Genomic DNA, 48,683 nt, shown 5'->3' on the forward strand with positions numbered 1-48,683 from the left:
CCGCAGGCGATGCCCCCCGCCCCACCGCCCGCGTGGCACCGCTCCCTGCGAGGCTGGGCGGTGCGCGGCGCGCCGGTGGTGGTGGCCGCGCTGGTGGCCACGTGGCTGGGCCTGGTCATGGGCGGCTCCAACACGTTCGCGGTGGAGCTCAGCTCCTCGCCCGCGGGCGCCACCATCCGCGTGGACGGCCGGACGCTGGCGGAGACGACGCCCACGCTCATCACCCAGCTGCCGTCGGACCGGGAGCACGTGCTGGAGGTGCTGCTGCCGGGCATGGTGCCCTTCAGCCAGCGCGTGCACGCGGAGCGCGGCACCACGCTGGCGGTCCACGCCCGGCTCGCGCCGAAGCACCCGCCCTCGGCGCGCGCCCCGCCCCGCGCGGGCCCGGACAACACGCCCGCCTTCTTCGCTCGCTACTCCTCGGGAGGCCCGTTCGCGCTCAGCGCGGTCGCGCATGCCCTGCGCGTGCCCCCGTCCCAGGCGGCGCGCATGCGGTTGGATCCGTCCCGCACCTACGGCCTGCGCGTGGAGGGCCGCGTGTCGGTGGGCGGTCCGCTGCCGGTGGCCCAGGCGGTCTACTTCCTGGAGGGCGGCACGGCCCTGGCCGCGCGCGACAGCTTCGGCCTGGTGGGCACGGACGAGGTGCTGGTGCGCGACGCCTCCGTCCTCTACGTGTTCCTCTGGGACGACCGGCCGGACGACAACCGCGGGGCGCTCCAGGTGCACGTGCGCGAACAGGCGAGCGGCGCCATCACCACCCTGCTCCTGGATGCGCGCCGGCACGCCATCTCGCTGTCCCCCCATGACGGCTTCACGCTCCGCGAGCTGGATCCGTCCACCACCTACCGCGTCGTCGTGCGCGCGGCGCAGGAACCGGCGCGCACGCGGGGCTTCGGCGGCGGTGAGGTGGGCGGCGTGCTCGCGCTGCACGGCGCGGGACTGTCCCCGGCCACGGCCCCGGGCACGCTGGAGGTGCTGGAGGTCAACCAGCCCACGGTGATGCGCGGCGCGAGCTGGCTGCGGCTCGCGTTCCCGGACGACGACGCGAACGACAACTCCGGCGGCCTCACGCTGGAGGTGACGCCGGTGGCGCCGCTGCACCAGTAGCGCGCGCGACGGGCCGCTACAGGGCGCCGCCAGCCTGTAGCCGAAAAATTGATCATCCGGGCGCCGCCCCTACCCTGGGCCGCCACGGAGGACGCTCATGAAGAAGCTGCTGGCGGTACTGGTTCTGGGGATCGCGGTGATGGCCACGGTGGGACTTTCCACTCGCGTGGACGCGCGGCCCGGAAGCACGGCGGACGAGGGACCGACCGATGCCCAGATCGACGCTGTCCTGGACGCGCAGGCTCACGAGATCATGGCCCGGCTGCTGGAAGCGCAGCGCAATGCCAACCGGATGACAATGCTTCCCCGGTAATCTCGTGGCATCCGGCGGGGCACGGTGCTACGACCGGGCGCTCGCTTCGGTGCTCATCCACCCGCCCACGAGGGGGCCATGCCAGAAGGGTCCGCTGCACTCCAGCTCCAGGTTGGAGACCGGGTCGTCTACCCCAACCAGGGGGTCTGTCGCGTCGCCGCCATCGATGTGAAGGAAGTGGCGGGGCAGAGCCTCACCTTCGTCACCATGCGCCGCGAGGAAGACGGCGCGGTCGTGATGGTGCCGCAGGGAAAAATCATCTCCATCGGAGTGCGCAAGGTCGCCAGTCCCGCGGACGTGGAGGAGATCTACGCGTTCCTCCGCTCGGACAGCGACAAGGCGGACCTCGACTGGAAGCAGCGCGCGCGCACCAACCTGGACCGCATGACCCAGGGTGGAATCCTGGGCCTGGCGGAGGTCGTCAAGGGCCTCCAGGTCCTGAGTGAGCTGCGTCCGCTGCCCACCAAGGAGCGCGAGCTCTACGACAACGCACGGCACCTGCTGGTGTCGGAGGTCGCCGCCGCGCTGGGCACCGCCGAGGCCAACGCCGAGGACTCCATCGACATCGTCCTCTTCCCGCCCGGGAAGGAGCGTCCCAAGCGCACCGCCGCGGAGTTCGCGCGGCCCGGTGGCGACGAGGACGACATGGACCTGGACGGCGACCTCATGGGTCTGGAGGGCGGAGAGCTGGACCTGCCCTCGGACGAGGAGCCGCCGGCCGAACCCGAGGAGGAGTCCTCCGAGGAAGGTGCCGAGGAGGAAGGCGGCGAGGAGGCGGCCGAGGACGCCCCCAAGAAGCGCGGCCGTCCGCCCAAGGCCAAGCCGGACGAAGGCGCCGAACCCGCCGCTCCCAAGAAGCGCGGCCGTCCGCCCAAGCCGAAGCCGGAGGTGGTGGCGGCGGAGGGTGCTGAACCCGCCGCTCCCAAGAAGCGCGGTCGTCCGCCCAAGGCCAAGCCGCCTGAAGGCGACACGCCCGCGGAGCCCGCCGCTCCGAAGAAGCGCGGCCGTCCGCCCAAGGCGAAGCCCGCCGAGGACGAGTGAACCGCAGGACTCCACGGCCCTCCCGGTTGCCCGCGTCGCGCGTGAGCGCGCGCCCGGCACCGCGAGGGCCTTCCCGCCGAGGTGACGCCCCGTGATTCGCGTCGTGACGCTGGACCCCTTCGACGACAAGCAGCTCGCCAAGTTCAACCGCACGCTCTACACGGCCTTCGGCGTGGGCAGCGAGCACAGCGGCTCCGCGGAAGTCCCCGCGGGCATGTCCGAGCCCCTGGACGCGGAGAAGCTGCTCGACGAGGTGAAGGGCATCCGGGCCTACAAGGACGACAAGGTGCTGCTGCTCACCTCGCGCAAGCTGAAGGACCGCGACCTGCCCAGCGGCAAGGCGCCCACGTCGGGCTTCGCGAGGTACGGCAAGGACCGGGCGGTGCTCACCATCGCGCCGTTCAAGGACCTGGAGACGGGCTACAAGGCCATCGCGCGCCACGCGCTGCACCAGCTGGGCACGCTCTGGGAGCTGCACCACTGCCTGGATCCGCGCTGCTCGATGTACCCGCCCTGGACGCCGTCCTTCAACCAGGGCGACCACATCTTCTGCACCTTCTGCCGCGAAAAGAGCGAGCAGAAGATCCGTCTTGCCAAGTCCTAAGGCCCTGCGCGCCCTGCCCCTGGTGGAACTGGGGGCCCTGCTGCTCGTCGCGCTCTCGTGCCTCGTCTTCCAGTTGAGGCTTCCGGGCCGGCTGCCCACGGACGCGGACGAGCGCGCCGTGGCGGACGTGCTGGCCCGCGACGCGCGCCCCGGGGACGCGGTGCTGCTCTTCCCCTGGTGGACCGAGCGCGCCCGCCTCTTCGTGCCTCCGTCGGTGCCCGTGTACGGGTGGCTGGACTCGGACGGCGCGGATTTGAGCGCGCACCCGCGCGTCTGGGTGCTGGGCCAGCCGGACCTGCCCCGCTCCGACGTGGGCGCGTTCGACGCGGCCTTCCTCCCCGGCCGCAAGGCGCTGGGCCCCGAAGCCCGCATGGGCCCGCTGTCGCTGCGCCTCTATGAGAACGGCCGCTACCGTCCCCGTCACTGGGTGGCGAGCGAGTCCGCGAGCACGGCGCGCGTGTACCTGGAGCAGCCGGACGGCTCGCGCCGGGACTGCCCCTTCGACGGCAAGGTGCACCGCTGCCCTGGCCCGCCACACCTGTACGTGGCGCCGGAGTGGCACGAGATCTTCTACGAACCCCGGCACTGCCTGTGGATGCACGCACCGGGAGGACCGCAGCGGCTGGTGGCGGAGTTCGCCAACGTGCCTTCCGGCATGGGCCTGCGGCTGGAAGGCGGCATCATCTTCGAGTTCGCGCACTCCAAGGACCCGCGCCTCTCCACCTCGTACCTGGGCGTGGATGACGCGGCGACGGGCGAGCGGCTGTTGAACGTGCCCATTCCTCCGGGCCGCGAGGGCGTGCAGAAGGCGGAGGTGGTGCTGCCGCCCGGACCGCCGCGCACGGTGAAGGTCTGGGTGCAGGCGGACAACGCGGAGTCGCGGCAGGTGTGCCTGGACGTGATGGCGCTGGAGCCCGCGGTGGGGGTGAAGCCATGACAGCGCCGGTGACACCCCAGCTGACGGGACGCCCCGCCACGCGCGAGGAGAAGCTCACGGCCCTGGCGCTGTGGGTGCTGGCGTTCGTGGCGCTGTGGAGCACGGAAGCGGCAGTGGGCTTCACGCGCGACGAGAGCGTCTACTTCGCCGCGGCGGAGGGCTATTCGCAGTGGTTCCGGCTGCTGTTGCACTCGCCGGCGCAGGCGTTCACGGACAGCGCCATCGTGCGTGCGTGGGACTACAACCACGAGCACCCGGTGCTGATGAAGACGCTGTTCGGATTGAGCCACCTGCTCTTCCACGACACGTTGGGCGTCATGCGCGACGCGACGGCGTTCCGGCTGCCCGCGTTCGCGATGGCGGCGCTGGTGCCCGCGCTGTGCTTCCTGCTGGGCAGCGCGCTGTACGGCCGCACCGCGGGGTGGTTCGCCGCCCTCTCCTTCCTGCTGGTCCCCCGCCAGTACTTCAACGCGGAGCTGGCGTGCTTCGACATGCCGGTGGCCGCGATGTGGCTGCTGGTCGTGTACTGCTTCTGGCGCGCGCTGGAGAGCACCCGCTGGGGCATCGCGTGCGGCGTGGCGTTCGGCCTGGCCATCGCCACGAAGCACAACGCCCTCTTCATGCCGTTCGTGCTGTCGCCGTTCGCGCTGTGGCGCGCGTGGCAGGCGAGCGAGGGCGCCCCGGAAGCCCGCGTGCGGCTGGCCCGCTTCGTGGGGCTGTTCGCGGCGGTGGCGGTGCTCTACGGCCTGCTGGTGGTGTTCCTGGGCGGGCCCGACGCGTTCCAGAAGAAGTTCCTGCTGCTCAGCCCGCACACGCTGTTCTTCGTGGGGCTCGCGGTGGGCAGCGTGGTGCTGCTGAGGGACTTGAAGCAGGTGAGCCTGCCGGTGACGCGCGCGCTGGTGCCGCTGGCGGCGATGGCGGTGCTGGGCCCCGTCCTCTTCTACCTGCACTGGCCCTACCTCTGGCACGCGCCGGTGGACCGCACCGCGTGGTACCTGGCCTTCCACGCGACGCACAACCACTACGCCTGGTTCTACCTGGGCACGCTGATGCGCGGGCCACCCTTCCCGCTCACCTACGTGGTGGTGAAGACGGCGCTGACGGTGCCCACCAGCCTCTTCGCGCCCATGGTAACGGGCTTCGTCGCGCTCGTGGGCCGGGCGCTGCTCAGCCTGGGCACGCGCACGCGTGAATGGGTGCGGATGCCCACGGCCTCAGAGGCGCTGGTGGGCGTCAACGCGGTGACGTCCATCCTGATCATCAGCCACCCGCAGGTGCCGCACTTCGGCGGCGTGAAGCACTGGTTCCCGTCCATGCCCTTCCTGGGCATCCTCGCGGGCGCGGCGGTGGCGCGCGGGTGCTTCGCGCTGTGGGAGGTGCTGAAGGCGCGGCGGCCCTCGGTGTCACCGCTGGCGGTGACGGTGCCGGTGTTCGCCCTGCTGCTCCTGCCCGCGCTGATGTATCTGGTGCGGGTGTTCCCGTACGGCACGGCCGCGTACTCGGAGCTGGCGGGTGGATTGCCGGGCGCGGCGACGCTGGGGATGCAGCGGCAGTTCTGGTCCAGCCACGTCACCGGCGTGCTGCCGTGGATCAACGCACACGCGAAGCCGGGCGCGCGCATCTACCTGCATGAGGTGAACGGCTTCTCGTTCCGCGACTACCAGCGCAACGGGATGCTGCGCGAGGACGTGCGGCCGGTGAACAGCCCGTTCGACGCGGACATCGTCGCGTACCAGTACCACCAGGAGTTCCGCGAGCACGAGTTCCTCACGTGGCAGGCCTTCGGCACGCGCACGCCCGTCACGGGGCTGTACCTGGACGAAACACCCCAGGTCATCGTCTACCAGCGCCCGGAGTAGTCCCGGGCGGTGATGACGCGACAAGCCATGTGCACGACCGTGCACTCGGCGGCCTCGCGGGCCTCCACGGAAAGCGGAGAGGACGGGAAGGCATGGGGCCGGAGTAGGATCCCGGTGTCGGCCATTCCACCTTCCCGGGGAGGAACACATGACGCGCTGGACGGGCTTGCTGACGGTGATGGTGTTGGGTGCGGGCATCGTGGGCTGCGACGACGCGAAGCCACCCGCCAAGGTGGCGCGGGCACAGGTGAAGCGGACCGGCCCCGCGACGATGGAGATCATCCCCGTCGAGGGACAGCTCCCCTACTGCATGCTCTTCACGATGTCGGAGAAGGGCGTCATCCGGCAGCTCACGCTCACGCGGGAGAACCGCTCCATCCGCTGCGACGCGAACCGCCCCGTCGCCAACACCAGCTTCCGCGTGCCCGTGCAGGAGGGGAAGGTGCGCGTCTACATCTTCTTCTCCGACGAGCGCGTGCCGGCGGGCTCCGTGGCGCAGCAGCTCTACGATTTGCGCGACCGCGAGCGCGTCACCGCCATGGACCTGCGGCTGCCGGGGCGCATCTTCGTGGAGACGCTGGAGTTCACCCCGGAGACGGGCGAGCCGGAAGCGACGGGCGGCATCGTCGGCGCGGGTGGAGTGGTGACGTCCGATGGCGGCACGGCTTCGGACGCGGGCCCCAGCCCCAGCACGCTGTCCGTGGAGCCCGCGGCCAACTGACCTCCAGACGCGAAGAAGCCCGAGGGTGGATCTCCGCCCCCGGGCCTCCGTGCTGCTTCAGGCTGTGACGCGGGCGCTGCCTAGTTCAGCCAGCGACCGTTGTAGCGATGGTCGCGCCGGGCCCACCGCTCGCGCTCCTGACGCTCGCGCTCCATGCGCGCCTGACGCTCGCGCTCCTGCCGCATGCGCTCCAGCCGGGCCTGACGCTCACGCTCCTGCCGTTCCCGCTCCATGCGCGCGTGACGCTCCCGATCCTGCCGCTCGCGCTCCAGCCGGGCCTGACGCTCACGCTCCTGACGCGCCCGCTCCTGCCGTTCCCGCTCCAGTCGCGCCTGACGCTCGCGCTCCTGACGCTCGCGCTCCATGCGAGCCTGGTCCTGGCGGCTCACGAAGGGGGTGGCGACGTGGTAGTCCGCCGCCATCACCGGGGAGCTCGCGATGAGCGCCACAGCCACCACCATCTTCTTGAGCATCGCCTTCATGACCTGCCTCCGTGAACCGCGTTGTGCTGCGTTCTGAACCTACTGACGGGGGAGGCCCGGCTTGATTCATCGCTCCAAAGGCACGGGGCCCCTCCCGTTTCCCTCGGAGGAGGCCCCGCTGAAACACTCTGAAATCGATCCGGAGTGAAGCCGCCTTTCAGTACGCCTCGCGAGCCATGGAGCGCGGGTGCTCCGCGAAGGAATGCCCGGAGCGCTTCTTCCCCCGGGACACGTCCACCGTGTTGCGCCGGGCTGGCTCGTGGTATCCGGCCATTCCCCATTCCGGGGAGGACCATGACGCGCTGGACGGGATTGCTGCTGGTGATGACGCTGGGTGCGGGCATCGCGAGCTGCGACGACGCGAAGCCGCCGCCCGCCAAGGTGACGCGGGCGATGGTGAAGCGGACGGGCCCCGCGACGATGGAGATCATCCCCGGCGAGGGGCAGCTGCCCTACTGCATGCTCTTCACGACGTCCGAGAAGGGCGTCATCCGGCAGCTCACGCTCACGCGGGAGAAACGCTCCATCCGGTGCAACGCGAACCGGCCCGTCGCCAACACCAGCTTCCGCGTGCCCGTGCAGGAGGGGAAGGTGCGCGTCTACGTCTTCTTCTCCGACGAACCCGTGCCGACGAACTGGGTGGCGCAACAACTCTACGAACTGCGCGACCGCGAGCGCATCACCTCCATGGACCTGCGGCTGCCAGGGCGCATCTTCGTGGAGACACTGGAGTTCACGCCGGAGACGGGCGAGCCGGAAGCGAAGGGCGGAGGGGTGACATCCGATGGCGGCACGGCTTCGGACGCGGGCCCCAGCACGCCGTCCGTGGAGCCCGCGGCCCACTGAGCTCCAGACGCGAAGAAGCCCGAGGGTGGATCTCCGCCCCCGGGCCTCCGTGCTGCTTCAAGCTGTAACGCTGGCACTGCCTAGTTCAGCCAGCCACCGTTGTTCACCGGGGCCCGGTCACGCCGCGCCAGCCGCTCGCGCTCCAGCCGGGCCTGACGCTCGCGCTCCATGCGCGCCTGCCGCTCACGCTCCTGCCGCTCGCGCTCCAGCTTCGCCAGCCGCTCGCGCTCCTGACGCTCCCGATCCTGCCGCTCGCGCTCCAGCCGGGCCTGACGCTCACGCTCCTGACGCGCCCGCTCCTGCCGTTCCCGCTCCAGCCGCGCCTGCCGCTCGCGCTCCTGACGCTCGCGCTCCATGCGAGCCTGGTCCTGGCGGCTCACGAAGGGGGTGGCGACGTGGTAGTCCGCCGCCATCACCGGGGAGCTCGCGATGAGCGCCACAGCCACCACCATCTTCTTGAGCATCGCCTTCATGACCTGCCTCCGTGAACCGCGTTGTGCTGCGTTCTGAACCTTCTGACGGAGGAGGCCCGGCTTGATTCATCGCTCCAAAGGCACGGGGCCCCTCCCGTTTCCCTCGGAAGAGGCCCCGCTGAAACACTCTGAAATCAAGCCGGAGTGAAGCCGCTTCTCAGTACGCCTCGCGGGCCATGGCGAGCAGCTCCGCCTCGGAGACGGCGCGCGGGTTGCCCTGGTGGGACGCGTCCAGGAAGGCCTTCTGCGCGATGTGCTCCAGGTCCTTCTCCTGCACGCCCGCCTCGCGCAGCCGCGCCGGGATGCCGACGGCCGCCGCCAGCTTGCGCACGCGGTCGATGGCGTTCGCCGCGAGCACCTCTTCACGCGCGTTGGACGTGTCCCCCAGCGCCGTGGCGATGCGCGCCAGCCGCGCCGTGCTCGCCGCGCGGTTGAACTCCATCACCACGGGCAACACGATGGCGTTCGCCAGGCCGTGCGGCACGTTGGAGATGGGCGTGAGCGCGTGGGCCAGCGCGTGGCTCGCGCCCAGGCCCTTCTGGAAGGCCATGGCACCCTCCATCGCGGCCACCATCATGTCCGTGCGCGCCGCCAGGTCGCGGCCCTCCTTCACCGCCGTCACCAGCGAGCGACCCACGCGCATCACACCGTCGATGGCCACCGCGTCCGCGAGCGGATGGAAGCCGTTGGCGACGTACGCCTCGATGCAGTGGGTGAGCGCGTCCATGCCCGTGGCCGCCGTGACGGACGGGGGCAGGCCCAGCGTCAGCTCCGGGTCGATGACCGCGGCCTTGGGCAGCAGGTACGGGCTGAAGATGACCGTCTTGCGGCCCGTGTCCGCCAGCGTCACCACGCCGGAGCGCCCCACCTCCGACCCCGTGCCCGCCGTCGTCGGAATGGCGATGAGCGGAGGCAGGTCGTCACGCACGTACTGGTCGCCGCCCTTCGCGTCGTCGTAGCGGCTGAGCGGCGGCTCGTGCGTGGTGAGCAGCTGCACCAGCTTGCCCGCGTCCAGCGCGCTGCCACCGCCCAGGGCGACGATGCCGTCCGCCTTGTGCGCGCGGTACGCCTCCAGGCCCGCGAACACGTCGCGCTCCGTGGGGTTGGGCTCCACGCGGTCGAACACCGCGCAGGCCATGCCCGCGGCCTTGAGCACGTCCGTGACGCGCGTGGCGAGGCCCGCCTTCACCACGCCCGCGTCCGTCACCAGCAGCGGACGCTTCATGTTCAACCGCGCCGCGTGCGCGGGCAGCTTCTGCAGCGCGCCCGCGCCAAACACGATGCGCGTGGGCCAGGACATCTCCGTGACGCGCGGCTCCGAGGGAATGTCGAAAGGTTTCATGGACGGTGCTCCTTCAGATGAGTTCCAGGTAGCGCTCCAGCTCCCAGGAGGTGACCGCCCGCTCGTACTGGCGCACCTCCCATTCGCGGGTGCGCACGAAATGGTCGACGAAGCCCTCGCCCAGGATTTCGCGGGCGCGCTCGCTGTTCTTCAGCAGTGCCACCGCGTCCTTCAGGTTGCGGGGCAGCGGCTTCGTGTTCTTCGCCTCGTAGGCGTTGGACAGCACGGGCGCGGGCGGCTCGATTTCGTTCTCGATGCCCCACAGGCCCGCGGCCAGGCTCACCGCCATGCCGATGTACGCGTTCATGTCCGCGCCCAGCTGGCGGTACTCGATGCGCATGGACTTGCCGCTGTCGCCGATGACGCGGATGGCGCAGGTGCGGTTCTCCAGGCCCCACGTCGCGGTGGTGGGCGCCCAGGTGTTCTCCACGCTGCGCTTGTAGCTGTTGATGGTGGGCCAGTAGAGCGCCGTCAGCTCCGGCATCAGCGCCACCTGCCCGCCGATGTAGTGCCGCATCAACTGGCTCATCCCGTGCTTCTCCGACGGGTCGTGGAAGAGGTTGTCCTCGCCCTTCAGGTTCCACAGCGACTGGTGCACGTGGCCGGAGCAGCCCGGCAGCTTCGGGTCCACCTTCGCCATGAAGCACGCGGACACGCCGTGCTTCGCGCAGATCTCCTTCACCACCGTCTTGAACAGCGCCGCGCGGTCCGCCGCCAGCTCCAGCGTGTCGTAGCGGATGGCGGCCTCGAAGACGCCCGGGCCCGTCTCCGTGTGGAAGCCCTCGATGTTGAGCCCGTACGCGTTGCAGCCGTCGATGAGCGCGTGCACCAGCGGCGCGTTCATGGACGTGCGCAGCCACGAGTAGCCGAACATGCCCGGCGTCAGCGGCGTGAGGTTCTTGAAGCCCTTCTCATGCAGGCTCTGCGGGCCCTCCTTGAAGAGGAAGAACTCGTACTCGGCGCCGAACTTGGGCAGGAAGCCCAGCTTGCGCGCGCGCTGGCCCATCTTCTGGAGCAGCTGGCGGGGGCTCGCCTCGAAGGGCGTGCCGTCCGGGTTCACGAAGTCCAACAGGAACGCCGCGGTGTCCGGCTCCCACGGGATGATGCGCGCGGTGGACAGGTCCACCTTCGCGGGCGTGTCCGGGTAGCCCGTGTGCCAGCCCGTCACCTGGGTGTTGTCCAGCAGCTCGTCGCCCAGGTCCCAGCCGAAGACGACGTCGCAGAAGCCCATGTTGCTCTTCGCGGCGCTCCAGAACTTCTCCAGCGAGATGTACTTGCCGCGCCAGACGCCATCCACGTCGATGGCGCCCACCTTCACCTTGCGCACGCCCTTCTCGTCCATCCACCGGCGCAGGGAGTCCATCTCCCCCTGCTGGCCGGGCACCGCGCGCGGCGTGCCCTCGCTGCGCTCCTTCGCGCGAGCCCGGCGGGCCATCGCTGGATGGGTGAGCACCTTGGCCTTGGGACGCGACGCCATCGGGACCTTCCTTTTCTTCGTCATGCGGCAGTGAAGCAGTGGAATGGAAAGCAGAGCGTGCGCGGCGGCTCAGGGGGACGGCAGCTTCGTCCACACGGCCTTCGTCTGGAGGTAGCCGTCCAGCGCGTGGTGGCCCAGGTCCTTGCCCCAGCCGGATTCCTTGTAGCCACCGAAGGGCGCCGCGTCGTCGAACTCGTTGAAGCAGTTGATCCACACCACGCCGCTCTTCACCTGCTTCGCCAGCGCGTGCGCCTTCGCGACGTCGCCCGTCCAGATGGACGCGGCCAGGCCGTACTGCGTGCTGTTCGCCATCGCGATGGCCTCCGCGTCGTCGCGGAAGCGCAGGCAGCTGAGCACCGGCCCGAAGATCTCCTCCTGGGCGATCTTCATGTCCGGCTTCACGTCGCCGAAGATGGTGGGCTTCACGAAGCAGCCCTTCGCCTTGAAGCCCTCCGTGTCGCGGCCACCGCCCGCGAGCAGCTTCGCGCCCTGCTGCTTGCCGCTCTCGATGTAGCCCAGCACCACGTCCATCTGCTTCTGGCTCACCAGCGCGCCCATCTCCGTGGACGCGTCCAGCGGGTCGCCCACCTTCAGCGTGCGCGCCTTCTCCGCCAGCTTCGCGACGAACGCCTCGTAGGCGGCCTCGTGCACCAGCACGCGGCTGCCCGCGTTGCACGTCTCACCCTTGTTGCCGAAGATGCCCCAGAAGCACGCCTCCACCGCGCGGTCGAAGTCCGCGTCCGGGAAGATGATCTGCGGGCTCTTGCCGCCCAGCTCCAGCGTCAGCTTCTTCAGGTTGCTCGCGGCGGACGCCTGCAACAGGCGGCGCGCGGTGCGGCCGGAGCCGGTGAAGGAAATCTTGTCCACGTCCGGGTGCCGCGCGATGGCCTCGCCCGCGGGGTCGCCCAGGCCGGTGACGACATTGATGACGCCGGGCGGGAAGCCCGCCTCCATCGCCAGCGCGCCCAGCTTCAGCGCGGTGAGCGGCGTGTACTCGGACGGCTTCACCACCACCGTGCAGCCGGAGGCCAGCGCGGGCCCCAGCTTCCAGCCCAGCATGCACGTGGGGTAGTTCCACGGCACGATGGCGCCCACCACGCCCACCGGCTCCTTGAGCGCGTAGGTGTGGAAGGGGCCGTCCACGGGCAGCACCTCGCCCACGATGGTGCTGGCCATGTCCGCGAAGTTCGCGAGCGTCGCGGCGCCCGGTGCCACGTCGCCCCGGATGGCGTCCTTGAAGGTCTTGCCGTTGTTCAGCGACTCGACGAGCGCGAACTCCTCGCGGCGCTCGTAGAGCAGGTCCGCCAGCTTGCGGATGAGCTTGCCGCGCTCACGGCCGGTCATCTTCCCCCACGGCCCGGATTCGAAGGCACGGCGCGCGGCCTTCACCGCGCGGTCCACGTCCGCGGCGGTGCCCGCGGGCACGTCCGCGATCTTCTGGCCGGTGGCGGGATTCACCACCGCGAAGGTGCCGCCTTCAATGGGGTCCACGTGCTGCCCGTCGATGAACAGCTTGAGCACAGGGAGCTTGGGAGTGAGCGAACGAGCGTCGGTCATGGCGAAGCCTCGGGTGAGCACGGCGCGCGAGCGGCCTGGAAGTGGCGGGCACCGGACACGGACGGCAGGACACGGTAGGAATGGGGGCATGACGCGGCAAGCTGCCCCCATGAAGAACGTCCTCCTGCTGAAAGCCGGTGACGCGGCGACGTCCGTCCAGCTCTCCGTGGGCGACTACGAGCGGTGGTTTCTGCAAACCATCGGACTGTCGGGTCAGCGCTTCGACATCCTTGCCGTGCACAAAGGCGCACCCCTGCCGAAGGACGCGAAGGGCTACGACGCGGTGATGATGACGGGCTCGCCCCTGTCGGTGACGCAGCGCGAGCCGTGGATGGAGAAGGCCGGCGCCTTCATGGTGGAGGCGGGCGAGCAGGGCATCCCCGTGCTCGGCGTGTGCTTTGGCCAACAGCTGCTCGCTGAAGCCTACGGCGGCAAGGTGGCGCGCAACCCCAACGGCCGCGAGACGGGCACCGTGGAGGTGACGCTCTCACCCGAGGGCCGCGCGGATCCGCTGTTCACCGGCCTGCCGGAGCGCTTCGCCGCGCAGGCGACGCACGAGGACATCGTCTCCCACCTGCCGCGAGGCGCCACGGTGCTCGCGGGCAACGCCAATACCGCGAACCAGGCGCTCGCGTTCCGCCCCAATGTGCGCGGCGTTCAGTTCCACCCGGAGATGCCCACGGACGCCATGCGCGCGGTCATCCTCGCCCGCGAGGACACGCTGGAGTCGCTCGCGCGTGAGAAGGGCGTCCCCGAGGGCGAGTACGTCCCCCGGCTCCTGTCCGGCATCACCCCGACGCCTTTCGCGCACCGGGTGCTGATGAACTTCCTCGAACATTTCACCTGACCGGACCTTCCGGATTCGCGCCGGCGTCCGCGTGAAAGCGGACAGACAGCGCGCGCTGATCCGGGCCGGACGGTGGCGTGCTCCCTAGCTTTGCCCCGTGTTCCAGTGGCGGCGGTCCATGCACCGCCCAGGAGGGGCGAGGGCTGGGGATGAATCCGTTCGTGATGCAGTACCGGAAGCTGAAGTGCCACCTGAAGTACCTGGCCAGCTACGTGGATCTGGATCCACGCGGCAACCAGGTCGTGCGCCGCACGGACTTCAAGCACTGCCAGAAGCCGGTGCTCCTGCTGCACGGCTTCTTCAGCACGCGCCGCGTCCTGGAGGTGCTGGAGCACCGCCTGCGCCGCGAGGGCTACTGCGTCTGGTCCATCCACCTGGGCGGCACGATGGACCGCTTCAACACGCACCGCATCGACGAGCTGGCGCAGAAGGTGCGCGGCAAGGTGGACCGGCTCTACGAGCGTCACCCGGGCATGGGGCCGCTCACCATCATCGGCCACTCCAAGGGCGGCCTCATCGGCACGTACTACGTGAAGCGCCTGGGCGGTGACACGCGCGTCAGGAGCCTCATCACGCTGGGCACGCCGCACCGGGGCACGCGCATGGCCTACCTGGGCTGCGCGACGCTGGGCTGGTTCAGCCGCAGCATGTGGCAGCTCACGCCGACGTCGCGCTTCATCAAGGACCTGAGCGTGGGCGCCTTCCCGCGCCACGTGCGGCTCACGTCCATCTACTCGCGCGACGACGTCATCGCGCGCTATCCCTCGTCCGTGCTGGACGTGGACGGCCAGCCCAACCTCTTCAACGTGGAGCTGTCCGGAGAGGTGCCCCACGGCGAGCTGCTCACGCGCCGGGCCGTGTGGGAGGTCATCCAGCGCGAGCTCGCCCTGGGCTATGCTGACAGCGCGGTGCCCGCGTCCGTCGCGGAGCTTCCGCCCCCTCCCCTTCCGGTGGCCCTGCCCGCCGCCGCCAGCCCCTGACACATGCCCTCGCGCTGGGACCACCTCTTCGACCTCAAGCCCGTCGCCCTCGTGGACCACCTGCTGGATGAGGTGGCGCGGCTGCTCGCCAAGGACCTGGAGTCCTGGCCCCCGCCCGTCCAGGACCTGGACCCGGCCACCCTGGGCGAGTTCGCCCCGCTGTTCCAGGAGGCCACCCGGCGCCCCGACCCGGCCGTCTACACGGAGGCCCTGCGGCTGGCGAAGTGGGACCTGGCGCGCGAGTTCGACGCCTTCGACGAATACGTCCGCAACAAGCGCTACCTGGAGCGGGGGCTCGTCGCCGAGGACCGCGTCCCCCTGCTCTTCCTCACCCGCTGGCTCACCGAACAGATGCTGGGCCTGGGAGAGGCCACCCAGGGCCGCATCAAGCGCCCCCTGATGCGCCAGTGCCTGGACCGGCTGGAGGCCCAACTGGCCGACCGGACCCGGCTGCCACAGGCCTGAAGCCCGGACGTGCCCCGGGCCGGCTGGCTGCCCCTGCCCCGGGAGGTGTTCTGGACCCTTGGGGGGCATAGGAGCCGGGCCCGCCGGAAGCTTTCTGCCGGGAGCTTGTCAGGAGGGAGCCTGCTGCCCTAAGCCCGAGTCCATGTCGCAGCCCGTGGAAGCCACCGCCCCCGACGAACGCCGCAAGCGCCTGCTCCTCCTCGCGGGGTTGTGGGTGGCCATCGCGGTGACGCTCTTCGCCCTGCGCTCGGTGGTGATGCCCTTCGCGGGCGCCGCGCTCATCGCGTACCTGGTGCAGCCGCTGGTGAAGCGCATCACGCGGCTGAAGGTGGCCGGCCGCTACGTCCCGCGCTGGGTGGCCATCCTGCTCATCTACGCGGGGTTCTTCCTCGCGGTGTACCTCTTCTTCGTCGCGCTGGTGCCGCAGCTCTACCGCGAGGTGGTGCGCATCAGCCGTGAGATGGCCGGCTTCGCCAGCGCGCTCACGCCGGAGCACGTGCAGACGCTCGCGCAGCGCGCGGAGACGTGGCTCAATGTGTACGGCATCCCCGTGGCCCTGTCGGACCGGGCCATGGAGGGCGCGGCGGGCTCCACGGGCGGCTTCAGCCTGGCGCTGGACCTGGAGCAGATGCTCACCGACGCGGTGGCGCGCGCGACGTCGCTCGCGAGGGAGAACCTGGCGGACATCGTCAACGTGTCGCGCCGCATCGTCACGGAGGTGCTGGCTGGCGTCTTCATGCTGTTCTTCATCCTGATGGTCGCCGCGTTCTTCTCCATCGACGCGCAGGCCATCCGCCGCTACTTCGGCACGCTCGTCCCCGCGGAGTTCCTGCCCGACGCGAAGACGCTGGTGGCGCGCATCGACAAGTCGCTGTCCGGCGTGGTGCGCGGCCAGTTCACCATCTGCCTGGTGAACGGCGGCCTCACGCTGGTGGGCCTGCTCCTGTTCGGCGTGAAGTTCGCCTTCCTGCTGGCCACCATCGCCACGCTCTTCAGCCTCATCCCCATCTTCGGCACCATCATCAGCTCGGTGCCCATCGTGCTCATCGCGATGGCGGACGGGTTCCAGAAGGGCGTGGCGCTCCTGCTGTGGATCATCGGCATCCACGCGCTGGAGGCGTACTTCCTCAACCCGAAGATCATGGGCGAGGCCGCGCGCATCCACCCCGTGGTGGTGGCCTTCTCGCTCATCGCGGGCGAGAAGCTCTTCGGCCTCTGGGGCGCCCTGTTCGCGGTGCCGGTGGCCTCCATCGCGGTGGCCTGCTTCGACTACGCGCGCCTCAAGGCGCAGCCTCCCCCGCTGGTCACCGCCGCCCCCCAGCAGGCGGTCGCCTCCACGGACGCGGCCCCCGCGGCCTGAGCCCCCTGCCGGGCCGTCCAGGAGCCGAAGCGTCCACCGGTTGAAACCGGAGGCTGCCTCCCACTTTCCCCCCTGGCCATCCCGGGGGTGAGTGGCTAATTCCACGCACTCCTCCGCATCTGAGGACGTGTGATGCCCCCCAGCCCCTCACCGGCCCCGGACTACCGGAGCCTGTTCGAAGCCTCACCCAACCCGTACCTGGTGCTGACGCCAGGGTTCGTCATCGTCGCGGTGACGGACTCGTACCTGCGCGCCACGGGGACGCGGCGCGAGGACATCCTGGGCCGCCATATCTTCGACGTCTTCCCGGACAACCCCCAGGAAGCGGGGGCCAGCGGGGTGACCAACCTGCGCGCGTCACTGGAGCGCGTGGTGAAGACGCGCGCTCCGGACGCGATGGCGGTCCAGAAGTACGACATCCCCAGCCCCAAGTCCGAAGGAGGGTTCGAGCTGCGCTACTGGAGCCCGCTGAACTCGCCCGTGTTCGGCGAGGACGGCGCGCTGCGCAACATCATCCACCGCGTGGAGGACGTCACCGACTTCATCCACCAGCGGCACCCGGACGACGAGCAGCACCGGCAGCACGCCGCGCTCCGGGTCCGCGCGGACGAGATGGAGGGCGAAATCTTCCGGCGCGCCCAGCAGATTCAAGAGGCCAACCAGCAGCTGCGCGTCGCGAACGAGCAACTGGGGGAGCTGGACCGGCTCAAGTCGGAGTTCTTCGCCAACGTCAGCCACGAGTTCCGCACGCCGCTGACGCTGATGCTGGGCCCCACGGAGGACCTGCTCGCCGGGCGCGCGGGCCCGCTGTCGGACGAGGTCCGCAAGGAGATGGAGCGGGTGCACCGCAACGCCGGGCGCCTGCTCAAGCTGGTGAACGCGCTGCTGGATTTGTCAAAGCTGGAGGCGGGCCCCAAGGAGGAGCGCTTCGTGCCCGCGGACCTGCCCGCGCTGACGAAGGACGCGGCCGCCAGCTTCCGCTCCGCCATGGAGCGCGCGGGCTTGAAGCTCACGGTGGACTGTCCGCCTCTGTCCCAGCCCGTCTACGTGGCGCCGGACCTGTGGGAGCAGATCGTCCTCAACCTGGTGTCCAACGCGTTCAAGTTCACGCTCCAGGGCGGCGTCACGCTGCGCCTGCGCGAGCACGGGCAGCGGGTGACGCTGGAGGTGGAGGACACCGGTTCGGGCATCCCCGCGCACGAGCTGCCCCGCCTCTTCGAGCGCTTCCACCGCGTGCCAGGCTCACCGTCGCGCACCGTGGAAGGCAGCGGCATCGGGCTCGCGCTGGTGCAGGAGTTCGCGCGGCTGCACGGCGGCGCCGTGTCCGCGCGCAGCACGGAGGGCGAAGGCAGCGTCTTCAGCGTGGAGCTGCCCATGGGCCATGCGCACCTGCCGCCGGAGCGCATCCGCACCACGGCCCGGCCGCGCTCCGCGGCGCGCGAGGCCACGTCGGCCTACGTCGAGGAAGCCCTGCTGTGGAGCGCCAAGCCGAAGGACCGCACCCAGTCCTCGCACCAGCACCCGCCGGCCGCGGACGGCCAGGCCGTGAATCCCGCGCCCCGCGCGCGCATCCTGCTCGTGGACGACAACCGGGACATGCGCGACTACATCCAGCGCGTGCTCTCCACCGAGTACGAGGTGGAGGCGGTGACGGATGGCCTGAAGGGCCTGGAGTCCGCGCTGGCCCGGCCGCCGGACCTGGTGCTGTCCGACGTGATGATGCCGAAGCTGGACGGCATGGGCCTCTTGCGCGCCCTGCGTGCCGCGCCCAACACGTGCGAGCTGCCCATCCTGCTCCTGTCCGCGAAGGCCGGTGAGGAGGCCACGGTGCAGGGCCTGGCGTCCGGCGCGGACGACTACCTGGTGAAGCCCTTCTCCGCGGGCGAGCTGCTCGCGCGCATCGCGTCCAACCTGAAGCTCGCGAGGATGCGCGGGGAGATGGCCAACGAGCGCGCCCGCGCGGAAGGGCTGTCCGAAGCGCTGCGCGCCCGGGACGACTTCCTCTCCGTGGCGGCGCACGAGCTGCGCACGCCGCTGGCGGCCTTCCAGCTGCACCTGGAGCTGGTGGAGCGAGGCCTGGGCCGGGATGCACCGCCCAAGGCGCTGGAACGGTTGAAGCAGGCCCGGTCCTTCATCCGGCGGCTGGCGATGCTCGTGGACGTGCTGATGGACGTGTCGCAGATCACCAGCGGCCGGCTGAAGCTCACCCGCACGGACGTGGACCTGGGCGACCTGCTGGTGGAGGTGACTCGCTTCGCGGAGGAAGAGGCGCGCCGCGACGGCACGCCGCTCACCGTGGACGTGAAGGGCCCGGTGATGGGCGCGTTCGACCCGTCGCGCATCTCGCAGGTGGTGCACAACCTGGTCGCCAACGCGCTGAAGTTCGGCCGGGGCCGGCCGGTGGACGTGACCCTGCAACCGGACGGGGAAGTAGTGCGCCTGTCCGTGGTGGACCACGGCATCGGCATCAAGCCGGAGGACCGCGAGCGCATCTTCGAGCGCTTCGAGCGCGCCGTGTCCACGCACCACTACGGGGGCCTGGGCCTGGGGCTCTGGGTGTCGCGTCAGGTGGTGGAAGCGCACCAGGGCCGCATCGACGTGGAGGACACGCCGGGCGGCGGCACCACCTTCCGCGTGACGCTGCCGCTGAGGGAGCCGCCGGTGGACGTGGCCGCCTGACCCGCCAGCTGAACCTGGCCAGGTGACCGCGCCCGCGCGCGGTCAGCCGAGGCACCGCGCGCTACTGACAGGCGGCGGCGCAGCGCGCGTTGCGGCACGTCGGGATGCAGCGGCCGCAGTCCACGCTGTCGGGAGGACAGGTCCCGTCGCACCGCACGCCCGCGCAATTCGGCCCCTCGTCGCGGTGGGTGATGGCGGTGCCCTCACCGCAGCACGCGTTCGCCACGCAGTCCGAGTCCTCGTAGCAGACCTGGCTGGAGAGCACCGGAGGGGTGTCATCCAGCGGCAGGTCCTCCACCCCGATGTCGCACCCCGCCAGGAACCCCAGGGTGAGGCCCGCGACAGCGCGGGCAACGAAACGCAGGAGGTGGGTACGACGCATGGGTGGCTCCTTGGGCCGGAAGCGACTACCGGTTCATCGAGCCCAGGAACTCCGCGTTCGCCGCCGTCGGACGCATGTGCTTGAGCACGAACTCCATCGCGTCGATGGGGGTGAACGGGTGGAGCACCTGGCGCAACGCCGTAATGCGCACCAGGTCCGACTGAGACAAGAGGAGCTCCTCCTTGCGGGTGCCGGATTTGTTGATGTCGAGCGTTGGGAAGATGCGCTTCTCCATCAACTTCCGATCCAGGACGATTTCGGAGTTACCCGTGCCCTTGAACTCCTCGAAAATCACCTCGTCCATGCGGCTGCCGGTGTCGATGAGCGCCGTGCCGATGATGGTGAGGCTGCCGCCCTCTTCGATGTTGCGGGCCGCGCCGAAGAAGCGCTTGGGCTTGTGGAGCGCGTTGGCGTCCACGCCGCCGGACAGAATCTTGCCGGACGCCGGCACCACCGTGTTGTAGGCGCGCGCCAGACGGGTGATGGAGTCCAGCAGGATGCAGACGTCGTACTTCTGCTCGACCAGGCGCTTGGCCTTGTCGATGACCATCTCCGCCACCTGCACGTGGCGCGTGGCGGGCTCGTCGAAGGTGGAGGACACCACCTCGCCGCGCACGCTGCGCTCCATGTCCGTCACCTCCTCCGGGCGCTCGTCCACGAGCAGCACGATGAGGTAGACGTCCGGGTGGTTGCGGCTGATGGCGTGCGCGATGTTCTGCAGCAGCACCGTCTTGCCGGCCTTCGGAGGCGCCACGATGAGACAGCGCTGGCCCAGACCGATGGGACAGAACATGTCGATGATGCGCGTGGTCATCTCCGACGACTCGTGCTCCAGCTTGAGCTTGCGCGTCGGATAGAGCGGCGTGAGGTTGTCGAACAGGATGCGCTCACGCGCCGCGTCCGACATGGGGTCCGCGAAGTTGACCTTGTCCACCTTCTGGAGCGCGAAGAAGCGCTCGCCCTCGCGGGGCTGGCGGATGGGGCCCGTCACCGTGTCGCCGGGCCGCAGGTTGAAGCGGCGCACCTGCGACGGGGACACGTAGATGTCGTCCGGGGACGGCTGGTAGTCGCTGTCCGAGCTGCGCAGGAAGCCGAAGCCGTCGCTGAGCAGCTCCAGCACGCCTTCCGCGTGGACTTCGAAGCGCTTGTCCGCGATGCCACCCAGCAGCGCGAAGATGAGGTCCTGCTTCTTCAGACCCTGGTAGCCCTCGATGCCCGTGTCGTGGGCCATCTTCGCCAGGTCGACGATCTTCATCCGCTTCAGGTCATTGAGCTTGATGACCTGCATCGGGGTGCCGTCACGCTCGACCTCCGTGATGGCGGGGGACTCGGTGGACTCCTGCGGAGCGGCCGGAGCGGCCTCCTCGGCGGGCGCCTCCTCCGTGCCGCGCAGCTCCTGGAGCTCGTCGTCGCGCACCGGGCGGGAGATGGGCGTGAGCACCGGACGGGGCGCTTCCACGGCGACCTCGGGAGCCTCGGCCTCCTCGGCGGGAGCCTCCTCCCGACGGGCGGGCGCACGGCGCGAGCGGGGCGCGGGCTTCTCCGCCTCCTTCGCCGCGGCGCGCTTGCGACGGGGCTTCTCCTCCGCGGTGAACGAGGGCTGGACTACCTTCTCTCGGGGGGAACGGGCTTTGGCCATGACGGTCTGCAGACGGAAAAAGGGGGGAATCGCCCGAAGGCTCGGGCAGGCTGTACGCGGGACGGGGGTCCGTCCGCGCGGCGCTCGGAAGCACCTTCCAGGGGGGCAGCACCACCCAAGTCCTGGGAGCGGACCGGAGGGCGCGTGGGCCTGTGGTTGGGAAGAGACGGCGCCGGGGGAACCCCTGCGCCTGGAATCGCGCTGGAAACTATTGACCGCCTCCAGAGCTGTCAAGGCATCCTTGCCTGGCTCTGTCCCGTTTTTCAGGGGGTTGCACTGGAGGGCGGGTGTCCCACCAACAGGGAATCCGCTATGTAGCTGAAATTCGGGCCTAATGGGGCGATAGCATCGCCTCCTTGCCGTGCAACACGCGTCCCCGGGTTCTCCTTCCCGGCTGGGCAGGCAGGCGTGTCAGGTGGGGCCGGTAGAGTGGTGCTCCTCCAACGCGGGGCGTGCGCAACTGGCCGCGCCCTTGAATTGGGGTAAGGACACACCCCGTGGACACCTTCCCGAAAGCCGAAGCCCGCGCCCGAGCGCTCCGTCAGGAGCTGGCCCACCACAACCACCGCTACTACGTGCTGGACGCGCCGGAAATCAGTGACGCGCAGTACGACACGTTGATGCGGGAGCTCCAGGCGCTGGAGGAGCAGCACCCCCAGCTCGTCACGCCGGACTCGCCCACCCAGCGCGTGGGCGGGGCGGCGGTGGAGGACTTCGGGCAGGTGGTGCACACCGCGCAGATGCTGTCGCTGGCGAACATCTTCGATGACGCCGGGCTGACGGAGTTCGACGAGCGCATCCGCAAGCTGACGGGCCTCACGCAGGTGGGCTACGTGTGCGAGCCCAAGCTGGACGGCCTGGCCATCTCGCTGAGGTTCGAGGGCGGCCGCTTCATCCAGGGCGCCACGCGCGGCGACGGCACCACCGGCGAGGACGTCACGGCGAACCTGCGCACCATCAAGAGCCTGCCCCTGGAGCTGTTCCCCCAGGACGGCGTGAAGGTGCCCAAGCGGCTGGAGGTGCGCGGCGAGGTCTTCATCCGCAAGGAGGACTTCCGCAAGCTCAACGAGAAGCGCGAGGAGGAGGGCGAGTCGCTCTTCGCCAACCCGCGCAACGCCGCCGCGGGCAGCCTGCGCCAGCTGGACCCCAAGGAGACCGCCGCCCGGCCCCTGTCCGTCTACCTCTACGAATGCGTGCCCGGCGACGGCGTGCCCGCCTTCAAGACGCACACGGAGAAGCTGGAGTACCTGAAGACGCTGGGCCTGCCCATCAACCGCTACCAGGCCGCGGCAGGGGCCGACGGGGTGCGCCAGCGCTACGACGAGTCCATGAAGGGCCGCCACGCCCTGCCCTTCGAAGTGGACGGCATGGTGGTGAAGGTGGACGACGAGGACCTGCGCCGCCGCCTGGGCCAGGTGTCCAAGAGCCCGCGCTGGGCGGTGGCCTACAAGTTCCCGCCGGAGGAGGAGTCCACCACGGTGGAGGACATCGGCATCCAGGTGGGCCGCACGGGCGCGCTCACGCCGGTGGCCCACCTGAAGCCGGTGAAGGTGGGCGGCGTCACGGTGTCGCGCGCCACGCTGCACAACGAGGACGAGCTGCGCCGCAAGAACGTGCGCAAGGGCGACACCGTCTTCGTGCGCCGCGCGGGTGACGTGATTCCGGAGATCGTCTCCGTGGTGCTGTCCAAGCGCCCGGAGGACTCGCAGCCCTTCACCTTCCCCACCCACTGCCCGGTGTGCGGCGCGGTGGCGGCCAAGGACGAGGACGGCGCCATCATCCGCTGCACGGGCGCGTCCTGCCCCGCGCAGCTGGTGGAGAAGGTGCGCCACTTCGCCAGCCGCATCGCGATGGACATCGAAGGCCTGGGCGACAAGCTGGCCACGCAGCTGGTGACGTCCGGGCAGGTGAAGGCGTTCGCGGACGTGTACGCGCTCACCCGGGACTCGCTGCTCAAGCTGGAGCGCATGGGGGAGAAGAGCGCGGACAACCTCCTGGCCTCCATCGAGGGCAGCAAGAACACCACCCAGCGCCGCTTCCTGTATTCGCTGGGCATCCGCCACGTGGGCGACTCCACGGCGCGCGCGCTGGCGGAGGCCTTCCCGGACGTGAAGTCGCTCTTCACGGCCAGCCTGGAGGACATCAGCCGGGTGAAGGACGTGGGCCCGGTGATGGCGCAGGTCATCCACACCTTCTTCCAGGAGCCCCAGAACCAGGCCGCCATCCAGGCCCTCCTGGACGCGGGCGTGCAGCCGGCGCCCCCGGCGGTCGCCACGGGCGGCCCCTTCGTGGGCAAGACGGTGGTGCTCACCGGCACCATGGCGGGGCTGGCGCGCGAGCAGGCCAAGGAGGAAATCGAACGGCGCGGGGGTAAGGTCTCCGGAAGTGTCTCGCGCAAGACCGATTTCGTGGTCGCCGGCGAGGACGCGGGTACCAAGCTGAAGAAGGCGCAGGAACTCGGGGTAAGAATCCTGGATGAGCAGGCGTTCCTGAAGCTGCTAGAAGGGGACGCAAGAGCATGAGGCCAGAGGCATGAGCACGCAGCGCCGGGTGACCCTGCGCATCCAGGGCACGGTCCAGGGCGTCTCCTACCGGGAGAGCGCCCGCCATGAGGCGCTGCGCCTCGGTGTTTCGGGCTGGGTGCGCAACCGGAGCGACGGCTCCGTGGAGGCCACGGTGGAAGGCGAACCGGGCGCGCTGGACGACTTCATCCGCTGGTGTCACACGGGTCCCCGCATGGCGCGCGTCACGGACGTAGCGCGCACCGACGGCGGGGCCACTGGCGAGTTCCGCACCTTCACCGTGGAGCGCACATCATGACGCCCTACGCCCTGGCTTCCCTGCCGGCCATGCTGGGCATCCGGTCCGGCACCAAGGTTTCCGTCATCAACCCCCCGCGGGGCTTCGTGCAGAAGCTCAACCCGCTGCCGGACGGGGTGGAGTTCCTCGTCACCGCCCAGACGGGGCTGGACGTCATCCTCTTCTTCACCTCCGACGCCACGGAGCTGGTGCAGCGGCTGCCCGCGCTGTCGCGCGCCACCACCCTCAACGGCGGCATCTGGGTCTGCTGGCCCACCGGCGAGGGCGTGAAGACGCGCCTGTCCGAGGACTTCGTGCGCCAGGCGGCGCTCGACATTGGCCTCGTGGACAACAAGATCTGCATCATCGACGAGACCTGGACCGGCCTGCGGCTGGTGCGGCGTCCGCGCGGGAAGCTGGACAAGCCGGAAGGGCGCAAGCAGGCCCCCGCCCAGGCCTGAACGTCCGTTTCCGAGCGGCTGGACGCCCGGAGGGCGGGCCCGCCCTCCATCTGCCCGACAGTGGATGAACGGGCGCATCGGGCCTTTACACACCTGGAGGGGCGTGGAAAACTCTCCGTGTTTCTGGGTGGTTGTGTGACGCCCCGCGTTGGCGGGACATCAGGCCCAGGCAGGAATTTCGACGGGTTGCGCTTCCGGTTTCCTCCGGATGCCCCTGCTGCTCCGGGGCCCCCAGACGCCCCCCCAAGGTGGCCCACGAACGGGCACCGACCGGGTGTGGAAGAGGGGGCGGACGGCACGGGCGTGGTGGGAGCCTCGAGCGCGTGAAGAGAAGCAGCCCCCCCGGTACGGTGCCGGTCGCAATGCGGGGCGACATGAACTCGGAGGAGCAGGCGGCGATGTCCTCGGCCCCCACCCAGGTGATGCGTTCTCCCTCCGGGTCTTCCGGAAGGCGTCCACACGCCGGGGGGCCACCGGCCGCCTCCCCCATCGCAGCGTGCTCGGAGGTGTGGCGTCTCGCCGCCTCCCGTCCGGTGAGGTCCCCCCTACCGCGCGCGCTACCAGGATTCATCCATGAGCAGTGTGCTCGTCATCAACGCCGCGGGTCGGGAGACCCGGGTGGCGCTCGTCGAGGGCGGCCATATCGCGGAGTTCTACCTCGAGCGTAAGAAGGACAAGGGCGTCGTCGGAAACATCTACAAGGGTCGCGTCGTCCGGGTCCTCCCGGGCATGCAGGCGGCCTTTGTCGACATCGGGTTGGAGAAGGCCGCCTTCCTGTACGTCAGCGACGTCGTCTACGACCCGGACTTCGCCCGCGCGCAGTTCGAGCTGACCGAGGGCGAGCACGAAGACGCCCCGGAGGTCCCCACCGAGTCCGAGGCCGACGCCGTCGAGGCCGCCGCCTCCACGGTCCCGGACGCCACGCACGCCCTGCCCGCGGGCACGGAAGCCGCCCCGGCCCCCCAGGAGCCGGTGCTCGCTCACGACGGCGCGCTGGCCCTGGACGTCCAGGCCCAGGCCGCCCCCGCCCCCCAGGGTGAGTCCGCGGAAGCGTCGCCCGAGGCCGTGAAGCCGGCTCCGGAAGCCGCCCCGGTGGAGGCCCAGGCCTCCTCCGAGCATGCCGAGCCCGTGGCCGCCGTGGAGGCCCCGGCCGAGGGTGCCGCCCAGGAGGCGCAGGTCACGGTGTCCACCGCCGCCGTGGCGGTGCCGCTGACGGAGAACGGCTCGCCCACTGTGGAAGCCCCCGTGCTGGTGCAGGAGACGCCCGCGGAGAGCGTCACCGTCGCCACGCTCACCGAGTCCGGCGCTGCGTCCACGGCGGACGGCGCCGCCGAGCCGCCGCCGCACGCGGCCGCCCTGGGCGAAATCATCCCCTCCCCCGCCGAGTCCGCCCGTGCCGCCGAGGTCTCCGGCGAGCGCCGCACGCCGCGTGAGGCGCGCGAGGCCCGCGAGCCGCGCAACCGGGAGGGCCGCGAGAAGGACAAGGAGAAGGACAAGCGCCGCCCGGAGCAGCCGCGCCGCGAGAAGCGCGACGAGGAGAAGGAGAAGCCCAAGCAGCGCAAGACGGACAAGATCGAGGACCTGCTGAAGGTCGGCCAGGAGGTGGTGGTCCAGATTTCCAAGGACCCCATCGGCACGAAGGGCGCGCGGCTCACCTCGCACATCTCCATCCCCGGCCGTCACCTGGTGTTCATGCCCACGGTGGACCACGTGGGCATCAGCCGCCGCATCTCCAACGAGAAGGAGCGCCGGCGGCTGCGTGAAATCGTGGACCGGCTGCGGCCGCCCGGCACGGGCTTCATCGTGCGCACCGTGGCGGAGAACGTTCCCCAGGAGAAGCTGGAGAGCGACATCCGGTTCCTCATCGAGGTGTGGAACCAGGTGGTGCGCCGCAACGAGAAGCGCGGCGGACCGGGCCTGCTGCACCCGGACCTGGACCTCATCCTGCGCGCCACGCGCGACCTGTTCGCCCACGACGTGGAGAAGCTCGTCGTGGATGACGCGGAGGAGTACGAGCGCATCCAGGGCTTCGTCACCGCGCAGGACCCGGCGCTGCGCGACCGCGTGGTGCTGCACGAGACCGACGAGCCCGTGTTCGACGCCTACGGCATCGAGCAGGAGCTGCAGCGCGCCACCCAGCGCAAGGTGTGGCTGAAGAGCGGCGGCTACCTCATCATCGACCAGGCGGAGGCGCTCACCGCCATCGACGTCAACTCGGGCCGCTACGTCGGCAAGAAGAGCCTCGAGGAGACCATCACCAAGATCAACGTCGAGGCAGCCAAGGAGATCGTCTACCAGCTCCGGCTGCGCAACATCGGCGGCATCATCATCTGCGACTTCATCGACATGGAGAAGGCGCAGAACCGCGACAAGGTCTTCAAGTCGCTGCAGGAAGCGCTGGGCCGAGACAAGGCCAAGACGAACGTGCTGCGCATCTCCGAGCTGGGCCTGGTGGAGATGACGCGCAAGCGCGTGCGCGAGTCCATTGGCCGCGTGCTGCACGAGGACTGCCCGTACTGCGACGGCAAGGGCTTCGTGAAGACGGCGACCACGGTCGCGTACGAAATCTTCCGGGAGATCCGCCGCGAGGCGCCGGGCTACAAGGACTCCACGCTCGTCATCAACTGCAACGCGGAGGTCGCACGGCTGTTGCAGGGCGAGGAGCGCAACGAGCTGCGGCACCTGATGGACCGCTACAACAAGTCCATCCAGGTGAAGGCGCAGCAGAACTACCACCGCGAGCAGTACGACATCTACGGCCGGTCGGCCACGGGCCCCGAGCACAAGGTGGCCTCGTCGCCGGGCTCCGGTGACGGCGAGCTGGCGATGCAGCAGCGCCGTCCGGAGAGCAACTACGGCGGCCGGCAGGACCAGGGACGCCGCGGCGGAGGCCGGGACCGAGACCGAGAGCGGAGCGGCGGCGGTGAGAACCGGGGTGGCGCTGAGAACCGTGGCGCCGGTGAGCGCAGCGGGGGTTCCGGCGGAGGCGAGCGCGGCGGCGGTGACCGTCGCGAGGGCCGGCGTCCCGAGCGCGGCGAGCGCGGCGGCGAACGCAACCGGGGCGGTGACCGCGAGCGTCGCGGCGGTGAAGGCCGTGGCGGCGAGAACCGTGGGGGCGAACGCGGGGAACGGTCCGAGCGCGGCGAGCGCGGAGGCGGTTCTGGCGGGGGCAACAACGGTGGCGGCAACGGCACGCCTCCCGCGGCGTCCGGTGGCGGCTCGTCGGAGCCGTCCGGTGGGGGCAGCGAAGGCTGACCCCTCGAGCGGCGCCGGGCCCACTGAGTCCGGTCCGTGAGTGACAGCGAAGGCCCGGTGGGTGCACACCCCGCCGGGCCTTCTGCATTGAACGGCGTGTGACGTGCTGGGACACGGCCTCCCGCACGGTGACCAGCCAGGCAGACAAGGTCCGTGAATGTGCCGACAACGTCCGCTTCCGTGGGGTGGGCGGGCTGGTTCGCCGGGGCCGAGTTTGACTACGGTGGCGCTTCCACACCGGGGGTGTCGTCCACCCCTTGGCCCATTTGAATCGCCCGGGATGAATCGCTCGCCTCCGCGCCTTCGCACCCTGCTGGACTCCCGCGGCCTGGCCGCCTCCGGCTGGAAGCACGCCAGGGGGGAGCGGTGAGGATGGTCCGGAGGTGGTCCTGGCGCGTCCGGCGGCCCCTGGTCCGGGCGCGGGCCTGGGCGCACCAGGCAGCGGCCCGTGTGTGGGCGCCCATCGGGGCCACATCAGCGGGCCGCTTCGCGGCGGACATCTTCTTCGCGGGGCGCACCGTGGCGCGCGGCTTCATGGGCGAGAACCTGCGCCTGCGCGCCGCCGCGCTCACGTACATCAGCATGTTCTCGCTGGTGCCGCTGCTGACCGTGGGCATCGTGCTGCTGCGCACGCTCCACCAGGATCAATTCCAGCGGAAGCTGCGCTTCGTCATCTCCGAAGTGCTGGCACCGGGGGTCAGCGAGGAGTCCGCCGCCCTGCTCGACCGGTTCCTGCACCCGGGTGACTCCATCGCGGTGGGCAGCGTGGGCTTCCTCGCGGTGCTGCTGTCGGCGGGCTCGCTGCTGCGCCACATCGACGGCGCGGTGAACGAGCTGTGGGGCATCCGGCGCCAGCGCCCGTGGCTGACGCGCCTGTCCATCTACGCGGGGCTGCTGCTCCTGGGGCCCATCTTCCTGGCCATCTCCTTCTCGGGCACGGGCCGGGTCCGCGTGCTCCTGCAGACCTACGCGCCCTCCGCGCCGCTGTTCATCGCCGTGGGCACCACGCTCATCGCCATGGGCAGCCTGACGCTGCTGTACCTCTGGACGCCCTACGCCCACGTGCGCGTGCGCTCGGCGCTGGCGGGCGGCCTGGTGGCGGGCCTGGGATGGATGCTGGCGAAGCAGGTGTACGCCGAGTTCGCCGCGCGCAGCTTCCTCTACAACCCCCTCTACGCGTCGCTGGGCGCCCTGCCCCTGTTCCTCGCCTGGGTGTACGTCAGCTGGCTGGTGATGCTGTTCGGCGCCCGGCTGTCCTACGCGGTGGAGCACGTCTCCTTCCGAGGTTCGCTCTTCGCCTTTGGCAGCCACCCGCGCGCGCACGAGCTGGTGGGCGCACGCGTCGCCCAGGACGTCACCCTGTGCTGGGTGGATGGGCTCACCCCGCCCCTGCCGCGCGAGCTGGCCACGCGGCTGCGCGTGCCGGAGTCGCTGGTACACGAAGTGGTGGATCGGTTGGTGGAAGCCCGCCTGCTGGAGCGGGGGCGACGGGGTGGCCTGCGCCCGGCGAAGGACCCCGCGGAGCTCACGCTCGCCGACCTCACGCTCGCGGTGCACGGGGTGATGATCACCGGCGGCCCCGACACCTGGACGGGCCCCAAGGCCCCGGGCTTCGAACAGTTCGAACCCTTGTTCCAGGCGGCCGACTGTGCCGGGGTCGACCTGCTGCGCCGCACCCGGTGGCTGGACCTCGTGACGCCGCTGCGCCCGGGGCTGCTCGCCACGCCCGTCCCCGAGGCCCCCAAGGCAGCAGCCAGCGGCGGAAATCCGTAACGTTTTTAGAGGGTTGGGAGCCTACCCGGCTTGCAAGGAGGAGGTGTTCTGTTATGTATTCGGGACTCGACAACGGGCCAGAGAGCCCTGTCACCAAGGGGTCACGGGGTTTGCGGGAGCGTCCGATGCTCAAGTCCGATCTGATCAACATCCTCGTTGCCAAACGAGGCGTGACCCAGAAGCAGGCGGAGGCGACCATCGAGACGATTTTCGAGTCGATGAAGGACGCCCTCTGCCGCGGGGAGAACATCGAGATCCGCGGGCTTGGCGCCTTCCACGTGAAGAACTACCAGGGCTACCAGGGCCGCAACCCGAAGACGGGCCAGGTCATCCCGGTGAAGCCCAAGCGCGGCCTGCTCTTCCGCACCGGCAAGGAGCTGCGCGACCGGGTCAACCGCCCCGCGCCGCTGCAGGCCCAGTCGGACCTGCCGCCCTCCTCCGAGTTCAAGGGCAGCAGCGGCACCGGCACCCTCTAGGCCTCACCGCCCCACGGCGACCGGCGCCAGCCGGCCGATGGGGCGAATCTGCAGGTCTCCGTCCAGCTCACCGTAGGTGAGCACCGCCACGTCCGGGAACGGGCCCTCGCACAGCTTGCGCAACGGACGGCGGATGTCCGGAGCCGCGAGCAGCACCGCCCGGCCCCCGTTGGCGATCTGCCGCACCCCTTCCAGTATCTCCATGACGCGCTCAGGCTCCGGCGCGGGCCCCCGGGGACCGCTGGCGCGCAGCACCTCCTCCACTTCCGGATCCACGAGGTACGCGTACAGCGGGCCCGTGGGCGCGAACTGGTGGCTCAGGTAGCGGTGCAGGGCCTGGCGGCAGCGCTCGGCCAGGGCGGTCGCGTCCCCTTCGGTGGTGGGCGCCACGAGCGCCTCCAGGATGGCGCGCAGGTCGCGGATGCTCACCTGCTCCTGCACGAGCCGCCGCAGCACGTCCACCAGCAGCGGCAGCGGCACCTTCTGCAGCGCTTCCTTCACCAGCACGGGTGACTGGGCCTCCAGCCCTTCCAGCAGCCCCTGCACCTCCTGGAGCCCCAGCAGCGCGGCGGCGCGAAGGCGGAGCACGGACCGGAGGTGGTCCGCGATGAGCTCCGACGGCTTGCGCACCGGCACCTGGGCCAGCTCCAGCCGGGAACGGGCCCCCTGCCCCACGCGGCTGATGGGCCGCCCGCTGGCGGGCTCCACGGACGCCTCCGCCTGGACCTCCAGGAAGGCCAGCTCGCCGGGAGGAACGAGCGCGTACAGGGCACCGGGCTGCACCACGCCGCCCCCCGCGGGCACTTCGTCCAGGAGGATGCGGTACTCGCCCGGCCCCAGGTAGGCGGCGTGGGTCCGCACCCGGATGCCAGGGATGCGCACGCCCAGCTCGAAGAACAGCTCGTCGCGAACGGCGTTCAGCACCGTGTGCACGAAGGCGCCGCCGTCAGCCTCCGCGAGCGGCGTCAGCTGCGCGGACAGGTCCAGCGTGAGCGGCGTCACGCCGACCGGCGCCTTCGCACTCTCAGGAGGCTTGCCCGCGGCCCCAGCCGCCACGGCGGTCCCCGTGGAGGCCTCGTCCGTCGCCTGCGGCTTCTCCGGCGCCTGCCCCTTGCGCCGCAGCGCATGGCCGAGCCCTCCGAGGCCCGCCGCCAGGACGAGGAAGGTCAGGTGCGGCATGCCCGGCATCAAGGCCAGCGCGACGCACAGGCCGGCGACGGTGGCCAGCGTGCGGAAGTCGCCGAAGAACTGGGAGCCAATCTCCGTCCCAAGCGAGTCCTCTTCCTTCTCCGACGCCACCCGCGTGACGACGAGGCCCGCGGCCACCGCGATGCACAGCGAGGGCACCTGGGACACGAGCCCGTCACCGATGGCGATGAGGGCGAAGGTGGCGGCGGCCTCGGAGAAGGACTGGCCGTTCTGCAACACGCCGATGAGGGTGCCACCCAGCAGGTTCACCGCGACGATGACGAGGCCCGCGACGACGTCGCCCTTCACGAACTTCATCGCACCGTCCATGGCGCCGAACATCTGGGACTCGCGCTCCAGGTCGCGCCGTCTCCGCCGGGCCATCGCCTGGTCGATGGCGCCCGCGCGCAGGTCCGCGTCGATGGACATCTGCTTGCCCGGCATGGCGTCCAACGTGAAGCGGGCGGACACCTCCGCGACCCGCTCGGCGCCCTTGGTCACCACCAGCAGTTGGACCAGCGTGAGGATGGCGAACACCACCGCGCCCACCACGTAGTCGCCTCGCACCACGAACTCGCCGAAGGCCTGGATGACCTCGCCCGCATGGCCCTCGGAGAGCGCCAGCCGCGTGGACGACACGTTGAGCGACAGCCGGAACAGCGTGGTGAAGAGCAGCAACGTGGGGAACGACGTCACCCGCAGCGCGTCCTTCGCGTTCAGCGCCGCGACCAGCAGCGCCACCGCCGCGGCCAGATTCACCGCGAGCCCCACGTCGAGGAGCCACGCCGGCAGCGGGATGATGAGCGCCCCCAGCACCGCCGCCATCGCCACCGCGAGCACGACGTCCGAGGACTGGCGGGCCTTCAGCAAGACCTTCTTGAATGGGTGCATCACGTCTGTCTCCGTGGACGGTCGTCCGGCTCGCGCAGCTCCATCGCGGTCCGCAACACGACGGCCGCCGCCTGGTACAGCTCCTCGGGGATGGACTCTCCGACGTCGAAGTGGATGAGGCTGCGGGCCAGCGGCACGTCCCGGACCACGGGGATGCCCTGCCGGCGCGCCTCCTCCTTGAGCGCGAGCGCGTCCTGCTCACGGCCCTTGGCCACGAGGTAGGGCGCGTCGTATTCGCCCGCGTCGTAGCGGAGCGCGACCGCGATGTGCGTGGGGTTGACGATCACGGCGGTGGCCTTCTGCACTCCACGTGCCGGACCGCCCTGCGCCAGTTGTCGATGCAGCGCCCTCCGTTGACCCTTGTGGCGCGGGTCGCCCTCGCTCTCCTTGTGCTCCCGTTTGACCTCTTCGCGGGTCATCATCAGCTCGTGCCGGTGCCTGCGCCGGGCGAGCGCGTAGTCCACGGCGCCGCACCCCAGCACCACCCACGCGAGTCGCGTCACCAGCGCCGCCAGCCTGCCGACCAGGAACTCCAGTCCCCGGGTTCCATCGAGCCATGCGGCCCGCAGCGCATCGGGGCCGACCGCCTCCACCTCGTTCCAGACGATGAGGGCCAGCAGTGCCGCCACGAGCAGCGCCTTGCCCATCTCGACCAGCGGCCGGACGCTGCAGAGGCGTTTGAAGCCCGCCGCAGGGTTGATGCGCTCGAGCTTCGGCGCGGCATGGCGCGCGTCCAACTCAAATCCCACCGTAGCGACGGAGACGGCCAGCGAGGCCACGAAGGCCCCGCCCAGCGCGGGGCCACCCAGCCGGGCAGCGACCCAGGCACCCTCCTCCCATGCGCCCACGAGGGTCTGCTCCAGCATCAACCGCGCGGCCCAGTCCCTCAGCCGTGCGAAGCCCTCTGGCGCGAACGCGATGAAGCCCAACAGCCCCCCCAGCGTCGCCGCGCTGGAGGACAACATCCGGCTGCGAGGATGCTGGCCCTTGCGCCTCGCATCGCGCAGCCGCTTCGCGGTGGGCTGTTCCGTCTTCTCTCCGCTCATCGGGAGACCTCGCCCAGCAGGGCCAGCGCACCTTCCGTCGAAGCCACGCCCGCGAGCAGCCGCTCACACAACAGCCCCACGCCCAGCCACAGCAGCGCGCCGCCCCCGAGGATGCGCAGTGGAGCCCCCAGCTCCTGGAGGTTCACCTGTGACGCGGCCCGGGAGGCAATGCCCAGGAAGCAATCCACCGCGAGCGACGCGGCAGCCACCGGGGCTCCCACCGCGAGCCCCGTGGCCATGGCGCCGCCCACCATCACCACCACGTGCAGGGCCGAGGCCTCCGTGGGCACGAAGGCCCCCAGCCGAACCACTCCGAAGCCGCGCAGCAGGGCCGAGAGGACCACCGGGAACAGCGCCCCCGACACCACCCTCGCCACCAGCAGGTGGTACAGCGCATCCCCCGTGGCTGACTCGCGGCTCCCCGCCAGCGGCAGGCTTGCCTCCGCCGAGGTCCCCCGAAACAGGTCGATGAAGCGGCCTCCCATTCTCGCCGCGTCGAAGGGCAGCGCGGACACGAGCCCCACGGAGACACCGTAGGCCAGCTCACGCACCACGAGTGCCGCCATCACGACTGGCGTCTCCACCGTGCCGCTGAACTCCACCCCCGCTTCGACATGCAGGAAGAGCGACAGCGCCAGCACCAGGCCCAGTCGGACCGTCGTGGGCGCGGCCTGTCCCCCCAACAACGGACAGAGGAACGCGATGGGCACGAGCCGGGCCGCGCACAGCGCCACCGCGACGACGTGCGGTCCCAGTGAGAGGAGCTGTTCACCCAGCACGTCCGGGTTCACAGCGCCACGTCCGCGATGAGCATGAGGAGTTGCTGGGTGAAGCGAGTGAGCTGACCCGCGATCCACGGACCCGCGAGCACCAGGGACAGCACCGCCGCGCACAGCTTGGGCACCACCGACAGCGTGCTCTCCTGCAACTGCGTCGTTGCCTGGAAGAGGCTCATCAGGAAGCCGACCACCAGGCTCGCGCCAATGGGCGGCAGCGAGGCGACCACCATCAACAGCAGGGCTTCACGCCCCAGGGTGAGCAGGACGTCCTGGGTCATGGCGTCACCGGTAACCGAGGATGAGTCCCCGCGCGAGCAGGGCCCAGCCATCCACGGCCACGAAGAGGAGGATCTTGAAGGGCAGGCTCACCTGGCCTGGCGACAGCGTCTGCATGCCCAACGCGAGCAACACGTTGGCGATGACCATGTCGAGCACCAGGAAGGGCAGGAAGACGATGAAGCCAATCTGGAAGGCCTCCTTCAGCTCGGTGATGACGAAGGCCGGGATGACGACGAACAGGTCCGTCTCCTGCACCTGCTCCGACTCCTCCGGGGGACGCAGCTCGCGGGCCAGGTCCACGAAGCGGGCCCGCTCCTCCGGACTGCCGTGCTTCACAAGGAAGCCGCGCAGGGGCTCCGTCACCTGCTTCGCGGCGGAGAGGACCTGCGCTCCGGAGTGCACCTCGTCGTACGCCGCCTGTCCCGCGTCGTACATGCGCTCCATCACCGGCGCCATGATGTGCCCCGTCAGCACCACCGCGAGCCCGGTAAGCACCAGCGTCGGCGGTGCCTGCTGCGTGCCCATCGCCGAGCGGGCCAGGGAGAGCACCACGGCGATCTTCGAGAAGCTCGTCAGCATCAGCACCGCGAACGGCAGCAGCGACAGGAGCGCGAGCATCCCCATCATCGCCAGCGGACTGCCGGCATAGGAGGCCTGCGACAAGGACGGCTCCGCGGCGAACGCGGTCGCGGGCAGGAACACGCCGCATCCCAATCCGAGGGCCTTCATCCTCCACCCCGCTTCCGGGATGCGCCGCACGCGGCCGTAGCCTTGGTCTGGCGCGCGCGAGGGAAGAGCACCGTAGGCTCCAGTTCCAGGTCCATGCGAGGTTTCACAGTCGGCCTGGGCCTGGATCCAGACAGCACCACCATGGCGCGCGTCTCATGGATCTCCGCGAAGGTGTCGCCGTAGGCCACGAGGTAGCGCCGTCCATCCGCCTCCACGAGTGCGAGGCCGCAGCGCTGGGAAAGCCCCGTCCGGGAGACGATGCTCAGCGGCTCCAGCGCGGCTGCATCCGCGCTCCCGGCCGTACCTCCCTTGCGGAGCAACACCCAGCCCAGCCCCGCCAGCGCCATCGAGCCGATCAGCAGGCGCGAGGTGCCCACCAGAGACAGTCCCCCCAGTGGCGCGAGCGTCGCCAGCCCCACGAGCAGGGCCGACGCGAACAGCAGCCGGCCGCGTGGAGAGAACGAGGACAGCAACATGTTCACCGGTGCGCTCACGGCAGCAACGCCAGGATGCGGGCGCCCACTTCGCCTTCGATCTCCACCAACTCCGCACGCGCGACCACCCGGTCACCCACGCGCAGCAGCACGGGGCTGCTCGCATTCACGTGCAGGGGCAGCAACGTGCCCGGCTTCAGCGCCGCCAGCTCCGACAGGGGCAACAGCAACCGCGTCAGTTCAATCTCCACGTCCACCGGGAGCGGCGGCATCGCCTCGCTCCGCTTGTTCGTCGCCACCATGTCCGACTCCTGTCGGGCCGCGTGCGAGTGCACGCTCCCTGTCGAAAAACCGTCCGCGAGAAACTCGCCCCGGAGCGCGAAGCCCCGGGTGATCAGCTGTCCCTTCCCCTCGAGCCGGCCGTCCCGGAGACGCACGCCCTCGAAAAGCACGACGTCTCCCTCGGCCAGCGAATCCACGGCCGAGGCCTGCAACGGACTGCTCCCCACGAGGCAGCGCGCCGGGAGCGATGCCGCCAGCACCTGGGACGAGACCGCGCCTGCCAGCTCCACGGGCAGTTCCTGAAACGCGGTCTGCACGGCACGGGCGGGCAGGAGCACCCGTCCCCCCGCCGTCGTCCCCTCCACCGTCGCCGTCAGGGACACCGCCACGTAGGGCTGCCGTGCATCCACCCGCGTCAGCACGTCACCGCGCCGCATGGACACCGCGGACAGACGCGGTCCCAGCCTGCGCACCCATTCTCCGTGCCCACGGATCGCGGCCAGGGAGGAGAGCATCAGGTACACCAGCGTGGCCTCTTCCAGCCGCGTCAGCTCCGCCACGGGAGCCGGAGGCAGTCTCGTCCCCGCCAGCTTCGCCAGCGCCGCGAAGACCAGCGGCACCTCCAGCTCCACGATGGCGGTGCCGCCCACCGCTGACAGCTCCACCAGCGCGAACACCATGCCCACCGCCAGCTCGCGCTCCGGCTGGACCGCCGCGTCCACCAGGTGCCCCTCCACCTTGACCGCCGCGCCCACGTCCCGTGACAGCGCCGCGCCCACGTCGCGCAAGAGCTCCGCTCCCCAACGTCCCACCTGAGGCCGCCGCCCCAGCACCAGATGGGCGCGCGTGAGCCGGCGTGCCCCCGGACGGAATGGCCGCGTGGGCTTCTTCGCGGCACTGGTGGACCTGACTGGATTCGTCGTTTGCATCCGGAGCTCCAAGACGGCGATGGGACACACGTCCCCTGTGCACGGCCATGGCCAGCGGGCCGGCTCGTGGAATCAGGGTGTTGGCAGGGGGTGGAGGTCCGTCATCGGGATGCGGCGTTCCCGGTTCGGGATGGCCCTCCACCCATCAGGCCGCTCAGCGCAGGGCTTCGCGGATGCGCCGCTCCGCCACGGCGGTCAGGACCGGTGCGGCCTCTACCCGCGGCCCAGTGCCTTCCCACTGGGGAAACCGGCTGCGGTGGTACGGCGGAAGCCCGCTCAAGGCTTCCTGGCGCAGGGCTTCAGGAGCTGTCTCCAGGAAGAGAGCCAACCGGTTCGCGGCGTCCGCCCGCTCTCCGAACTCCACCGCCACCTTGGCCTGCCGTTGCGCGGAGGGCATGGCGGCGAAGCGCTCCAGATGCCGCAGCGCCCTTCCCGCTTCCGCATCCACCAGCCCGCCCAGCAGCTCCGCGGCACGCTCCCGCCCCAGGACGCAGACGACCAGCGCGATGCGCTCCAGGGGCAGGGACAAAGCGGGCAGCGTGACGTCCGCTACCGTAGGCCGTGGTGCTTCCTTCCGAGACGGCAGGAGCTTCCGGGCCATGCGCAGCGCCCGTCCCACGCGTGTGGCTTCCATGGCGTGCTCAGGCCAGCTTGCGCGTGGAGCCCGGTGTCACCACCGGCCGCGCGGGCGTGGGCGGGGCAGGCGGTGCCACGGGAGGCTGCTCCGCCAGGGCCCGGTAGTGCCTCCAGCGCAGCGTCGTCCAGACGAGCGCTCCAGACAGCCCCGTCACCAGCACGCCCAGCAGGGCGAGCACCACGCGCAGCCGCAGCGGGACGGGTCCTCCCTTCGGGAGCGGCGCCTCCACGTGCGTCGTCACCTCGTCCACCAGCAGTGACACCGCCTCGGGTGACAGCCCTTCCACGCCCCCCGCGATGAGCTCACGCAGCGTGTCCTCCGACTTGCGCACGCGCGCCGCGCCGCCGGGGGCCGTGCGCAGCATGGCCGAGGCCTTCGATGGCGTGGGTGCCTGCCCTGGCCTTGGGAGAGGTGGAACCACCAGGTGCACTCGCGCCAGCAGCACGCCGTCCACCGTCTGGAGCGTCTTCTCCAACTCGCGCTCCATCCCCCGGACCCGGCAGACCTGCTCCTCCAGCGGCGAGCGCACGAGCCCGCTTCCGCCAAACACGTCGCACCCCGTCTCCGCGGCGAGCCGGGGCAGGCCCAGCTCCGCCAGGATGCGCACCGCGTCCGAGGACTGCGCGTCCAGCACCTCGATGGCCCAGGTGGGCTTCTTGCCCGGCTCGGGCACCTTGCGCGCGTCGAGCCCCCGCTCGACAAGCACCGTCTGGAGTTCGTTGGCCTGACGCTCGTCGAGGCCGTGCTGGATGCGCTCCCGGCACGCGGTGGCGCCCAGGAGCAGGAGGAAACAGAGACAACGAAGGGGAGCGGAACGCATGGAACGAAGGACTCCTCACACCTGGGTCTGGAGGACCTGTTTGACGCCGCCGGTGGCCTTCTCGACGACCTTGCCGGCGAGATCGAGCTCCTGACTGGCGCGGTAGACGTGGGCCTGGAGCGCGAGCAGCTCCGAGGGACTGAACGTGCGGCCGGACTCGGCGAGCTTCAGGATGTGGTCCAGCCGCTGCTGCGCCTGCCCCACCCGGTCCAGCACCTCCACCGCCTGCTGACTTCGCGCCCCCTGGACCGAATCCACGCGGGCGCCCGGCTTCACCTCCGCGCAGCCCGCCTTCGCCCGCTCCACGCCGTCCGCCCGCGCCGTGCCAGCGGTGGCCTCGGTAGGTGTCCGCACCGGCTTCGGCGGCCCCTCCGTCGTCACCGGCACGGGGCGCGACGCGGGCGTGCGCACGCCGTCCAACACCTTGCCGAAGGTCTCCCTGCCAGACTCCACCGCGGGCGAAGCACCCGCGCCGCCTACGGCTCCCAACTTGTCGATGGCCATCGCGAGCGCGCCTCAGCGGATGTTGTTGATGGCGGCCTTCGCCGAGTCGTGGCGAACCTTCATGATGTTGGAGATGGCGTTGTGCTCGCGGCTCTCCTTCTGCATCTCGTTCTGGAGCGACAGGTAGGCCATGTTGAACTTCTGGCCGTCCGCGGCCATCAGCTTCTGCGCCTCCAGCAGGTCCCACGCATCCCCCTGCCCCGTCGCGCCTCCTGTGCCGGCTGTCGTCCCCGCCGTGCTCGCGCGCGCCGACATCGCGGAGGCACCGCCCGCCGCGGGCACCGACGACACCGCTTCGGCCGGCACGGCCGCGGACACCGTGCCGGCCAGCGTGGACACCACCGCGCTGGAGATGGCGCCCGACGGCAACATGCCGCCCACGAGCCCCGCGCCCGTGCGCACCACCTCGCGCGCCGCTCGCGCCAGCGTGGGGCCGAACTCCGTCTTCGGCGTCTGACGCGCGATGGAGGGGGCGATGCTCAACGACGGGATGCGACGGTCTTCCAAGGGGTGCCTCCGGTAGGGATTCGCCGGGGTTGCCTTCCACCGTCCATGCCAGGAGCCAACCCCTTGAAACAACAGGCGCGTACTCGGCCGCATCCGCGCCAGAGGTCTCCGATGCGCTGGTACCGGGTCCACGGCGCGGGACGGCGGGCGAAGACCCGAAAACTTGCCTCCGCGCCAACCTGCATCACAGTTGTCGCGTCCTGTCGCACTTGAAGGTGAGCACGCAGATGATGACCCCCTCCAACGGCCCCCGTCCGAACGAGCGCGAGCGCTACCACCCGCGCGTCGAAGCCCGGCTCCAGGTGAAGGTGCTCCTGTCGGGCCGCACCGTGACGGCGCAAGCGCGCGACATCTCCATGAACGGTCTGTTCCTCCAGGCCCACCCGGCGGATTCGCAGCGCGCGCTCACCATCGCCCTGCCGCTGCCTGGGGACCGGGAGCTCGTCACCATGTGCACCATCCGCCGCCGCGAAGTGGACGGCGTCGCGCTGGAGTTCGGCGAGCTGGACTGGGACGACCTCATCGCCCTGGCCCGCTTCCTCCACCCGCACCTGCCGTAGGGACTACCGGTGGAGCGTCAGTCCGCGGCCGAGCGGGCCGCGCGCAGCCGCTCCACCAGGTCCATCAGCTCCGCGCCCCGGAAGGGCTTGTGGATGTAGCCGTCCGCGCCCGCCTGCGTCGCGCTCTCCACGTCCGCCTTCTTCGCCTTCGCGGTGAGCATGTAGAGCGGCACCTTCGCCGTGACGGGGTCGCTCTTCAGGATGCGGCACACGGAGACGCCGTCCAGCTGCGGCAGCACCACGTCCATCAGGATGAGGTGGAAGGTCCGGTCGCGGGCCAGCTTCAGGCCCTCGATGCCGTTGGCCGCGCACACCACGTCCACCGCGCCGTCGCTCAACATGGAGCGCACCAGCTCGCGGATGACGGGCTCGTCCTCGACGAGCAGGATGTGGAAGGGTGCCTGGGCGTTGCCAGCCATGGTTCCTCGGGGCCCCTCGTAGGCCATTGCCCTGACGACGTCCAGCGAAGCGACGCCTCCCGGTAGCCCCTCTGTACGAAAGCGGTCCACCGCCGGATTTCCCACGGGCGGGGTCGCCCTGGCCCCGCCTAGATTTCGGCGACGCCGTCGCGCTCGGCCCAGCCCTCCAGGCCGTTGGGCAGTCGGATGCGCACGTACTTCCCCGTCTCCTCCAGGAGCTGCACCTTCAGGCCGGCGTGCACCTCGAAGAGGGAGCGCCCTTCCGAGCGAGGCAGCTCCCGCGCCACCAGCGTGGGGGACAGCACCACGGCCTCGTGCACGTTCTGGTGCACCCAGATGTGGGCCCCCAGGAGCAGCGCCGCTGGCACCGCCGCCGTGAGGCAGAGGCCCGCCACCACCGCCACCGCCGTGCGCCGCAGCGCGGGAAACACGCGCCGGAAGAGCAGCAGCGCGAAGCCCACGAGCCACGCGACGAAGAAGACCCAGGCCACCGCCGCGCCGTCCGTGGCCGCCGCCAGCCGGGGGAGGAAGGCTTCATCCGCCGCGGCGCCCACCACCTTGTCCACCTGCCGCGCCCGCGCCAGGGCCAGGTTGGCGTCCAGGTCCGCGACGCGTCCGCCCTGCTTCCGGGCCTGCTCCAGCGCCAGCACCGCGCGGCCCAGGTCGCCCCGGGCCAGGTGCGTGGTGCCCAGGTTGTAGAGCACGTCCGGCCCACCGAAGCCGTGGGCGATGAGCTTCTCGTAGTGGTCCTGCGCGGTGGCGTAGTCCTCGCGCCCGTACGCGTCGTTGGCCTGCTGGAAGACGGCCTCCGCTTCCTCGGCGGTGTAGTAGCCCTGCGTCGCCGTGTCGCTCATCCGGCCCAGCCTTCCATCACCGCCGCCGCGGTCGCCAGCACCTTGCGCCGCTCACCCGGTTCCACCCCGCCGCCGTAGCGGCCCAGGTCGCACGCCTCCAGCACGAAGAGCACGCGCGCGCTCCGCTCCGCGTCCACGCCCGCCGCCGCCAGCTTCTCCCCCAGCGCCTCGCGCGTGAGCCCGCCCACGGGGAAGCCGAGCTGCGCCTCCAGGAAGCCCACCATCGCCTTCTCCACCTCCACGTAGAAGGCACCCGCGTCGGAGCCCGCCTTGAGCTTCTCCGCCTCCGCCAGCCGCTTGCGCGCGGCCTTCGCCTGCTGACGTCCCCGCCCTGCCTCGGAGCGGGTGGCCAGCCGGCCGCGCATGCCGCCCACGAACGCCACGCCCGCCAGCAGGCCCAGCGGCGCCAGCACGCCCGCGATGAAGAAGGGCCGCATCCACACGGGCTGCGACGGCCCCACGAAGTGGGCCTGGGCGCGCACCGGGCGCAGCCCTCCAGTGGAGAGCACGTTCTTCTGCTCGTTGGCCGCGTCCGCCACCTGCGCGGGCGTCATCGCCGACGGCAGCGAGGACACCCCACCCGCCCCTGCCTCGACGGTGAGGGTGATGGGATCCGTGCGCGCCACCTCGTACTGGCGCCTCGACGGGTCGAAGTAGGGGAAGCGCAGCTCCGGCAACGTGAAGGTGCCCGTGCGCTGCGGCATCACCAGGTACTCCACCACGCGGCGTCCCTGGATGCGGTTGCGGTTGGGGGTGATCCGGTCCGTGGTGGTCGGCTCGTAGATCTTCAGCGCGGCCGGGCCCGTGAGCTTCGGCGGGGTGACGTTCTTCACGTTGCCCTGCCCCTCCAGGATGACCTTCACCGTGATGGGCTGCCCCAGCTCCACGCGCGTCTGCGACACGTCCAGCGACATGCGCCACGAACCCACGTTCGCGTTGGACATGTTCGGCGGCGCGCCGTTCGGCAGCGGCCGCACCTTCACCTTCAGCCCGTTGGAGACCCGGTGCACGCGGTGGCCCGCGAAGAGGAAGCCCGTGGTGATGTCCGCCTCCGCCGGGGTGATCAGCAGCGTGCCGGACTTCACCGGGAACAGCGCGCGGCGGCGAAGCAGGTAGGCGCGGTACGGGATGCCGTCCACGACCTTCTGCTCGCCCGTGAGCTGCGTGGGACTCTCCACCTCCTCCGTCCAGAAGCCCTCCAGCTTGGGCATCGTCACCGCGTCCACGCTGGACAGGTCCACGCGCGAGTAGATGTAGAGCGACAGCGTGGCCTGCTCGCCCACGTACAGGTCGTCCCGGTCCAGGCTCGCGCGCAGGAACAGGTCCGAGTCCCCGCGCGGAATCACCGGCTCGTCGTCGTTGAGGTCCGAGTCGTCGTCGCCGAACGGATCCGGCATGTTGCGGAAGTTGCGGAACGGATCCGGCAATGACGACGGCCGGCCGCCCTGCTGCGCCTGGGGCGCGTTGCCCACTCGGCCTTCGCGCGCGGTGAGCTGCACGGCGTCCGTGCGGTACGTGCGGCCTCCCGCGGTGAGCGTCGAGGGCGGAATCGTGAGCTTCCCCGCGCGCAGCGGGCGCATCAGCAGTTCGTGGCGGGTGATGTCCTGGATGACGGCGGGACCGCCGCCGGACAACGAGATGGAGCGCTGGCTGCCGCGCGACGAGGAGAGCACCTCGAAGTCGTTGGACTCGGGCAGGCGCACCTGGGCGTTGGACGGCGCGTCCACCACCACCACGGTGAGCTTGAAGGTGTCGTCGGTGCCCACCTCGGTGCGGTCCACCGTCTGGTAGAACTCGATCTCCGCCGCCCACGCCGGCGCCGTGGCCAGGAGGGCGAGCACGGCGAGCAGCGCCGTGCGCCCGCTACCAGTCCTTCTCATTGGGCTTCCTCTGCTTCTTCTTCTGCTGGAAACGCCAGAGCTGGAGATTCTTCTCGTTCTGCTTCATCGCATCCAGCAGGCGCTCGGCTTCCTGCCGGTCGACGTCGCCCGGCGAACTTCCACCATCGCGCGGGTTCGATTCCGTCTCCTCTTCGCCCTCGCTGCCGCCGTCCGCGCCGCCATCGCGAGAGTCGCCTTCGCCCTCGTCCTGGCCTCCGTCGGCCTTGCCGCCATCCGCGCCGCCGTCGCCCTTCTGGTTCGGATCCTGCTGCCCGCCATCCGAGCCGCCATCCGCGCCACCGTCGCCAGGCCCGGCATCGCCGCCGCCACCGTCCGCGCCGCCGTCCTGACCGCCATCTGGCGCACCGCCATCCGCGCCGCCGTCAGCGCCACCATCCGGACCGCCGTCCTGGCCGCCGTCCTGCGGGGTGCCGCCGTCGCCCTTCTGGCCGCCGTCCTCGCCCGCGTCCGGGCGTCCGCCGTCGTTGCCGCCGTCCTGGCCACCGTCGGTGCCACCATCCGGGCCGTTCTGGGGCGGCGGCAGGTCGCGCAGCACCACCTCGTAGTTGTGCCGGGCCTGCGGATCCGTGGGGTCCAGCGTGAGCGCCTTGCGGTAGGACTTGAGCGCCTCCGCGCGGTCGCCCGCCGTGGCCGCGAGGTTGCCCAGGTTGTACCAGCTCTTCTGCGCCAGGTCGGGCTGGCGCGAGGACTCCGCCACCTGCTTGAACGCCTCGCGCGCTTCCGCCGAGCGGCCCAGCTTCGCCAACGCATCCGCGCGGTTGAACTCCACCGTCGGATCATTTGGCCGTTCCTTCTTCGCGGCGTCGAAGTCGCGGAGCGCGTCCTCGTAGCGCCCCGCCGCGTAGGCGTCGCGCCCGCGCTGCACCAGCGGGTGGTCCTTCTCCAACGGTCCCACCGCCCACGCGGGCCCCGGCAGCGCCAGGAGTCCGGCCAGGCCCACCGCCATCGCGCGTGCCGCGCGCCGCCGCATCGAACGCGTGCTCATGCGGCCCTCCGGCGCGAAGGGATGAGCGACATGCCCAGCACCAGCAGCACCAGCCCGGGGATGGCGAACAACTGGAAGCGTTCGTCGTAACGGACCGTCACGCGGCTCTCCAGCTCGCTCTTCTGCAGCTGGTCGATGCGCTCCACCACCTGCCCCATCGCCACGCCGTTGGGCTGGTAGAAGAAGGCGCCGCCCGTGGCATCCGCGATGGCCGTGAGGCCCGCGCGATCCAGGCGCGTGATGACGGTGTCGCCGTTGGAGTCCTTCTTGTAGTCCACGAACTCGCCGCGCCGGTCGTAGACGGGAATGGGCTCACCGGAGTCCGAGCCCACGCCCACCGCGAGCACCTGCACGTGCGCGTCCTTGAGCGCATCCGTGGCCTCGCGCACCTCGCCCGTGAGGTCCTCGCCGTCCGACAGCAACACCACCACGCGCTCCTTGGAGCCCCGGTCCGCGTTGTCCAACACCTGCTTGGCCAGCTTCAGCGCCGCGCCCACGTTGGTGCCGCCCTGGGGCATCACGTCCGGATCCACCGCGCGCAGGAACAGCTTCACCGCCGAGTAGTCCGACGTGAGTGGCGACTGCACGAACGCATCCCCCGCGAACACCACCAGGCCCGCGCGGTCACCCTTCAACTCATCCAGCAGCGTGTTGAGCTCCAGCCGCGCACGGTCCAGCCGGCTGGGCTGCACGTCGCGCGCGAGCATGGACTTGGACGCGTCCAGCGCCACCACCACGTCGATGCCCCGGCGCTTCGTCAGTTCGCTCTTCGTGCCGCACTGGGGCTGCGCGAGCGCGAGCCCGAACAGCATCAGCCCCAGCCCGTAGAGACCGCCCTGCACCGCCGGCCGCCACACGGACACACCGGGCGCGAGCGTCGCCACGTGGCGCTCCGCGATGAGCGCCGACAGCCGCGTCCTGCGGCCCAGCGCCTTGAGCAGCGCGAGCAGCCCCAGCAGCAGGCCCACCAGGAACAGGCCCAGGAACAGCGGCTGCGCCAGGCCCACCTGATAGCCCAGGAGCGTGAAGCGCCAGGCGTCCAGCGTGGGCATCATGGGAACACCCGCAGGAAGGTGGCGCGCAGCAGCAGCTCCAGCGCGGCCAGCCCGAAGGCCACCAGCAGGAACGGGTGGAAGTTCTCCTTGTACGTGGCGCTGGCACCGCCCTCCATCAGCTTCGAGCGCTCCAGCGCGTCCAGCACCTTCTGCAGGCCCCGCTTGAGGCCTTCCGGGTCCGTGGCGCGGTAGTACTCGCCGCCGGTGCGGTCCGCGATGTCCTGCATCAGCTCCGGGTTGATGGGGATCTCCGTCTCGCGCCACACGGTGTTGCCGAACAGGTCCGTGCCCTGCGGGAAGGGCACCTTGCCGCCCTTGCCCACGAGGATGGTGTAGATGGGGATGTGGAGCGACGCGGCCATGTTCGCCGCGTCCAGCGGGGAAATCTTGCCGGCGTTGTTGTCGCCGTCGGTGATCAGCACCACCACCCGGCTCTTCGCGTCGGAGTCACGCAGGCGGTTGAGCGACGTGGCGATGGCGTCGCCAATGGCCGTGCCGTCCTCCAGGACGCGGGTGCGCAGCTGCTTGAGCACTTCCTTCAGCACGCCGTAGTCCAGCGTCAGCGGAGACTGCGTGTACGCGGCGCCGGAGAACACCACCAGGCCCAGGCGGTCGTTCACGCGGCCGGTGATGAAGTCCGCGAGCACCTCCTTCGCCACGTTGAGGCGGTTCTGCGGACGGAAGTCGCCGGCCTCCATGGACGTGGACAGGTCCAGCGCCACCACGATGTCGATGCCCTCCACCGACAGGTCTCGCACGCGCGAGTCGCGCGACTGCGGCCGTGCGATGGCCACCACCGCGGCAATCACCGCCGCCGCGCGCAGGACGGGGAGCAGCGGCAGCAGGTACGTGCGAAAGCCCCGGCCGCCTTTCGCGAAGACGTGCGCGGCGGAGAAGCGCAGCGTGGCGCGGCGCTTGCGCGCCCAGAAGGCGAGCACGAGCAGCAGCGGCGCCAGCAGCAGGGCCCAGAGCGCCTCCGGGTTATTGAACGCGAGGTCCGGGGGCAGCATCGGGCTTGGGGGGAGCGGGAGGAACGTACGTTTTCGTGAGCAGGTCGTAGCCGAAGGCCAACGCCTGATTGCAGGACTCGGGGGACGCGTCGGCGCGGGCGTACTTCACCATGTCCGACTCGGAGACGAAGCGCATCAGCGCGTCCTCCGGCAGGCCCGGCGTGGGCAGCCTGCGCAGGGACGCCATCAGTTCGGACGACGTGCACTCCAGGGCCTCGAAGCCGTAGCGCTCGCCCAGGTAGCCGCGCACGATTTCGGAGAGGCGGAAATAGAAGTCCTTCACGTGGCCGCGGCCGGGCAGGTCCTCGCGCTTGAGCGCGTCCAGGGACTGGCGCACGCGCACGTCCAGGGGCAGCAGCGGGACGACCTTCTCGCGCTTCGGGCGGCGCTGCCACCAGCGCACCAACGCCCAGGCCGCGACGCCCACGGCCAGCGCCGCCACGAGCGCGTAGAGCAGCGTCCACGAGCGGATGGGCACTTCCTGCGGGGGCTGGTAGTCGAACAGCTCCGCGCCCTGCCCCTGCGCGTCCGGCGGCAGCGTGGAGGCCACCTCCACCGGCTTGCCCTTGAGCACGAACCGGCGGGGCCCTTCCGGCGTCGCCACGTCGAAGGTGAGGTCGGGCAGCTGCACGCTGCCCAGTTCGAACGCGGAGAAGCGCAGGCCGAACGTCGTGGTGGCGTCGTTCGCGTTGTCCTGGCGCTGGCGCGTCTGCTGGAGCAGCTCCACGGCGCTCTCACCCGTGGGCGCCACCAGTTCGTAGCGCTGGTCCTTCGGGTGCGTGAGCGTCACCTGGTAGGTGAACGGCTCGCCGATGTGCACCTCTTCCGGCTCCACTCGCGCGGACGCGCCCGTGGGCGTCACCGTCTCCAGGGCGACCGGGGCCTTGGGCGCGACAGGAGCCGAGGACGGGGCCTGGGCCCAGGCGGCCGGCGTGCTGACCAGGAGGACCGCCGCGAGGACGAGCGCGTGTCTCATGCCGCCATCCTCCGGGCCCGCGCGCGGAAGAAGTTCGCCAGCGCCTTGCCGTGGTCGTCTCCGGCGCGCAGCTCCACGTGGTCCAGCTCCAGCTTCTTGAACAGCTTGCGGCGCTCGTCGCGCTGGGCCTGCATGGCGCGCATGAACTTGCCGCGCACGGCGGTGGAGCTGGTGTCCACGACGAAGCGCTCGCCCGTCTCCGGATCCTCCATCTCCACCAGGCCATGGCTCGGGAAGCGCTGCTCCAGCGGATCCTCGATGACCACCGGCACCAGGTCGTGGCGGCGGCCCACCAGGCGCAACGGCTTCTCGTAGCCCGTCGCCATGAAGTCCGACACGAGGAACGTCACGGCCTTCCGCTTGGACACCTGCGACAGGTACGTGAGCCCCGCGGACAGGTCCGTGCCATGGCCCTTCGGCTTGAAGGTGAGGATGTCGCTCACGAGCCTCAGCACGTGCATGCGGCCCTTGCGCGGCGGGACGACCTTCTCCACCCGGTCCGAGAAGAGGATGAGCCCCACGCGGTCGTTGTTCGCGATGGCGCTGAAGGCAATCTGCGCGGCGACCTCCGCGGCGACCTCCGCCTTCGTGCGGTCCTTGGAGCCGAACTCGTTGGAGGCGGACACGTCCACCAGGAGCATCACCGTGAGCTCGCGCTCCTCGGTGAAGACCTTGATGTAGGCCTCGTTCATGCGCGCGGTGACGTTCCAGTCGATGAAGCGGATCTCGTCGCCGGGCTGGTACTGCCGCACCTCGGAGAAGGCCATGCCGCGGCCCTTGAACACCGAGTGGTACTGGCCGGCCAGCATGTCGGAGACCACCTTGCGGGTGCGGATCTCCAGCTTGCGGATGCGGCGGATGAGGTCCTTGGGCAGCACGGGCGCGCTCCTACCGGGGGCCTTTCATGGAGCTTCTCAGGGGACTTCCACGCGGTCGAAGACGCGCTGGATGATCTTCTCCTGGGTGAGTTCCTCGGCCTCCGCCTCGTAGGTCATCGCGATGCGGTGGCGGAGCACGTCGAAGGCGATGGCCTTCACGTCCTCCGGGGTGACGAAGCCGCGGTGGCGCAGGAACGCGTGAGCGCGGGCCGCCTGCGCAAGGGCGATGGTGGCGCGCGGCGAGGCCCCGAACTGGATGTAGTCCGCCAGGTCCTTGAGGCCGTAGCGCGCGGGCTCACGCGTGGCGAACACCACGTTGAGGATGTACTCCTTCACCTTCTCGTCCATGTAGATGGCGTGGACGAGCTCCCGCGCGCGCACCAGGTGCTCCAGCGTGATGACCCGCTGGGCCTTCGGAGACGAGCCCCCGGACATCCGGTCCATGATGACCTTCTCCTCATCACGGGTCGGGTAGCCCACCTTCACCTTGAGCATGAAGCGGTCCACCTGCGCTTCGGGGAGGGGGTAGGTGCCCTCCTGCTCGATGGGGTTCATCGTGGCCAGCACGAGGAAGGGCGAGGGCAGGCCGAAGGTCTGGTCGCCGATGGTGACCTGGCGCTCGGCCATGGCCTCCAGGAGGGCGGACTGGACCTTGGCGGGGGCGCGGTTGATTTCGTCCGCGAGGACGATGTTCGCGAAGATGGGCCCCTTGCGGACGGTGAACGCGGCCGTCTGCTGGTTGTAGATCATCGTGCCGACGAGGTCCGCCGGCAGCAGGTCGGGGGTGAACTGCACGCGCATGAAGGTGGCGCTGAGCGAGTCCGCCACGGTGCGCACGGTCAGCGTCTTGGCGAGTCCGGGCACGCCCTCCAGGAGGACGTGGCCGTTGCACAAGAGGCCGATGAGGATGCGTTCGAGCATGTACCGCTGCCCGACGATGACCTTGCCGGTCTCCTGGTTGAGGACCTCGACGAAGCTGCTTTCCTGCTGCACGCGTTCAGTGAGCGCGCGGATGTCGGTGTTCATGTCCCCTCTGTCGGCCTGGGCGGCGGGCAGCCTAGGGTTCCCGGGCGTCCGGCTCAACACCGCTGTAGGCGGGACATTCCGTCAAGCCGCCCGGTCCCGTAAAGGGTCATCTCCCATGT

47 protein-coding genes are annotated in these 48,683 nt (G+C 70.5%); 20 read left to right on the plus strand and 27 right to left on the minus strand.

Features of this window, described 5'->3' with window-relative positions; genetic code table 11:
- From D7X32_RS17215 to D7X32_RS17245, 7 genes are all read left to right on the plus strand, one after another.
- Nucleotides 1-1,107: PEGA domain-containing protein (locus D7X32_RS17215; RefSeq protein ID WP_120603643.1), on the plus strand; the 1,107-nt coding region annotated here is incomplete at its 5' end.
- Nucleotides 1,108-1,204: 97 nt separating this feature from the next.
- Nucleotides 1,205-1,420: a hypothetical protein gene (locus D7X32_RS17220; protein ID WP_120603644.1), complete on the plus strand. Its 216-nt coding sequence runs from the start codon at nt 1,205-1,207 to the stop codon at nt 1,418-1,420.
- A 78-nt stretch (nt 1,421-1,498) separates the two neighbouring features.
- Nucleotides 1,499-2,461: a CarD family transcriptional regulator gene (locus tag D7X32_RS17225; RefSeq protein WP_120603645.1), complete on the plus strand. Its 963-nt coding sequence runs from the start codon at nt 1,499-1,501 to the stop codon at nt 2,459-2,461.
- Nucleotides 2,462-2,552: 91 nt separating this feature from the next.
- A complete protein-coding gene (locus D7X32_RS17230; protein ID WP_120603646.1) occupies nt 2,553-3,065 on the plus strand; it encodes a zinc metalloprotease in 513 nt (170 codons plus the stop codon).
- Nucleotides 3,052-4,002 carry a hypothetical protein gene (locus D7X32_RS17235; protein ID WP_120603647.1) on the plus strand — a complete coding sequence of 317 codons (951 nt, stop codon included), beginning with the start codon at nt 3,052-3,054 and terminating at the stop codon, nt 4,000-4,002. The genes D7X32_RS17230 and D7X32_RS17235 overlap by 14 nt, the downstream gene beginning before the upstream one ends.
- The gene (locus tag D7X32_RS17240; RefSeq protein ID WP_208752451.1) at nt 3,999-5,861 is read left to right on the plus strand and encodes an ArnT family glycosyltransferase; all 1,863 of its coding nucleotides are present in this window, start codon (nt 3,999-4,001) and stop codon (nt 5,859-5,861) included. The genes D7X32_RS17235 and D7X32_RS17240 overlap by 4 nt, the downstream gene beginning before the upstream one ends.
- A gap of 148 nt (nt 5,862-6,009) precedes the next feature.
- Complete coding sequence (locus D7X32_RS17245) at nt 6,010-6,582, plus strand: hypothetical protein (protein ID WP_120603648.1); 573 nt, start codon at nt 6,010-6,012, stop codon at nt 6,580-6,582.
- Between the two features lie 80 nt (nt 6,583-6,662).
- On the opposite strand, the gene D7X32_RS17250 is transcribed toward D7X32_RS17245, so the two are convergent.
- Nucleotides 6,663-7,064 (minus strand): ATP-dependent DNA helicase, encoded by a 402-nt coding sequence (locus D7X32_RS17250; protein ID WP_120603649.1) that lies wholly within the window; start codon nt 7,062-7,064, stop codon nt 6,663-6,665.
- Between the two features lie 294 nt (nt 7,065-7,358).
- Between D7X32_RS17250 and D7X32_RS17255 the strand changes: the two genes are divergently transcribed.
- A complete protein-coding gene (locus tag D7X32_RS17255) occupies nt 7,359-7,910 on the plus strand; it encodes a hypothetical protein (RefSeq protein WP_120603650.1) in 552 nt (183 codons plus the stop codon).
- An 80-nt stretch (nt 7,911-7,990) separates the two neighbouring features.
- On the opposite strand, the gene D7X32_RS17260 is transcribed toward D7X32_RS17255, so the two are convergent.
- From D7X32_RS17260 to D7X32_RS17275, 4 genes are all read right to left on the minus strand, one after another.
- A complete protein-coding gene (locus D7X32_RS17260) occupies nt 7,991-8,383 on the minus strand; it encodes an ATP-dependent DNA helicase (RefSeq protein WP_120603651.1) in 393 nt (130 codons plus the stop codon).
- 157 nt (nt 8,384-8,540) lie between these two features.
- Complete coding sequence (locus tag D7X32_RS17265; RefSeq protein ID WP_120603652.1) at nt 8,541-9,725, minus strand: iron-containing alcohol dehydrogenase; 1,185 nt, start codon at nt 9,723-9,725, stop codon at nt 8,541-8,543.
- 13 nt (nt 9,726-9,738) lie between these two features.
- A complete protein-coding gene (locus D7X32_RS17270) occupies nt 9,739-11,202 on the minus strand; it encodes a glutamine synthetase family protein (RefSeq protein WP_171446768.1) in 1,464 nt (487 codons plus the stop codon).
- 69 nt (nt 11,203-11,271) lie between these two features.
- On the minus strand, nt 11,272-12,759 hold the full coding sequence (locus D7X32_RS17275) for an aldehyde dehydrogenase family protein (RefSeq protein ID WP_120603653.1): 1,488 nt from the start codon (nt 12,757-12,759) through the stop codon (nt 11,272-11,274).
- An 88-nt stretch (nt 12,760-12,847) separates the two neighbouring features.
- Between D7X32_RS17275 and D7X32_RS17280 the strand changes: the two genes are divergently transcribed.
- The 5 genes from D7X32_RS17280 to D7X32_RS17300 all read left to right on the plus strand — a co-directional run bounded on the left by D7X32_RS17280 (nt 12,848) and on the right by D7X32_RS17300 (nt 19,090).
- The gene (locus tag D7X32_RS17280) at nt 12,848-13,606 is read left to right on the plus strand and encodes a glutamine amidotransferase (RefSeq protein ID WP_171446770.1); all 759 of its coding nucleotides are present in this window, start codon (nt 12,848-12,850) and stop codon (nt 13,604-13,606) included.
- A 149-nt stretch (nt 13,607-13,755) separates the two neighbouring features.
- Nucleotides 13,756-14,586, plus strand: a complete 831-nt coding sequence (locus D7X32_RS17285) for an esterase/lipase family protein (RefSeq protein ID WP_120603655.1) — start codon at nt 13,756-13,758, stop codon at nt 14,584-14,586.
- Nucleotides 14,587-14,589: 3 nt separating this feature from the next.
- Nucleotides 14,590-15,051: a hypothetical protein gene (locus tag D7X32_RS17290; protein ID WP_120603656.1), complete on the plus strand. Its 462-nt coding sequence runs from the start codon at nt 14,590-14,592 to the stop codon at nt 15,049-15,051.
- 142 nt (nt 15,052-15,193) lie between these two features.
- A complete protein-coding gene (locus tag D7X32_RS17295) occupies nt 15,194-16,411 on the plus strand; it encodes an AI-2E family transporter (protein ID WP_120603657.1) in 1,218 nt (405 codons plus the stop codon).
- 132 nt (nt 16,412-16,543) lie between these two features.
- Nucleotides 16,544-19,090 carry an ATP-binding protein gene (locus tag D7X32_RS17300; RefSeq protein ID WP_120603658.1) on the plus strand — a complete coding sequence of 849 codons (2,547 nt, stop codon included), beginning with the start codon at nt 16,544-16,546 and terminating at the stop codon, nt 19,088-19,090.
- A 61-nt stretch (nt 19,091-19,151) separates the two neighbouring features.
- On the opposite strand, the gene D7X32_RS17305 is transcribed toward D7X32_RS17300, so the two are convergent.
- Nucleotides 19,152-19,472: a hypothetical protein gene (locus D7X32_RS17305; protein ID WP_120603659.1), complete on the minus strand. Its 321-nt coding sequence runs from the start codon at nt 19,470-19,472 to the stop codon at nt 19,152-19,154.
- 25 nt (nt 19,473-19,497) lie between these two features.
- Nucleotides 19,498-21,111 carry a transcription termination factor Rho gene (gene rho / locus D7X32_RS17310; protein WP_120603660.1) on the minus strand — a complete coding sequence of 538 codons (1,614 nt, stop codon included), beginning with the start codon at nt 21,109-21,111 and terminating at the stop codon, nt 19,498-19,500.
- Nucleotides 21,112-21,608: 497 nt separating this feature from the next.
- Here rho and ligA point away from each other — a divergent pair, with 497 nt between their 5' ends.
- From ligA to D7X32_RS17340, 6 genes are all read left to right on the plus strand, one after another.
- Entirely contained in the window at nt 21,609-23,633 is a 2,025-nt protein-coding gene (ligA, locus tag D7X32_RS17315) for an NAD-dependent DNA ligase LigA (protein WP_120603661.1), read from the plus strand.
- A gap of 10 nt (nt 23,634-23,643) precedes the next feature.
- Nucleotides 23,644-23,931 (plus strand): acylphosphatase, encoded by a 288-nt coding sequence (locus D7X32_RS17320; RefSeq protein ID WP_120603662.1) that lies wholly within the window; start codon nt 23,644-23,646, stop codon nt 23,929-23,931.
- Nucleotides 23,928-24,371 carry a DUF3052 family protein gene (locus D7X32_RS17325; RefSeq protein ID WP_120603663.1) on the plus strand — a complete coding sequence of 148 codons (444 nt, stop codon included), beginning with the start codon at nt 23,928-23,930 and terminating at the stop codon, nt 24,369-24,371. Before D7X32_RS17320 ends, D7X32_RS17325 begins: the two co-directional genes overlap by 4 nt.
- A gap of 573 nt (nt 24,372-24,944) precedes the next feature.
- Nucleotides 24,945-27,626 carry an Rne/Rng family ribonuclease gene (locus D7X32_RS17330; RefSeq protein ID WP_120603664.1) on the plus strand — a complete coding sequence of 894 codons (2,682 nt, stop codon included), beginning with the start codon at nt 24,945-24,947 and terminating at the stop codon, nt 27,624-27,626.
- Nucleotides 27,627-28,076: 450 nt separating this feature from the next.
- Nucleotides 28,077-29,399 (plus strand): YhjD/YihY/BrkB family envelope integrity protein, encoded by a 1,323-nt coding sequence (locus tag D7X32_RS17335; RefSeq protein ID WP_244239050.1) that lies wholly within the window; start codon nt 28,077-28,079, stop codon nt 29,397-29,399.
- 125 nt (nt 29,400-29,524) lie between these two features.
- A complete protein-coding gene (locus tag D7X32_RS17340) occupies nt 29,525-29,875 on the plus strand; it encodes an HU family DNA-binding protein (protein ID WP_043321998.1) in 351 nt (116 codons plus the stop codon).
- 3 nt (nt 29,876-29,878) lie between these two features.
- Here the strand turns inward: D7X32_RS17340 and D7X32_RS17345 are convergent, their stop codons facing one another.
- The 11 genes from D7X32_RS17345 to D7X32_RS17395 all read right to left on the minus strand — a co-directional run bounded on the left by D7X32_RS17345 (nt 29,879) and on the right by D7X32_RS17395 (nt 38,900).
- Nucleotides 29,879-31,954 carry a flagellar biosynthesis protein FlhA gene (locus D7X32_RS17345; RefSeq protein ID WP_120603665.1) on the minus strand — a complete coding sequence of 692 codons (2,076 nt, stop codon included), beginning with the start codon at nt 31,952-31,954 and terminating at the stop codon, nt 29,879-29,881.
- Nucleotides 31,954-33,000, minus strand: a complete 1,047-nt coding sequence (locus tag D7X32_RS17350) for an EscU/YscU/HrcU family type III secretion system export apparatus switch protein (RefSeq protein WP_120603666.1) — start codon at nt 32,998-33,000, stop codon at nt 31,954-31,956. Before D7X32_RS17350 ends, D7X32_RS17345 begins: the two co-directional genes overlap by 1 nt.
- Nucleotides 32,997-33,791 (minus strand): EscT/YscT/HrcT family type III secretion system export apparatus protein, encoded by a 795-nt coding sequence (locus tag D7X32_RS17355; RefSeq protein WP_120603667.1) that lies wholly within the window; start codon nt 33,789-33,791, stop codon nt 32,997-32,999. Before D7X32_RS17355 ends, D7X32_RS17350 begins: the two co-directional genes overlap by 4 nt.
- Nucleotides 33,788-34,057 carry a flagellar biosynthetic protein FliQ gene (locus tag D7X32_RS17360; RefSeq protein ID WP_120603668.1) on the minus strand — a complete coding sequence of 90 codons (270 nt, stop codon included), beginning with the start codon at nt 34,055-34,057 and terminating at the stop codon, nt 33,788-33,790. Before D7X32_RS17360 ends, D7X32_RS17355 begins: the two co-directional genes overlap by 4 nt.
- Before the next feature lie 4 nt (nt 34,058-34,061).
- On the minus strand, nt 34,062-34,787 hold the full coding sequence (gene sctR / locus D7X32_RS17365) for a type III secretion system export apparatus subunit SctR (RefSeq protein WP_120603669.1): 726 nt from the start codon (nt 34,785-34,787) through the stop codon (nt 34,062-34,064).
- Nucleotides 34,784-35,281, minus strand: coding sequence for a hypothetical protein (locus D7X32_RS17370; protein WP_208752453.1), 498 nt, complete (start codon nt 35,279-35,281; stop codon nt 34,784-34,786). Before D7X32_RS17370 ends, sctR begins: the two co-directional genes overlap by 4 nt.
- Nucleotides 35,278-36,432 carry a type III secretion system cytoplasmic ring protein SctQ gene (gene sctQ / locus D7X32_RS47540; protein ID WP_279635588.1) on the minus strand — a complete coding sequence of 385 codons (1,155 nt, stop codon included), beginning with the start codon at nt 36,430-36,432 and terminating at the stop codon, nt 35,278-35,280. The genes D7X32_RS17370 and sctQ overlap by 4 nt, the downstream gene beginning before the upstream one ends.
- Before the next feature lie 154 nt (nt 36,433-36,586).
- Nucleotides 36,587-37,066, minus strand: a complete 480-nt coding sequence (locus tag D7X32_RS17380; RefSeq protein ID WP_120603671.1) for a hypothetical protein — start codon at nt 37,064-37,066, stop codon at nt 36,587-36,589.
- A gap of 7 nt (nt 37,067-37,073) precedes the next feature.
- Complete coding sequence (locus tag D7X32_RS17385; protein ID WP_120603672.1) at nt 37,074-37,889, minus strand: flagellar M-ring protein FliF; 816 nt, start codon at nt 37,887-37,889, stop codon at nt 37,074-37,076.
- Nucleotides 37,890-37,904: 15 nt separating this feature from the next.
- The gene (locus tag D7X32_RS17390; protein WP_120603673.1) at nt 37,905-38,393 is read right to left on the minus strand and encodes an EscF/YscF/HrpA family type III secretion system needle major subunit; all 489 of its coding nucleotides are present in this window, start codon (nt 38,391-38,393) and stop codon (nt 37,905-37,907) included.
- A gap of 12 nt (nt 38,394-38,405) precedes the next feature.
- Nucleotides 38,406-38,900 carry a hypothetical protein gene (locus D7X32_RS17395; RefSeq protein WP_120603674.1) on the minus strand — a complete coding sequence of 165 codons (495 nt, stop codon included), beginning with the start codon at nt 38,898-38,900 and terminating at the stop codon, nt 38,406-38,408.
- Between the two features lie 227 nt (nt 38,901-39,127).
- On the opposite strand from D7X32_RS17395, the gene D7X32_RS17400 reads away from it, so the two are divergent.
- A complete protein-coding gene (locus D7X32_RS17400; protein ID WP_120523302.1) occupies nt 39,128-39,460 on the plus strand; it encodes a PilZ domain-containing protein in 333 nt (110 codons plus the stop codon).
- Between the two features lie 17 nt (nt 39,461-39,477).
- Here D7X32_RS17400 and D7X32_RS17405 read toward each other — a convergent pair whose 3' ends face one another.
- The 9 genes from D7X32_RS17405 to D7X32_RS17445 form a co-directional block, all read right to left on the minus strand.
- The gene (locus tag D7X32_RS17405; RefSeq protein ID WP_120603675.1) at nt 39,478-39,879 is read right to left on the minus strand and encodes a response regulator; all 402 of its coding nucleotides are present in this window, start codon (nt 39,877-39,879) and stop codon (nt 39,478-39,480) included.
- A gap of 128 nt (nt 39,880-40,007) precedes the next feature.
- On the minus strand, nt 40,008-40,733 hold the full coding sequence (locus D7X32_RS17410) for an SH3 domain-containing protein (RefSeq protein ID WP_120603676.1): 726 nt from the start codon (nt 40,731-40,733) through the stop codon (nt 40,008-40,010).
- Nucleotides 40,730-42,613, minus strand: coding sequence for a BatD family protein (locus D7X32_RS17415; RefSeq protein ID WP_120603677.1), 1,884 nt, complete (start codon nt 42,611-42,613; stop codon nt 40,730-40,732). Before D7X32_RS17415 ends, D7X32_RS17410 begins: the two co-directional genes overlap by 4 nt.
- Nucleotides 42,597-43,619, minus strand: a complete 1,023-nt coding sequence (locus D7X32_RS17420) for a tetratricopeptide repeat protein (protein WP_120603678.1) — start codon at nt 43,617-43,619, stop codon at nt 42,597-42,599. The genes D7X32_RS17415 and D7X32_RS17420 overlap by 17 nt, the downstream gene beginning before the upstream one ends.
- A complete protein-coding gene (locus tag D7X32_RS17425; RefSeq protein WP_120603685.1) occupies nt 43,616-44,671 on the minus strand; it encodes a VWA domain-containing protein in 1,056 nt (351 codons plus the stop codon). The genes D7X32_RS17420 and D7X32_RS17425 overlap by 4 nt, the downstream gene beginning before the upstream one ends.
- On the minus strand, nt 44,671-45,684 hold the full coding sequence (locus D7X32_RS17430) for a vWA domain-containing protein (protein WP_244239051.1): 1,014 nt from the start codon (nt 45,682-45,684) through the stop codon (nt 44,671-44,673). The genes D7X32_RS17425 and D7X32_RS17430 overlap by 1 nt, the downstream gene beginning before the upstream one ends.
- Nucleotides 45,656-46,660 (minus strand): hypothetical protein, encoded by a 1,005-nt coding sequence (locus tag D7X32_RS17435; RefSeq protein ID WP_120603679.1) that lies wholly within the window; start codon nt 46,658-46,660, stop codon nt 45,656-45,658. Before D7X32_RS17435 ends, D7X32_RS17430 begins: the two co-directional genes overlap by 29 nt.
- Complete coding sequence (locus tag D7X32_RS17440; protein ID WP_120603680.1) at nt 46,657-47,538, minus strand: DUF58 domain-containing protein; 882 nt, start codon at nt 47,536-47,538, stop codon at nt 46,657-46,659. The genes D7X32_RS17435 and D7X32_RS17440 overlap by 4 nt, the downstream gene beginning before the upstream one ends.
- A gap of 36 nt (nt 47,539-47,574) precedes the next feature.
- Nucleotides 47,575-48,564 carry an AAA family ATPase gene (locus tag D7X32_RS17445; protein WP_120603681.1) on the minus strand — a complete coding sequence of 330 codons (990 nt, stop codon included), beginning with the start codon at nt 48,562-48,564 and terminating at the stop codon, nt 47,575-47,577.
- Between the last annotated feature and the right edge of the window lie 119 nt (nt 48,565-48,683).

It is taken from the genome of Corallococcus carmarthensis (assembly GCF_003611695.1).
Lineage (GTDB): Bacteria > Myxococcota > Myxococcia > Myxococcales > Myxococcaceae > Corallococcus > Corallococcus carmarthensis.

Coding starts and splice junctions, on each gene's coding strand:
- D7X32_RS17220 (WP_120603644.1), top strand. CDS start 1,205: ATGAAGAAGCTGCTGGCGGTACTGGTTCTGGGGATCGCGGTGATGGCC.
- D7X32_RS17225 (WP_120603645.1), top strand. CDS start 1,499: ATGCCAGAAGGGTCCGCTGCACTCCAGCTCCAGGTTGGAGACCGGGTC.
- D7X32_RS17240 (WP_208752451.1), top strand. CDS start 3,999: ATGACAGCGCCGGTGACACCCCAGCTGACGGGACGCCCCGCCACGCGC.
- D7X32_RS17245 (WP_120603648.1), top strand. CDS start 6,010: ATGACGCGCTGGACGGGCTTGCTGACGGTGATGGTGTTGGGTGCGGGC.
- D7X32_RS17250 (WP_120603649.1), bottom strand. CDS start 7,064: ATGAAGGCGATGCTCAAGAAGATGGTGGTGGCTGTGGCGCTCATCGCG.
- D7X32_RS17255 (WP_120603650.1), top strand. CDS start 7,359: ATGACGCGCTGGACGGGATTGCTGCTGGTGATGACGCTGGGTGCGGGC.
- D7X32_RS17260 (WP_120603651.1), bottom strand. CDS start 8,383: ATGAAGGCGATGCTCAAGAAGATGGTGGTGGCTGTGGCGCTCATCGCG.
- D7X32_RS17265 (WP_120603652.1), bottom strand. CDS start 9,725: ATGAAACCTTTCGACATTCCCTCGGAGCCGCGCGTCACGGAGATGTCC.
- D7X32_RS17270 (WP_171446768.1), bottom strand. CDS start 11,202: ATGGCGTCGCGTCCCAAGGCCAAGGTGCTCACCCATCCAGCGATGGCC.
- D7X32_RS17275 (WP_120603653.1), bottom strand. CDS start 12,759: ATGACCGACGCTCGTTCGCTCACTCCCAAGCTCCCTGTGCTCAAGCTG.
- D7X32_RS17280 (WP_171446770.1), top strand. CDS start 12,848: ATGACGCGGCAAGCTGCCCCCATGAAGAACGTCCTCCTGCTGAAAGCC.
- D7X32_RS17285 (WP_120603655.1), top strand. CDS start 13,756: ATGAATCCGTTCGTGATGCAGTACCGGAAGCTGAAGTGCCACCTGAAG.
- D7X32_RS17290 (WP_120603656.1), top strand. CDS start 14,590: ATGCCCTCGCGCTGGGACCACCTCTTCGACCTCAAGCCCGTCGCCCTC.
- D7X32_RS17295 (WP_120603657.1), top strand. CDS start 15,194: ATGTCGCAGCCCGTGGAAGCCACCGCCCCCGACGAACGCCGCAAGCGC.
- D7X32_RS17300 (WP_120603658.1), top strand. CDS start 16,544: ATGCCCCCCAGCCCCTCACCGGCCCCGGACTACCGGAGCCTGTTCGAA.
- D7X32_RS17305 (WP_120603659.1), bottom strand. CDS start 19,472: ATGCGTCGTACCCACCTCCTGCGTTTCGTTGCCCGCGCTGTCGCGGGC.
- rho (WP_120603660.1), bottom strand. CDS start 21,111: ATGGCCAAAGCCCGTTCCCCCCGAGAGAAGGTAGTCCAGCCCTCGTTC.
- D7X32_RS17320 (WP_120603662.1), top strand. CDS start 23,644: ATGAGCACGCAGCGCCGGGTGACCCTGCGCATCCAGGGCACGGTCCAG.
- D7X32_RS17325 (WP_120603663.1), top strand. CDS start 23,928: ATGACGCCCTACGCCCTGGCTTCCCTGCCGGCCATGCTGGGCATCCGG.
- D7X32_RS17330 (WP_120603664.1), top strand. CDS start 24,945: ATGAGCAGTGTGCTCGTCATCAACGCCGCGGGTCGGGAGACCCGGGTG.
- D7X32_RS17340 (WP_043321998.1), top strand. CDS start 29,525: ATGCTCAAGTCCGATCTGATCAACATCCTCGTTGCCAAACGAGGCGTG.
- D7X32_RS17345 (WP_120603665.1), bottom strand. CDS start 31,954: ATGCACCCATTCAAGAAGGTCTTGCTGAAGGCCCGCCAGTCCTCGGAC.
- D7X32_RS17350 (WP_120603666.1), bottom strand. CDS start 33,000: ATGAGCGGAGAGAAGACGGAACAGCCCACCGCGAAGCGGCTGCGCGAT.
- D7X32_RS17360 (WP_120603668.1), bottom strand. CDS start 34,057: ATGACCCAGGACGTCCTGCTCACCCTGGGGCGTGAAGCCCTGCTGTTG.
- sctR (WP_120603669.1), bottom strand. CDS start 34,787: ATGAAGGCCCTCGGATTGGGATGCGGCGTGTTCCTGCCCGCGACCGCG.
- sctQ (WP_279635588.1), bottom strand. CDS start 36,432: ATGCAAACGACGAATCCAGTCAGGTCCACCAGTGCCGCGAAGAAGCCC.
- D7X32_RS17380 (WP_120603671.1), bottom strand. CDS start 37,066: ATGGAAGCCACACGCGTGGGACGGGCGCTGCGCATGGCCCGGAAGCTC.
- D7X32_RS17385 (WP_120603672.1), bottom strand. CDS start 37,889: ATGCGTTCCGCTCCCCTTCGTTGTCTCTGTTTCCTCCTGCTCCTGGGC.
- D7X32_RS17390 (WP_120603673.1), bottom strand. CDS start 38,393: ATGGCCATCGACAAGTTGGGAGCCGTAGGCGGCGCGGGTGCTTCGCCC.
- D7X32_RS17400 (WP_120523302.1), top strand. CDS start 39,128: ATGATGACCCCCTCCAACGGCCCCCGTCCGAACGAGCGCGAGCGCTAC.
- D7X32_RS17405 (WP_120603675.1), bottom strand. CDS start 39,879: ATGGCTGGCAACGCCCAGGCACCCTTCCACATCCTGCTCGTCGAGGAC.
- D7X32_RS17410 (WP_120603676.1), bottom strand. CDS start 40,733: ATGAGCGACACGGCGACGCAGGGCTACTACACCGCCGAGGAAGCGGAG.
- D7X32_RS17415 (WP_120603677.1), bottom strand. CDS start 42,613: ATGAGAAGGACTGGTAGCGGGCGCACGGCGCTGCTCGCCGTGCTCGCC.
- D7X32_RS17420 (WP_120603678.1), bottom strand. CDS start 43,619: ATGAGCACGCGTTCGATGCGGCGGCGCGCGGCACGCGCGATGGCGGTG.
- D7X32_RS17425 (WP_120603685.1), bottom strand. CDS start 44,671: ATGCCCACGCTGGACGCCTGGCGCTTCACGCTCCTGGGCTATCAGGTG.
- D7X32_RS17430 (WP_244239051.1), bottom strand. CDS start 45,684: ATGCTGCCCCCGGACCTCGCGTTCAATAACCCGGAGGCGCTCTGGGCC.
- D7X32_RS17435 (WP_120603679.1), bottom strand. CDS start 46,660: ATGAGACACGCGCTCGTCCTCGCGGCGGTCCTCCTGGTCAGCACGCCG.
- D7X32_RS17445 (WP_120603681.1), bottom strand. CDS start 48,564: ATGAACACCGACATCCGCGCGCTCACTGAACGCGTGCAGCAGGAAAGC.